Origin of the sequence: Algoriphagus pacificus (genome assembly GCF_017254845.1) — a bacterium.
Classification (GTDB): domain Bacteria; phylum Bacteroidota; class Bacteroidia; order Cytophagales; family Cyclobacteriaceae; genus Algoriphagus; species Algoriphagus pacificus.
On sequence record NZ_JAFKCU010000003.1, the window covers coordinates 1 to 57,671 of the forward strand.

Sequence of the window (57,671 nt, forward strand, 5' to 3'; positions counted from 1 at the left end):
GTGGAATATGCGATTAACAACGGAGCGCATAATGCCGCCAAGATGCTGTCCGTGAGCAAAACCAGCTGATGAGACTTCTTCTTAAAAGAAGGTATACTCCCCGGGGAAGCCTGGGGAGGCTATACCTCGGTCAAAAGCAGTTGTGCTTTATCCGGGAAGCCCCAAAATCCTGCTATGATCAAGCTATTCATTGCCTGGAAGAGGGGACTTTCGAACTGGAGGCAGCACATTCAGAGGAAGAGGGCTGGTTTATCAGAGTAGGTGAGAGAGGGTTGATTAAAGCCAGAAAAGGAGAATCTAGGCCAGGTTTAAATGAACTATGTCCAGTAACTTCTTACCGAGCAGATGGCACTTCATTGTTTACAAAACTAGCCTTCTTGAAGCTTATGGATGAACTCACTCCTTTTTGGGAGCGGGGAGAAATCCTGGACTTGCAGATTGTTTCTACAGGAATCCCTTATCAATTGGAATCATGTCTGGAGCAGAGCTACTCCTAACCTTGGCTGGAGCAGTGACGATGTTATTGCTCTCGGTAATTGCCTATTTCCTCAAACTGCTGATTGAAGATACCCGGCAGTTAAAAGGTGAATTGGCAAAATTGAAAGAGCTCTTTTACAGGCTGGAGATCGAACAGGCCTTCCTGAAGAATATGATGAAGGCACGGTGAGCAGCTTGCCTGCAGTAGGTAGGTCGCAGTTGGCAGTGATCAGTGTCAGTAGGCAGTGAGTAGTCGCAGTTTATAGTTCTCAGTGATCAGGCGCTATGGTTTAGCTCCTAAAATCATTGATTGAAGAAAATGCCCTTGGAAGCAGCTGGTGGATGAATAACAAAGGACAGCGCTAAGAAAACAAGCTAGCTCCGGGCTTGTCTCGGAGATCAGCTTGTTTTTAGCTGGACTTTGAATTCATCCATGAATTGTCCGAAGGCAATTCAAAGCTGATTTCGGGCAAAGGCTCCTCGATAGTTATCGGGATGCCAACTTTTGCCTGTCCACCGTAGGAGGAGCCTTCAAAAGTTGGGAGAATACATCCGATAACTAATAACTCTCAACTGACAACCAACATCATAAATCATAAATCTAAAATCATACATCAAAAAATGAACATAATAACAGAAATAAAACAAAGGGCAACAGCCCCAACACCTCCGTTTTTCCAAAAAGTAAAGAAAATCGGATTGATCATCGCAGCAGTAGGAACAGCTGTTATCACTGCACCGGGCAGTATTCCGGCAGTCCTGCTGAGCTATGCAGGCTATGCAATCACTGCTGGTACAGTGCTGGTCAGCATCGCCCAACTCACAGTAGATGAGGAAAGGCTGGAGGATGATTTACTTCAATCGGTAAAATAAATTAAAAAAACCTCAAACCGGGGAGGCATTGCTTCTCCGGTTTTTTAAAGAAAATATTAGAAAGGGCACAGGCGTTGTCTTAACTCGCACATTCATTTTTTTTGAAAGGAATGTAGAAAATAACCCTTTCAACTTTTTCACTTCAGTTTACAGAATTTCTCTTTGTATCCTGCCACTGAAAACTGACTTCCGTCCTTTCAGCTTTCATACTTCTATCTTTAAATCATCATTCTTCATTCTCCATTCCACATTCTTATTTTCAGCTTTTAGACTTTAGCCTTCTGAATTTCCAATCCACTGCGACTGATCACTGCGACTGCCCACTAAATTTTTATCCTTCTGAATTTTTCGAAAACGATCCGAATTCCCAAATCATAAATCTGATATCATAAATCTTAAATCAAAAATGATCTGGCTTGGTTTCAGGATGCTTTTCCCAGTATTGAACAATCGAAGGCATATACTCATCACTTTCAATGGTCCCTTGCAGATCTCCTTTCTGGCCTTGATTTAGATATACTTTATTGTCTTCAACTTTCTCAACCGTCAAAGCCTCTTTTTCTATTAAACTTTTAACCTTTTCCCAATCCTTTGGATCAGTTATAAAAGTTTCAAAACGAATATAGAATTCCTCACCAATCGGCGGGATAGGGTAGTCACTTGGGATTTCAGCGCGAACAGGAGGCTCAGTAGGTATGATTATTTTTAGGCTCATGATTTTCGTGTTTTATTAAAGCTAACCATGATATACGGGAATGCCAATTTTTTAATTTGGATCTTCGAAATCCCTCCTATAAATTTAATCCAACTCTAGAGTTTCCCTTAGAAAGCTTTTTAAACCTCAAATGACAGATTTTTCCAATCCAGCAAAGCAAAGTAAACTGGATAAATTCCTTCAGTTAACTGCCCGCTTATTAGTGTTAATAGTCTGGGGTTCAGCCATCTTATTTGGTGGTTATATTTTGACTTTTTACTTTGTGGCATTGATCCAAGGGAATACCAACCAATGGAATGAAGTGCTCCCGGATATTTATGATGAGCAGGCCTCATCGGCTACAATGGGGATTGGACTTCACTTCGCAGCAGGTGGAATCATTCTTATTCTGGGCTGTATTCAATTAATCAAATCTGTTCGCATAAAATTCCCATCAATCCATCGCCTGATTGGCCGAGTCTATGTGCTCGCCTCCATCGCAGCCGCTATTGGAGGCTTGGTGTTTATTTTCACCAAAGGAACCATCGGCGGTCTGATTATGGATATTGGTTTTACAGGCTATGGGGTTTTGACCTTTATTGCAGCCATCGCAACTATCTATTTTGCGAGAGCTAAAAATTTTGAGCTACATCGGGCCTGGGCTATCCGCCTTTTTGCCTTGGCCATAGGATCCTGGCTTTATAGAATGGATTACGGCTTTTGGTTTATGGTGACAGATCGGCTGGGCCACAACTCAGATTTCACCGGCCTCTTCGATTATTTTATGGACTTCTTTTTTTACCTGCCCAACTTGCTGGTTGCAGAAATCTTTATCGGCAAATACGAGGTGTTAAAATCCAAAGCTGCAAAAATCCTTGCTATTGTATTCCTCAGTGGAGCAAACCTGTTTTTAATTGTTGCCACTTATTTCTTCACCGAGAAATACTGGGGTCCAGCAATTCTTGATGTGATTTTGAGTAGATAGGTGATTTTTGACCTGTATATAAAAATCTTTTCCCTTCATTTCCTTTTCATAACAGCCCTATTTTCAACTCATTAACAAAAATTAATAAAGAGAAAGTTTTGATATATTTATTTTTAGTCTATGTTTGTAGACATAAGTCTAAACTTATAGAGAATGAACCTTTCAAAAGCTGAAGAGCAACTTATGAATCTGATTTGGGAAAAGGATAGGGTATTTATGAAGGATATCCTAGAGGCCTATCCGGATCCCAAGCCTGCACATACCACAATTGCTACTTTGCTCAAAAGACTTCAGGAAAAGGAAGCTATCAATTTTGAGTTATTTGGAAACTCACGAGCCTATTTTCCATTGGTGAGCAAAAACGATTATTTCGCCAAAAAGGTGAATAGCATGATTAAAAACTTCTTCAATGATTCCCCAACTCAATTTGCCTCATTTTTTACCAAAGAGGCTGATTTGGACATGAAGGAACTTGAGGAAATCAAAAGAATAATCGAAGAACAACTTAAATCCCAAAAGCCATGATCGAATTTGTCTTAAAGGCATCCTTTGCCTTGCTGGTATTTTATACTTTTTATCAGGCCTTTTTGGCCAAAGAAAGCATGTTTCGTTTCAATAGAATTTTTCTTATTTCAGCGCTATGCTTTTCACTGATCGTTCCTTTTTTTCCAATGCCTTTGGACATCCAGATCAAAGAAAAATTACTTTCTGAAGTATCATTATCAGAAATCGGATTCCAATCGGATTTAAAGATTAATGAAAATTCAATCCAAATGCCAGTTGAGGCTTCCACAGCAGCTGATGAAACAATTTCTACTGAATCATCTTACTCAGTCAATTGGAAAATGCTAGGTTTTGGGGTCTATATGCTAGGCTTATGTTTTTTCCTTACTCGATTTATTTTTCAATTGAATAAACTTTTTCGATCCATTCGAGACAATGAGAGCCTTAAATCGGAAGAATGCACCTATGTTTTGCTTCCAAAAAACACGCTCCCTTTTACCTTTTTACATTTTCTGTTTGTAGACAAATCAGCTTTCCAAAGTCAAGCTATAGAACAAGAGATTATCTATCACGAATTGACCCATATCCGTCAAAAACATACCTGGGATATACTATTTATCGAACTCCTAAAAATTGTATTTTGGTTTAATCCATTGCTGTTGTTTTACAAAAAGGCGATTCAGTTAAATCATGAATATTTAGCCGATGAAGCCGTGGTCTCTAAATTCAACAACAAAGTTGCTTACCAATGGCTTTTGTTCCATAAGATCCCAGGCAATGAAGCAGCCTTTTCAATGAGTAGCCCTTTCAATTACTCTGTTACCAGAAGAAGGGTGATCATGATGGGGCAAATAAGCTCAATCTTCAAGGCTAGACTTTATAAAACTTTCAGCCTCATCTTGGCAGGTTTAGTATTGATTGTTTTGTCCTCAAACAAACCCAGTTCCTCAGTCCAGTTTAATTCAACACCAGAGAGTGAATTCGAGCAAATCCTTGCAGAAGCTTACAAGGACGGAAACCCATATGAATTGGATATTTCTAAACTTGACCTTCCTGCTCTTAAAGTGGCTTACCTCCAGATGGATGAGCAGGAAATAAATAAGAGTACCGAATTTCCATTTTTTGAAGATTTGACCTACGAAAAATTGGAGGCTTTGCAGCAAGCCTATCCGGAGGTGAAAACTACCATACTTTATAACAGACCTCCTGTCAAAAATCAAATCCCTCAGGATGTTTACGAACTATGGAAAAACTATAAGAACATATCTTTGACTATCGATGATGTAGAAAAAGATATTGCTGATTTAGAGAGTTATCAACCTGAGGATTTTTCATTGTTTAAGGTTGTAGAGATTTCTAAAAAAGAACTCTTTAAAAAAGGAGAATATGAAGTCTCATTAATAACCAATGAATTTTATAAAGAGAAATATCTCAATGGGAGGAAAAGTATTCAACTTATTCAAGCGGAATATCCTGATGAATACCGAGTACTTGTCTCATTTATGGTGAGACATGGAAAAAAGGAAAATGGGCAGACAGTTGAGGATCTTCTTGAAAACTATTATGCTTCTATTTTTCATCAATTAAAGGTAATTAACCCATCTCAAAAGCCGTCAGATAATGAGGTTGTTGGTGATGGAAATGGTTTTGGAATTGCAATAATGAAGGAAAGAAAACCGACGTTTTACTTAAGATTACCATTCATTTGAAAAGTGGAAGTTAGTTTCAATTGGTGTGTTCCTAGAGCTGTTTGATTTTTATAATGTCGAACTTCCTATCGTAGGATTTTCAAACCGACTTCTAAAATCATAAATCTTATTTCTCAAATCTTAAATCATCTGGTTTTCATCTTGCTGGCAAATCCTTTTTGCCTCCAATTGATATTCCCGAGCCAGCGCTGGAACAAATGATAATCTTTCAATCCCCGGGTTACGTCGTACCTCCTTACCCGGGGCTATTACATTTGACCCCTTTGGGGTCATTGCACCAAACGTCATTAGGACTAAATGCCCTTAGAAGCATCTGTTTTATACACTAATTGATATTATTAACAAGAAATTTGGATTGAACCATTCGCCATTGGGGATGTGAGGTTTTTGGTACTTTTGCTTTTCAAAAGTACCAAAAGAATACTCTCGGTTTCATCTTGCTGGCAAATCGCTCATATCTCCGAATGTCTTGAATGCGCCAGCGCTGATAAAAATGATGATTCTTCAAACCCAGGGCCGATAGTCATCGTGGCGAAAGCCTGGGCTAATACATTTGACCCCTTTGGGGTCATTTCTCCAAACGTTATTAGGACTAAATGCCCTTGGAAGCAGCTGTTTTATTGGTGATAAAGGGAGGCGTTAAAAAACAAGCTAGCTCCGAGCTTGTCTCGGAGATCCGTTTGTTTTTAGCCGGACTTTGAGCCAATAAATGAATTGTCCGAAGGCAATTCAAAGCTGATTTCGGGCAAAGACTTTTGGATACTTTTGGTCTTCAAAAGTATCAAGAATAGCTTCCATCCCTGACTTTTGGTTGTTTCTCACAGACTATATTTCCTTATTCGCGAAAATAAATTTTAGAATTTTCCATAAGGGTTTCAGTTTCTTTTTGCTGGCAAACCTAAGGTAGTTATCGGGATGCCAACTTTTGGCCTTCAAAAGTTGGATAAAATAGATTTAGAGAAATAATCCCCCTTACCCCCTTTAATAGTAATTTAAATCCAAGCACCATTGGGTATTCAAGGGGGAGTTGAAAAGAATTTCCAACAAGCCGAAGGATAGTAACTTTATCGGAATTGAACCTAGATTACCGACAGATTATTATCTTTATTTGACTGGCCAGGCTGCTAAATGGATTAAAGGAGATCCTTCCTTCACCTCAGTACAACCTGAACGGTAAAGTCTTATCAATTTTCCAAAGGCATTTACCTTTATCAAAGAACTATGAGTTTTCAAATCAAGTCAAGTACAGATTCCTATGACGTAATTATCGTAGGTTCTGGAGCAGGAGGTGGAATGGCCTCCAAAGTATTATCGGAAGCAGGGTTATCCGTAGCAGTGGTTGAGGCAGGAGGAGATTTTGATCCAGCTAAAGAAGAAGACAGGACCCAACTCCGACCGCCATGGGAATCCCCAAGGAGAGGAGCAGGAACTAGAATCCGACCATTCGGAGATTTTGATGCGGCCATTGGAGGCTGGGATATTGAAGGAGAACCTTACACCAGAAAAAATGGGACTGAGTTCGATTGGTTCCGCTCAAGAATGGTTGGCGGAAGAACCAATCACTGGGGTAGAATTTCACTCCGCTTCGGACCAAACGATTTTAAACGGGCAAGTATCGACGGCCTTGGAGATGACTGGCCGATCGGATATGATGACATCAAACCATATTACGATAAAGTAGATAAACTGATCGGGGTTTTTGGATCTAAAGAAGGGATCTATAACGAACCTGATGGATTCTTTCTTCCCCCACCCAAACCGAGACTCCATGAGCTATTCATAAAAAAAGGAGCAGATCAATCCAATGTGCCTATGATCCCGGGCAGGCTATCCATGCTTACCCGTCCGATCAACAACGAAAGAGGAGTCTGTTTCTTTTGCAGGCAATGTAACAGAGCATGTCAGGTTTATGCAGATTTTTCAGCGGGAACATGTCTGGTTCATCCAGCGATGAAAAAGGGCAAAGTGGATCTTTATACTCACTCCATGGTGAGAAAAGTGACAACCAATGAGGAAGGCAAAGCAACTGGGGTTTCTTTCGTAAGCAAGGTGGATATGAAAGAGTACAAGTTGAAATCTAGGGTAGTAGTGCTAGGTGCCTCGGCCTGTGAATCGGCTCGTATCATGATGAATTCCAAATCCACTTCCCATCCAAACGGTATTGGAGGGGATAATGGAATATTAGGAAGGTATCTTCATGATTCCACTGGAGCAAGCCGCTCAGGAATTGTCCCGGCATTGTTCGGTAGAGATCGATACAATGAGGATGGAGTAGGAGGAATGCACATGTACACCCCATGGTGGCTTGATAATAAAAAATTGGATTTTGCTAGAGGCTACCATATCGAATACAGTGGAGGCATGTCCCAACCCGGATATGGAGAGGGATCTGGCATGGATGCGATGCGCAAATACCTGAAGGATGAATTTGGAAATCCTAAAGAAGGGGGAGGTTACGGAGAAGGCTTGAAGAAGGATGTCAGGGAATTGTATGGAGCCAGAATCGGCTTGGCAGGAAGGGGTGAGAGTGTTCCTAGATATGATAACTACTGCGAAATTGATCCAAATACGGTGGATAAATATGGCATACCTGTTTTAAGGTTCCATTATAACTGGACGGATCAGGAAATCAAGCAAGCCAAGCATATGCAGGATACTTTTGAGGAAATCCTTACGAATGCTGGAGCCATTCCTTTAGGCAAAAAGCAAGGGCCAGAAACAAATTACGGTTTGGCAGCACCCGGCAGAATTATCCATGAAGTTGGGACGGTGCGAATGGGCAATGATCCTAAAACCTCGGTGTTGAATTCCAATTGCCAAGCACATACTTGTAATAATTTATTTGTGGTAGATGCAGGATCCTTCGTTTCACAGGCGGATAAAAACCCAACTTGGACCATTCTTGCTTTGAGCTGGAGAACTTCAGATTACATCGTGGATCAGTTGAACAAGAAAAACATTTAAGCCATGAACAGAAGAGAAAACCTAAAACTGCTTTTTACCGGATCGGTCGGGACTGGATTGCTCTTAACAGGATGTGGTCCAGAAGAGCAGGCTTTGCCGGAAAATGCACTTTTGGCAGGAGGAACAAAAGGCTATAGAACAGAGGAAGAAAGGAAGAGAGATCAGGAGCTGCTATCTGAAACCTTTTTTACTGAAGAAGAAATCAAAAAACTCAATATTCTGGTAGACATTATTATACCAAAAGATTCTGAATCTCCTTCGGCTACTGAAGTTGGAGTGCCGGAATTTATGGAGTTTATCATGAAAGATATGCCAAATAACCAAACGCCAATGCGAGGTGGTTTGATGTGGTTGGATTATGAGGCAGATGAAAAGTTCGGTAAGCCTTTTTTGGAGCTTTCTAATGATCAGGTTATTGAAATTGTTGAGTTGGTTGCCTGGCCAGAAAGGGCAAGTCCTGAATATCAAGGAGCTGTCAAATGGTTTAATATGTTAAGGAATCTGACCTGCTCAGGATATTTCTCTACGGAGGCAGGCTGGAAATACATAGGCTACAAAGGAAACCAACCCAATGTCTGGGACGGGGTACCGCAAGAAGTTATGGACAAGCATGGATTTTCCTTGCCGGAAAAATATATACCGATCTATTTAAAACCTGAGCAGCGCGGGGTAGTTGCCACCTGGGATGATGAAGGGAACCTGATCGGTTAAAGGATATAAGTACAAACGTATTTTGGTCCATTGGATTTAAAACCAATAAGTTGATAGCTTATTGGTTTTTTTATTTCTACCAATTCGTTAAATCCAAGTCTAGTTATTTTTGGGCCTTTTAAAGATAGTAGAATATTTGTCAATTGGACCATTTGAAATTGGAAGCAGCTGCAGGGTCACAAAGCTTTAGCGAGTGTCTTCACTCGCGTAAATGGGACAGATACTAGTAAACAGGTGTTTTATATCATATCTCTTAAATCTTAATTCATATATCAATTGTTCCATCTTGCTGGCAATTCCTTTCAGTCTCCAATTAATATTCTCGAGCCAGCGCTGAACAAATGAAGATCCTCTAAACTATTAATATTTGACCCCTTGGGGTCAGTACTCCAAACGTCACTTGGATTAAATGCCCTTGGAAGCAGCTGTTTTATTGGTTATAAAGGGAGGCGATAAAAAACAAACTAGCTCCGGGCTTGTCACGGAGATCCGTTTGTTTTTAGCCGGACTTTGAGCCAATAAATGAATTGTCCGAAGGCAATTCAAAGCTGATTTCGGGCAGGGCAGGCCGTAAGAAAATCTTTCAGTGAAAGATTTTAGGGCTGAGCCGGGAAGGGGATAGGCTTTTGCCTGCCTGCCGCTAGGCAGGGGTACTTTTGGCTTTCAAAAGTGCCAAGAAATACATCTGTATCGCAGGCAAATCCATTTCCTCTCCAATTTATTTTCTCGGGCCAGCGCTAATAAAGTACCCATTCTTCATACCTAGGGCCCGATAGCTACCGTGGCGAATCCCTGGGCCTGCCCGCCATGACGGGGCTATTGATATTTGACCACTTTGGGGTCTGAGAAAAAATCGCCAGATGGAACATTCATCATTATTAATTTACCATTTCTCATTCTTATTTGTCTTCACTCATGTAATTTTATAGAATTCGGTATTAATCAATTTAAATTTCAAAATCCCCCTACCCCCTTTCGATGAGATTTTCTACCCTTAGACTTTTTTTCTAAAAAGGGGGAGTTGTTCCTTCTCCAATTCTTAATTCAACATTTCTAATTCAACATTCTTAATTCCTAAACCAACAACCCTTTCGTCTCCATTTTCATAATTCTTATATCATAATTCATAAATCATTTGCGCAGTCAAATAACTGCACATATATTTGCAGTCAAATAGCTGCATAATTGGAAACAAGAAGAGACGTATTTCAAGCCATTGCTGATCCCACGCGGAGGTCAATACTTATTTTGATCTCTGCAGGTACTTTGGGAGCGGGAGCAATTGCTGAAAATTTTGACAGTAGCAGGCAAACGATTTCAAAGCATATACAGATTTTGAACGAGTGCGGACTTTTGGTCAAAGAACAAAAGGGAAGAGAAATTTACTATCATATTAATTCCCAAAACATGAAAGAAATAGCGGATTTTATAGAGCCTTTCCGCGAGTTGTGGGAAGCTAAATTTCAGAAAATGGACAAAATCATTGATAACTTAAAAAACACAAAATGAGCACTGAAATCACAGCCGAAAATGGCAAACAGGATATTTGGATCCAGCGTCATTTTGAGGCCTCTAAAAGTCTTGTTTTTCGTATTCTTACAGAACCTGATTTAATTGTTCAATGGCAGGGTCATTCTTTTGCTATCAAATCTTATGACTGTAAAAATGGGGGATTTTATGAAAGTTCACATATTGGAAGCGATGGTAATACTTATGGTTTTAAAGGTGTTTTCCATGAAATAATACCTGATGAACGCATTATCAAAACTTCTGAATTTTTGGGATTGCCTTTCAAAGTCATTCCTACACTTGAAATTCATTCCTTAGAGGAAATCAATACCGATCAAACCAAATTAACAATCCAGATTATTTGCAACTCAGAGGAAGTAAGAGATGCTATGGTACAACATGGCATGCAACAACAATTTGACTCGATTTTTTCAAAGCTTGATTCACTTATCAAATCCTTTAAATGAAAAAAACAATCGCCATCATTTTGATTTTAGTAACTCATGTTTCAAAAGCTCAAGAAGAATCCTCAACTCCTGAAAACACAAGTATGACTTCCCAATTGATCAACAATCTTCTAATGCAAAGCCAGATGTCAAATGGCTTTGCTTTAAGCCAAGTATCGAATGATAACCTTACCATGCGTCTCAATGAAAAAGCTGCTTCTGTTGGTTTTATCTACCGACATATAGCGGAGACTATGCATTTATTTGGTACTTTTTTAGGAGAGCAAACACCAATTCAAAATACTACAATGGGTCAGATGGATGAGGGACAAGGCAGTAATTTTGAAGAAAGCCAACAATTACTTACCTCGGGCTATATCTTATTGCAAGATATTATAGATAAAAATTCAGATTCATGGTGGTTAGAAGAAATTGAAACTCCCTTCTTTGGTAAGGTCAATCGTCTGCGATTATTTTCACATATCCTGTATCACAATGCCTATCATTCCGGCCAAATAGCTCTGACAATTTCCAAGGGAGATAAGCTTTAATCGAAATAACTGATTTTTTAATTAATTGTTAAATTCAATAATCCTTAGAGGTTTATGGTCCGTAAACAAAGGGAACATATCATTCTAAAATACTTTTAATACAATATATGAGATTAGCCATTCTTTCATTTCTTTTCGTCAGCTTTTCGATTTCTGTATTAGGCCAGGAAATAGAATATACCTTTTCAACTCCTGGAGACTCAACAAAAAACTATTATGTGACCATTCACCCAAAGGATGAGGTAAAGGGAGCATTAATATTACTACCTGGATTTGGGGAACTGCCTAAGCAAACACTTTTGGATTCTGAAATCTATAAGCATGCCAGCGAAGCAGGCTATATGACTATTATTCCAGCACTTGGGGATTGGTCGTTTTTCTATATTGATGAGCCATCCCACCAGAAACTTGATCAGTTTATTGATGAGGTTTTCAAAAAATATAATCTCAAAGAAAGTTCATTTTTCATAGGAGGGTTTTCACTAGGAGGAACAATGGCCATCCAGTATGCCCAAAGCGCAAATTCAGAGAATTCAATTCAAAAGAAGCCGCAAGCAGTTTTTGCCATTGATCCGCCTTTAGATATAGAGAGGCTTTATAACTGTATGGTTACTACAAACCGTCCTGCGAAAAACCCTGTGTCAATTCAGGAAGATGAATATGTGACCGATCGAATCCAACAGGAATTCGGGACAAATCCTCAGGCCAATCCAGAATTTTTCTGGAAAGTATCGCCCTATGCCGAATCTGATCCTGAGCATAGATCCCTTAAATCATTGGTAAATGTTCCGATCAGAATTTACAATGAACCGGATATCAATTGGTATATAGAAAATAGAAACATTGATTTTAATTGCATCAATGCAATTGACAGTGCTGCAATGATTAACTGGTTGAAATTTTTAGGAAACTCCAATGCTGAACTAATCCTAACAAAGGATCAAGGCTATCGCATCAGCCGAAAAATGAGACATCCCCATTCATGGACTATTGCTGATGGAAATGAATTAGTATCATGGTTAATTAAGCAAAAAGCAGATTAGTTGGAGAAGAGTTTACGCTATAAAATTGATATGTTTCCTGCCTCTATTCTTTAATTTCAGGATGGTGGCTCTTATCCTATTTAAACTTCAAAATCCCCCTTGCCCCCTTTTGTTGATATTTTCTTCCCATTAATATTTTTTCTCAAAGGGGGAGTTGTTACTTCTCCAATTCTTAATTCAACATTTCTAATTCAACATTCTAAATTCAGCTTTCTGACTTTTGCCTTTTGACTTTCTTGCCAAACGCCAACTGCGACTGTTCACTGACCCACTGAATTTCAGCTTTCATACTTCAGAATTCTGACCTTCTCCAATTCCTCAACTCAAAAAAAATCAATAAATTCCGTTCATTTCAGAAGTGTTTTTGCCCTGGAAAATCGCTGTTAGACAACAGGTTAAATTTAAGTCAGATGATTTTAAGACCCGCAACTATAGAAGATCTGGAATTACTGAACTATTGGGATACAAAAACACATGTAATAGCTTCAGATCCTGATGAAGATTGGAATTGGGAGGTTGAGTTGCTTCAGAATCCGACCTGGAGAGAACAGCTCATTGCAGAATTGAGTGGTAGACCCATTGGCTTTATTCAGATTATTGATCCCTTTTTGGAGGAAAGTCATTATTGGGGGGCAGTGGAGAAGAATAAAAGGGCTATAGATATTTGGATAGGAGAGGAGAATGATCTTAATAAGGGGTATGGCACTGTGATGATGAAGCTAGCCATACAAAAATGCTTTCAAAATCAGGAAGTTGATGGAATCCTGATTGATCCTTTGAAATCAAATACAAAAGCCCATAGATTTTATGAAAGACTTGGCTTTGAATTCGTTTGTGAAAGACAGTTTGATGAATCAGATTGCTTTGTCTATGAGCTAAAAAGGAAAAGCAAACAAGAGACTTAATCCTTTAGATTTTTGGATAGTTTTTAAATAATAAAACAGCCTTAACTGCCTTGAAATCTCTTTGATCTATAATTCATTTTTATAAACGTTCATCTATGATAACCATGATAAAGTCGCTGTTTTTGATCTTAGCAGTTGCTTTGGTTTATCTGAACGGATTTAAAGGATCTGCTCAAGAAAAAACCATTTTAGCTATTCTTGCTCACCCAGATGATGAATTCGCAATTGCAGAGGTTTTGATAAAGTATGAAAGGCTTGGGCACAAGGTTTATTTAATCATTGCCACGGATGGGAAATATGGCACCCGGGCAACTTCTATTCCCGAGGGAGATTCACTCGGAACAATCCGTAAGGAGGAGAGTATCTGTGCATGTAAAATAATGGGAATTGAACCTCCAATTTTTCTCGGTATTGATAGATTAGATACCAAAACCAGCGTTCGCAGTTATTTCAATTCCCATAAACAACTCCGAGACTTACTTTCCGAAAAGATTTCAGCTATTAACCCTGATTTCATCATCACTTTTGGACCAGATGGGGATACTCACCATGCCGAACATATAGTGGTGGGAGGTGCAGTCACCGAAATTATATTACAGAATAGTTGGGTGGAGAAATACCCGCTCTATTATATTGCCTACGAGCAGACCTCTTCAGGGATTGAGGGAGTTGGATACATGGATCCAAAGTATATCAATGTGGAAATCTCTTACAGTCAAGACGAGGAATTACTTGGACTGGAGGCCTATAAATGCTACGCCACCCAATACACATTGGCTGAATTGGAGGATGACCGGGTAAGTAAAATCGAGGATACTTCTAATAAGAGCTTTTTTAGAAAATTCGCTGTAATAGAAGGAAGAAAGATGGATTTTGATTAATTGAATTTCTTGGAAACATAAGCTATTGTTTGGGTTTGGAAAGTTTCGCTTATAATTTTAAATCAAAGTAAACCGAAAACAGATGCTGATTCTAGTTTTTTAGGTCTTCAAAAAATAACCAGAGACCATGCGAAAAGAAGCTAACCTACGGACCTGCAAAGAAGGACATACCTTTTACAAATCCTCAGATTGCCCCACATGCCCAATATGTGAAAATCAAAAAGTCCCAAACGCGGAATTTCTCTCTGAACTTTCAGCTCCAGCAAGAAGGGCTTTGGAAAGGGAAAATATTTTATCTCTCATTCAGCTGAGCGGGTATTCTGAAAAGGAACTACTCGACCTTCACGGACTGGGTCCATCAAGCATTCCAAAATTGAGAAAAGCACTTGAATCTGCAGGGCTGATGTTAAAGAAATAGACTCTTGGAAAATAGTGTCTCTATCCCAATCCTCCCGACCCGTTTTATTTATGATATAAACCCAATCAATATTTTTATCTACAAAAGGGAGTTGATCATTTTTCAATTCTTCGAAGATTGTCTGTGCCTGCCCGCCATGGTGGGGCTAATACTATTTGACCCCTTTGGGGTCAGTCCAAAAGGCATCAATTGGACTGTGCGGTGGGCTGTCGCAGCAGCGGGGCTGGCTGTTGGCCTTGTGCGGTAGAAGCTTTGCTGCGACAAAGGCTTTTGGATACTTTTGGCCTTCAAAAGTATCAGGAATAGTTTGCTGTCTTAGGTTGGGCATTTGGTTCGTTAATAACCTTCAGTATTCCAAATCATAAACCCTATATCACAAATCTTCTCGTTTCATCTTGCTGGCAAATTCTTTTTTGTCTCCAATTCTTATTCTGGAGCCAGCGCTGATTAAATAACATACTTTCATACCCAGGGTTGAAACCCTGGGCTAATACATTTGACCCCTTCAGGGTCAGTCCCACAAGCGCCAATTGGACCATTCGCCATTGGGGATATGCGATTTTTTCATGCATAGCATTTAGCTTTAGCAAATGTCTTCACTCGCGTAATTTTATAGAATTCGGTTTTAACCTATTTAAACTTCAAAATCCCCCTTGCCCCCTTTCGTTAAGATTCTCCTCCCATAAACATTTTTTCTCAAAGGGGGAGTTGTACCTTCTCCAATTCCTCATTCAACATTTCTAATTCAACATTCTTAATTCTCACTTCAGCTTTTAGACTTTGTCCTTGCATCCTGCCAACTGCGACTGGTCACTGACCTACTGAGTTTCAGCTTTCATACTTGAGAATTCTGACTTTCTCCAATTCCTAATTCAACATTCTTATTTCCTAAACCACCAACACTACTCCATATTAAACCACCATTAAGGAATCGTGATTTTTTCTTTGAACTCATAACCTAAAGCCTCTCAAAATACTCAAAATGAAAATGTTGGGATAATTTTCCAGTGATACTAGATGGGTATGTTTATGAAACATTTAACTCTTTAATTTCTATGAAAAAAATTCTTCCAATTTCAATTTTAACTGCATGTGTGCTTACATCATGCTTGGATAATCGGGGTGGAAAACCGGTCGCAATGAAAATAACGGAATTAAAAACCCATTCCGTTACCCCTGATTTTTTAATTGCTAAATCAGGTTTCGAAAATGTGGAAAGGTATTCACTCTTCGGTAGTGCTGATAAATTCGAACAAACTCCAGATTTTGTCTTCGGTGGGTCTGCCGATGGTTCTGGCCTTATCCGTGAAGGAAACAAATTCCAATTTTTTGTCAATAATGAAGACAACTATGCGGTTTCGAAAATCACCTTGGATGAAACCTTCAAACCAATTGCAGGAACCTACATTCTGAATTCAGACGGTGCAGGTACAAGAATGTGTTCTGCTTCTATGGCTACGCCTGAGGAACATGGTTTCGGCCCGGTTTTTCTTACAGCTGGAGAAAGCGGTCCTGAATCCCAAATCCAAGGGATCTTTGCCAATGCAGATGAAATGGACGCCGCTGTTCCTAGACCTTTGGCTGCTTTGGGAAGATGGAATGCTGAAAATGCTATGCCTCTAAACAAGTTCGCTTATCCTAAAAACACTGTAATCCTTATCGGTGATGATGATTCGGGAACTTATGGAGGTCAAGTGGCCATGTACGTAGGACCAAAAGGTGATTTAAATAATGGGAAGGTTTATGTATTGAGAAGAACCGATCTAAATGCCACTGAGATGGATATGGAAGCTGGTACAAGCTATGAAGTTGAATTTGTGGAAATAGAAAATGCGAAAACCAATACAGGTGCTCAAAACAACATGCTATCTCAGCAACTCAATGCTTTAGCTTTCGGTCGTGTGGAGGATTTGGATTATAGAAAAGGTCCAAAAGGGGCAAATGGTAATCATAGAGAAGTATACTTTAATGTGACTGGACAAAATAACTCCGGTGCAAATTCAGGATATACAAGATCTAAATATGGAAGAGTTTACCGCTTAATGATGGATGAGAAAAATCCATTGAAAGGTACTTTGGAGGTGGTATTAGATGGAGATGACAGAAGCAGCGCCGCTGGAACTTTCCAAAACCCTGATAATATCACGGTTACAGAAAACTATGTCTATGTAAAAGAAGATCCAAACGGTTATGGTGATGAAACGCATGATGCATACATCTACCAATACAATATTGCTACAGGCGAACTTAAAATTGCTTTCGAATTGGATCATAGAAGAGATGAAGGAATTTACAGCACTCCATCCTCATCAAGATTGGGTAGCTGGGAATATGGAGCCATGATTGATGTTTCTGAGACTATCGGCGAACCAAATACCTTTATGCTTTGCATCCAGCCACATACTTGGAGTAGTGATGAATTCAAAGGTGTTGACGGCGGAACTGTCAGACCAAATGAAGACCAAGGAAGCCAAGTAGTGGTTTTGAAAGGTTTAGCTAGATAATTTAATCCATTAATATCCAGGCAGGGATCTATTTATAGATTCCTGCTTTTCATTTTTAGTATGAGAATTTGTGTTTTATTACTCCTCGGGATCTTTACATTAATTGCAAGTAGTTGTGAATCTCCTGTTGAATATAGTCCTGCTGACAAGGTGAAAAACCTCTTGATTGCCAATTATGCCGAGCTGCAATCAGAAGTTGAAAAACTGGAGACTATTTCCAAAGACAGTACAGCATTAAAGGCTATGCGAGAAAGCTTTGTCAATGCTCGTTTAAAATACAAGAAAATAGAGGCTTTGGTGGCCTTTTACTACCCGGATTATTCCCTTCGGCTCAATGGAGCTGCGATAGATAAAAATGATTATCATGACAGCAACCGTAAAATTGAACCTGCCACAGGTTTTCAGGTTTTAGAGGAAGGCTTGTTTTCGGAAAATCCTGAACCTGCGGAACTGCAAAAAGAAATTGCAATCATCCATGGATACCTGCAGGCTTTTGAAAGGGAAATCCAATCTATCAATCTGTCAGATGCAAATATCTGGGAGGCAATAAGGCTACAAAACCTAAGAAATTTAAGTTTGGGCTTATCCGGTTTTGATTCACCCATTAATCTCAATTCCATTGCCGAGGCTAAAGCCAGCTATGAAGGAATAAAGGAAATCATTTCACCGTATGGTTTTGAAAATGGAGAAGCGACTGAATTAGATAAAGCAATTAATTACCTGTCAAATTATGAAGGAGATTTCAATGCTTTTGATAGAGCTGAATTTATTCGGGACTACGCCAATCCTCTTGCTGTTAGTTTAAATGAAATTCAAAAAGGCTTAGAGATTTCAAATGGCTCCTTGAGTTCCCCGATGAATATGGAGGAAAGTGTCTTTTACGCAGTATCTAATTTTAACCCAGATTTTTTTGCCCCTCCAGGTAATAAAAAGCCAAATACTGAAATGATCACTCTAGGGAAGACCCTGTTTTTTGATCCTATTTTGAGTGGTAATGGGGAAGTCTCCTGTGCTACTTGCCATCAACCCCAACTCGCATTTTCTGAAAACAAAGCCTTGGCAGTAGAAGGAGTGGGTTCACAGGCAAGAAACACTCCGACGCTTTTGTTTTCATCCTTACAAAATTCCCAGTTTGCTGATAGACGGGTAAGTTATTTGGAGGATCAAGCCCGATCAGTTATCGATAATAGGAGGGAAATGCATGGCAGTTTTGATGCAGCTTTGGAGCGCTTAAATCAATCCGAAAGCTATAAAAAGTCCTTTGAGGAGATTTTCGAATCCGAGAAAATTGATGATGTCCAGCTAATGAATTCATTGGGAGCTTATGTGAGAAGTCTTACACCCGGAAATTCAAGATTTGATGATTTTCTAATGAATAAAGGGGATCTAGCTCCGGATGAAATAAAGGGATTCAACCTGTTTATGGGAAAAGGAAAGTGCGGAACATGTCATTTTTATCCTTTGTTTAATGGGAGCGTTCCACCACTTTACACAGAAACAGAGAGTGAAGTTTTGGGAGTACCAGAGGAAAAGATCTGGGCAGAGGCAAGTGTAGACAATGACTTAGGCGAATTTGAAATTGTAGGGGCGAATTTGAAGAAATATGCATTTAAAACTCCAACCATCCGCAATGCAGCCAGCACTTGGCCCTATATGCACAATGGGGTATATGAGTCTTTGGAAGAAGTATTGGAGTTCTATAATGTAGGAGGTGGAGCTGGGATCGGTATCTCGCTTTCAAACCAAACTCTGCCTCCAGATTCCCTTCACCTTTCGGATCAGGAAATGGATCAGATTATTGCATTTATTAGAAGTCTTTCGAATGAGTAAGTCTTTTTAGAGGTTCTGTAATGAAAAATAATCCCTGTCCTTCCCTTGGTGAAAGGCAGGTTTTTTTTGTTTTAAAACGGATCGAATCAATCTCTATGCATCCTCTAAAACCTGGATTTGGTTTTTGTCTTATGTCTCAATTCATTAAATTATGATTGCAAGTAATTAATTGTTAATGTTTTACCTATAGGTTTTTGAGTTATGAAGAATCTCCTTAGTCTACTTTTAATGATATTTCTTTTTTCCTGTCAGGCACCCGTCCAAGAACAAGAAGCAAAACCTACTTTGGATATATCGGCTGAACTCAAGAAAATCGAACTATTGAGAACGGAATTTCAAAATACTGTAAAAGAAAGGCGTTATGATGATCTAAGGAAATTTGCGACTTCCGATATGATTTCAATAGGCCCCGGAAGTGAGGATTGGAAAGCTTATAGAAAGCTTCGTGAGGAGAATGGAAACAAGTTTCGTTATGATAGTATGATTATGAAACCTATAGAAACTAAGATTATTTCCGATTCCATGGCCTATGATTTTGGGGTGAGTTCCATTTATTACACCGATGAAAATGGTGAGGTCCATGAATTAAGAGATACATTTTTATTACTTCTGAAAAGAACTGAAGATGGAGATTGGAAGATGTTTAGGGAATTGGCCTCTGCTACCGTGAAGGAGTAGGGTAGGTAAATTTTACAATGGTTTGATTTCTTACTGACAAGTCAAAATCTGTCTAGTTAAGTTTTGAAAGGAGGGTTTAATGTAATTTCCAAACCAATTTTATAGACTTAGACTTCCTGAAACAAAGAATAAAATCAATGGCCAGATATCACTTTTATACTTTTTTAAACTTACAGAAAGGATATCAATAGATTTATAAAGCAGGTTACGGGCAGATTTTACATTTTGAAACTGCATCGTCTCTGCGATATCCTGATAGGAAAGCCCCTCGTAAAAATGCAGGTAGATAACTTCCTGTTGCCGGGCTGTTAGTTGGGTTGAGGCCGCCAAAATAAGATCCTTCACCTGACCTCGAAAAGACTCATTAACTGAAAACAACTTAGGTTCTGGATTTTCAAAATAATCCTCATGATCGGAAATTGGCTGCGTTTTTTCCTGTGATTTGCGTGAGGCCTTGATTGCAGAAAGAAGTCTTCTTCTATAACATGCGTAGAGGTAAGCTTTTACATGGACTTTTTGACTTAACTTTTTTGATTTTTGGATAAGGTATAAAAAAGTATCCTGGAGTGAATCATAAACCAATGATTCCTCTTTTGTGATTTGAAACCCGTATTTGCATAAAGCAGAAGCATATTTTTTGTAAAGTAACTCTATGCTTTTTTCATCTTTTGAAATAACTCCCTTCCATATTTCATCATCCTCCAAAATCTCTCTTTCCTCATTGGAAGCTCCCAAAGAGGTTTTCAGAGGATTAGAGGATTTTATATTTCTTAAATTCATGAATATGGGTTTCTACAAGATTTAGTTTTTAGAAATTATATGGAGATATAAACTCAAAAAACATTGAGAAATCACCAGAAGATCTAAGATGATCAGTTGATTCTTCCGTTTTCTCCAACATCTAATAAAGTCTAAGTTTATCGTTTTTTTCTAACCGTTTAGATAAAATGCTCATTATTTTATTAGTTAAAATTATTTTTTCTTCACATAAATTCAATCCAGTCATCTTTTTTTTAACGAATATTTTATTTTCAAATTAAGTTATGTTTAAGTTGTTAATTTATTGAAAATCAGATTTTTAAATCTGTTATATTTTGTTTTTATGCCATTTGGTTTCTTTAAAATAGGACCTATTGTATAATTTTTTGAATTTTTTTTGATGTCATTTCCCAGCTTTTGCACTCTGTTATTTTAAAGACCCAGATCAGCAATGATCATTAAAGATGAATTATGAGGTTCAATCCGAAAAGTGAATATGATTTTTTAAAAAATGAGCAGTTTGTGCTATGGGTAAATAATTCCGGTGAAATAGGACATCAGTACTGGGATAATTGGCTCAAGAACAATCCCGAAAAGGAAGAATTTTTTAACAAAGCCAAGTCTATTATCCATTCCTTTCAATATGCTGGGGATGAAAAAATTGATCAAAATCGCTTAAATGATATACTTGTCAATATCAAGTCGGGACAAGGATCTGCCAAGATTTTTGACTTTGAGAATGAAGAAATTGAACCTACACGCAGATTAGTAAATACCCGAAGGATTGCTGCTGCAACCATTTTGTTCTTTTTAGCATTTGGAGCTCTGACATGGAATTATTTCAATTCGCAGACGAATAAGGAAGACTGGGTTGCTGTTTCCACAGAAAAAGGGGAGAGAAGGCTGGTCCAGTTGCCAGATGGTTCCTCCGTTACTTTGGATTCCTACTCATCGCTTAAATATTTAACGGATTTTGAAGAGGGTAGAAAAGTCATACTTGAAGGAAGAGCATTTTTTGATATCAAGAAAATGGAAGGGAAGACTTTTGAGGTCTCTTCTAAAGCACTATCTGTCAAGGTATTAGGGACTTCCTTTGATATGAATACCGATCAAAACCGAGGAAATGGCCATGTAGCATTAGTCACGGGTTTGGTAAATGTGAAAGCAAAAGATGGCAAAACTCTGGATTTGGTTCCTGACCAGGCGGCCTTCCTAAATTTTGAAAATGAGCAATTGTCCAAAGGGGAATTCGATAAGGATCAGATCTTAGGATGGCGTGAAAATGTACTCAAGTTTAAGGATGAGCCTTATGGGGTTGTATTTGAACGCATCTCAAATTGGTACGGTGTGGAGTTCATCTATGAGGATTCCCTCGACCTGAAAGGACTTTACAGCGCCACTTATCATGATCAGAAACTCGATGATGTTTTGCTAGGTCTGAGCTATGCTTCAGACTTGAAATTTCAGATAAAATCAGATTCAATTTATGTAAGCAATTAACCTAAGAACCATGTAAGAGCTCAAACTTTACCTTAAACCTAAACACTAACAATAACCCTAAACCTTATGCAAAGAAAAATACCAAATTCAGGGCCAAAGCGGCAACTGCTTTTTTTGTTCCTACTTTATTTCTCTTGTATTCTTTCATTGAATGCTAAAAGCTTAACCATTTCTGAAATCCCTTTTCAAGATGATGTTTTGGTTGAAATAAAGAAATCTACACAATCCATTTTTGATGTTTTCTCAGAAATTGAAAAACAGACTGATTATAATTTTGCCTATGATAAGCAAAAATTAAGTGGGCTATCACCAGTAAAAATAAAGCAGGGAAAATATACTTTAAAAAGTATTCTCGATAAGTTTTCCAAGGAATATGAGTTGGAATTCAAGGAAATCAACCAGGTAATACATGTCAAGCAACAAAGCAAATCTGACCAAGCTGCAACTCCTGTTTCTCAACCAGCAAAGGAAAGGCAGATTTCTGGAGTGATAAAAGCCAGTGAGGGATATACACTGCCAGGAGCAAATATTAAGGAAGTTGGGACAACCAATGGAGTGGTTTCTGGAAACGATGGGGAATTTACCATTGACCTTATCACAACAGCACCAAAATTAGAAGTGTCCTACATCGGCTTTGAAACTCAAATCGTTGAAATTGGAGCCAATCAAGTTTATGAGATCATTCTTTCAGAAGATGAAGAATCTCTAGAAGAGGTCGTGGTTGTAGGCTTTGGAGAGCAAAAGAAAATCAGTTTAGTAGGATCACAATCTACAATTAAGCCAGATGAGCTCAAGTTGCCAGTTCGAAATCTTAGTAATTCCTTGGGAGGTAGATTAGCAGGTATGGTAGCTGTTCAAAGAAGCGGTGAACCAGGATATGATGGAGCAGAAATTTTCATCCGAGGTATTGCCACCTTCGGGTCTTCTCCAAGAGGTCCACTTTTGATCGTAGATGGAGTGCCTGACAGACCTATTGATAATATAAATCCTGAGGATATTGAGAGTTTCACGATTCTAAAGGATGCTTCAGCAACAGCAGTTTATGGTGCAAGGGGTGCAAATGGGGTAATTATTATCAATACCAAATCTGGACAAATCGGTAAACCTATCATCAACTTTGAAGTAAGACAAGCTGTTACCTCCTTTACTCAATTACCAAGATTTGTAGATGGCCCGGATTTCATGAGGCTTTACAATGAAGGTTTGGAAATGAGAGGAAGATCTCCTCAATATTCAGAAGAGCAGATCAGAAAAGTTGAGACTGGAGAGGATCAAGATTTATACCCAAACGTCAATTGGTACGAAGAAATATTCAATAAATACGCACAAAACAGAAGTGCAGATATCAATATCAGAGGAGGATCGGAATATGCTAAATATTATGTGTCAGCTGGATATTATTCTGAGACAGGAATGTTTAAAGCCGGAAATGTAGAAACCTACAATAATAGGTTGACGCTAGATCGGTATACATTCCTAACCAATGTGGATGTGAACTTGACCAAAACAACCAATATTGAATTGGGTATCAATGGTTTTATCATTAATTCAAATTACCCTGGAGTCGGTACCGGTTATTTGTTTGACCTAGCAACGCAAAACCCTCCTCACATTGCTCCGCCTCAGTACTCCAATGGGCAATGGCCAAGGGTTCCTGGGGGATTTGAAAACCCATATAGAGCCTTGACTCAATCTGGATATGCCACAGAATATCGGAACACCATCCGTTCTAATATCCGATTAAAGCAAGATCTGAATTTCATTACCGAAGGGCTGAGGTTTACAACCATGTTTTCTTTTGATGCATACAATTGGAATAACCTAAGAAGAACCAGAAGTGTACAGACTTATTATGCCTCAGGACGTGATGCTGAAGGAAACCTTATCACAGAACTGGTAGATCAGGGATCTGATGTTTTAGGATTTGAGCAGTCTAGAGGCGGAAACAGAAAGTTTTACACAGAATCAGCTTTAAACTACAGCCGTACCTTTGGAGAGGACCATGATGTCTCCGGTTTGTTGCTTTACTATCAATCGGATTTCATCGATGCAGATGCAGGAGATCTTGTTTCCTCCATTCCATTTAGGCTTCGAGGTGTTTCAGGAAGAGCTACCTACGGCTATAAATCAAAATATTTTATGGAGGCAAACTTTGGATATTCCGGTTCTGAAAACTTTTCTCCAGATAACAGATTCGGATTCTTCCCATCCTTTGGTACGGGTTGGGTGATTTCAAACGAACCTTTCTTTTCTTCAGTAGAAAATACCATTTCTCACCTAAAGCTTAGATATACTTTCGGACTTACCGGAAATAGTAATACAAGCGATAGGTTCCTTTTTCAAACTAGAATTGATAATGGAGACGGCTACACCTTTGGAGTTCCGGGAAATACTAGAGGATACGGTGGGATGCAAGAAGGTCAGGTAGGATCCAATGTGACTTGGGAGACTGGACGAAGACATAATTTGGGATTGGAAATTAACCTCTTCAATGATGACCTCTCTTTTATTGTGGAGTTTTTCAAAGAAAGAAGAACCGGGATTTTGATGAAGTTAAATGATATCCCTGCAGCCTCTGGATACGGAGGAAATACACCTTATGGTAATATCGGGATAACAGAAAATAAAGGATTTGATCTGACTGCTACTTACAACAAGCATTTTGGAAGTGGATCTCTAGTCAACTTCTTCACTTTCAGAGGGACATTTACTTACAATAAAAACAAGAATGTTTATGATGGTTTGCCGGAATGGCAATACCCTTGGTTGAACAGAGTTGGTCAACGAATAGATCAAAGATTTGGATACGTTGCCTTGGGCTTGTTTGAAAGCGAGGAGGAAATTGCCAACTCCCCACAACAGGCAGGGGATGTGAGACCTGGTGATATCAAATACCAGGATTTAAATGACGATGGGATTATCAATACTTACGATCAGCGAGCGATTGGATATGGTCCAATACCACAGATTATGTATGGATTGAACTTTGGTGCAGGTATCAAGAAGTTTGAGGTAGTCTTGTTTTTTCAAGGAGCTGGATTAGTAGATTTTATGTATTCAGGTGGACAGGGAACCAATCCTTTTTACGATGGTCCAACCCGAGGAAATCTATATGAAATGGCATTGGATAGATGGACTCCAGAAAATCCTTCTCAGGATGTCTTTTATCCAAGAATGTCTACCCGAGAAGATATCACTACCAACTATTATCAAAGCACCTGGTGGATGTTTAGGTCAGATTACCTGCGTCTGAAAAATACTGAGATCGCCTATAACTTTGATATGTCAAAATTCAAAAAAGTAGGAATGAAGAATTTGCGCTTGTATGTCAATGCGACCAATCTGGTCACATTCAGTCCCTGGAAAATCTGGGATCCTGAATTGGGAGATGGAAGAGGTACCAGTTACCCAAACACGACGACCTATAACATTGGTCTTAGAGCAAGTTTTCAGTAAAATTTAACCTACGTTATGAATCGAATAATGAATAAATTCAGAAAATATATAACTGTTTTAGCTGTTGGTTTGATGCTGTCATGTTCTCAGGACTTTTTAGATACAGTACCTGATAACATCACCACTTTAGACGATGTGTTTACAAATAAGGGGATGACCGAGCAGTGGCTCGCCAGAATCTACAATCCGCTTCCGGATATGTGGAATCAGCCCTACAATCAACAGTGGTCAGGCCAAAGCGATGAAGTGGACTATGCTTGGACTTTTCCAGCAATCAATTCAGGAGCAATGACTCCTGATAATACAAACCACAACGTTTGGTCAGGGTATTATCAGGCAATCCGATATGCAGCCATATTCCTAGAAAATGTGGATATGAACAAGGAAATTCCTGCAGAGCCTAATGGGGATAAGTTGATCCAACAATACAAAGGGGAAGCGAGATTTCTAAGAGCTTATTATTACTGGTTGTTGATGAGACAATATGGCCCTGTGGTATTGATGGGAGAAAATTCCCTTCCTCCAGATGCGGATTTCCAGATTCCTAGAAGTACATGGGATGAAGGAATTGACTATGTTCTTTCTGAAATGGATCTTGCCTATCAAGATGTTCCTGAAAAACACCTCAATCCAACCAATCCACAGGAACTTGATCCAGCACAGACGGGCAGAATCACCAAGCCTATTATCCAAGCAATCAAGTCTCAGGTATTATTGTTTCATGCAAGTCCACTGGTAAATGGAAATACAGATTATTCTAATTGGACCAATCCTGATGGAACAAAGTTGATCAATCAGAATTACGATGAAAACAAATGGAAAATGGCTGCTGATGCTGCCAAAGAGGTGATTGATTTGGGCTATTATTCCCTTTATAGAGAGAACCATGAAGACCCATTTCGTGCTGGATTTTTATCTTATAGAAACCTGATGTTTGAAGGTTGGAGAACAGAAGGAATCTGGCTTCGAACGAATTCAGATATGTATGGTAACTGGGAAAGACATTCCTCTCCTCGTAATTCTAATGGAAATGCTTGGAATGGAATTGCAGTCACTCAGGAAATGGTTGATGCTTTCAAAATGGCCAACGGACTTGAAATCAGCAATCCTAGCAGTGGCTATTCAGAGGAAGGTTTTACGGAAGAAGGGAATCAATATTATGCTCCAGGCACTTACGAAATGTATGTGGGTAGAGAACCTAGATTCTATGTCAATATAACTTTCAATGGTGCTTATTGCCCAGTTGTACCAAATCCAGGGTGGAGTAATATTGTGGAGTATTTTTACACTGGTAATTCTGGAAAACAGGGAGCAACTAGAGATTATCCTTCAACTGGCTATACGGCGAGAAAAAACATCCACCCAAATAATGATTACAGGGATGGAAGAAGTTTTTCAAGGCCTGCCATGAATATTAGATTGGGGGAAATCTACTTGAATTATATTGAGGCTTTAAACGAATATTCCCCAGGACATGAGGATATTTTGTATTACCTAAATGAGATCAGAAATCGTTCAGGTCTTCCCGACTATGAGGGAGATTTGGACCAAGATACAATGAGAAAGGTTATTCATACAGAACGACAAATCGAATTGATGTTTGAAGGTCACAGGTATTGGGATGTGAGAAGATGGAAGGTAGCAGATCAGCCTGAATACCATCAGGGAGGACAGTTCTATGGGATGGATATTGACAAAGGCGAAGAAATATCATCTACTGAGTTCCACCAGAGAACAGTTGCATTTACGCGAGCAGCATGGGAAAATAGAAATTATTGGTACCCAGTTCCTCAAAGTGAAATTGATCGAAACAAACAATTAGTACAAAACCCCGGCTACTGATTCTATATCGAATCTCAAAGTTTTGGTTTCATTTAATTCATTGCCAAACCTCTTCAGTTTAGAGGTTTGGCAATGTTTATTTAGAGGAACTGGTTAAATATGGTTTTATATCAAGGCCTCATTTGTTAAATGTTGGTTAGTGTTTTTCAGCTTTCATACTTTATTCTTCTGACTTCCTTCCAGTGACTTTAGCGATTCCTTATTCCCAATCCATAAATCTTAAATCTTCTCGTTTCCATCTTGCTGGCAAATCTTTTCCGTCTACAAATTATTTTCTCGGGCCAGCGCTGGAACAAATAATAATCATTCAATCCCCGGGTTACGTCGTACCTCCTTACCCGGGGCTATGACATTTGACCCCTATGGGGTCAGACCTTAAATCATTACCATTTTAAACCAGCTTTAGATGGCCTTTTAGCTTTCATACTTTTGAATTCTGACTTTCTAAATTCAACATTCCAATACAAACACCTGTCTGTGGTTGCTGAATGGATAGTCAAGAAGCATTAAACTTAAAATCCCCCTAGCCCCCTTTCGTTAAGATTTTCTTTCTATTAATATTTTTTCTCAAAGGGGGAGTTGATCCTTCTCCAATTTCTAATTCAACATTTCTAATTCAACATTCTTAATTCAGCTTTCATGCTTCTGAATTCTGACTTTCCTCTATGTGACTATCGGATCCCTCATTTCAAACAATTTTCCCCATTGTGGAACTAAACACTTCCTTCTTAAAACTTCGGGACTGCCACGCTTTGCTCGCAGTGACGGTAAAATTTTATATTTGCTTCCTTTAATAACACCTGTCTGTGGTTGCTGAATGGATAATCAAGAAGCATTAAACTTAAAATCCCCTTGCCCCCTTTATTTTCATTTTTATTTCTATCTCCATTTTTTCTTCAAGGGGGAGTTGTTCCTTCTCCAATTCATCATTAAACATTCCTCATTAAACAACTATTTCCCAGCTCCTCCCTTCAATCCAAAGAAAGGCCGGAGTAAAGGAATCCTTCGGATCAACTCATAGCTACCAAAGCAACCGGCAAAAGTGATTAAGGCTACAAGAAGAAATTGTAAGTAAACAGGTATTTCCAATGGGAATATCAAAAGAGAACCGAGATAGAGAAAAATCATATGAAGGATATAGACTGGGTAAGCCGCTTGACTTAGATAGCTCAATGATTTACTTGGACCTTTTAGGTAAAGACTTCCAAATGCAAATACTGTCAGAATCCATGAAAAGGATTCAATTGCCAGTAAATAGGAAGGTGGGAAACTCTTAAAATAGTAATTCCTAAAAACGAATAAACCTGAACCCAAGACAAGAAATAGCCATCTCCATTTTTGGATCATTTTCCAAAAACCTTCTCCACTTAATACAAAGCAAAAGCCGAAAAAGAAGGCTATTAAACCCAAAACAAACCCATGCCAGGTCATGGCATATAGCTCAAAAGGAACTGGATTGATCAACACTGCTTCTAATAGAAAGGGAATTAGCGCCAATAACAATCCCCATGGTTTTCTCAGGGTGCTTTTCAGCCATACAACCAATTTTGCTTCTTCATTCTTTTTGATCAAGTAGAAGAGGGGAGACAACAAGAGCACATAGCAAAATATATTTCCTAGAAACCACAAATGTCCAGGATCCCAATTGTACCTGAGTTCCATGCCATAATACTGTCTCCAAATCAATATGTGAATAGGTACTATGGCAAACATCCCAAAGACAAAAGGTAAAAGGATTCTTTTGGCTCTTTCTTTCAACAGCCCTCCCCAGCTTCTGGATTGCATGGCAAAATAGACTCCCATTCCTGAGACGAAGAATAGAAAAGGTATTCTCCAGATATTGAGTAGGGACATGGGCACCCATAAGGCTGCCCATGGTTCTTTGGAAGTAATAAAGCCGATCATTCTGCCCCAGGGTTGAAATCCTATGGAGATATGATAGATAAGAAGTAATCCAATGGCTATGACCCTGAGCCAGTCGATATCGTACCTACGGATTGTTTTGATGCTTTGTGAATCCATCTTCTTACTTCAACATTTTTGCGATTTCTGGACGGATTTTTTCCAGATAAGCATAGTCAAGCTTTAATCCCATAGATTCAAGCATGCCTCCCATGATATCATAGACTTCTTTCACTTCAGAAAAAGGAGGAGTCACGTTTTCATAGGCAGTTGTACCAAACTTATTCTTGATTGTTTTATCCGCTCCATTTTCTAAAAGCAACTGGACAATCTCAGGTCTACCGAAAAACGCAGCGGAGATCAAAGCAGTAGAACCGTCATTATTCTGGAAATTGATATCTGCTCCTGCATCTATTAATAAGGCTGCGATTTCTCTTTTGTCAAAGACCGCAGCAGTAATCAATGGACTTGATCCTCCAAATGGATCTCTTTGGTTCAGGTCAGTTCCCGCAGCAATATGTTGTTTTACGGCTTCCGTATTTCCAGTTACAACGGCAGTCTGAAGATCTATATCAGGAGCACCTTCTTTCTGGGCAGCAGATTGGCTACAGGAAGAAAAGATTAAAATAGCAATGCTAAAAAGCGCGATAATAGGGTTTTGAAATACTGATTTTTTCATGATTTTTTTTGTTTTAAATGAATAGCACAAAGTAAAATCCAAGTCCTGACGCATAAGAAACAGCCATGCTTCCAAAAGCATAAAGTTTGCTGTTGACAATATCAATTATGATGCAGGCATATAAAAAATGGCGCAAATACCCTAAATTAGACCTCTGAACAGGCATTTTTAGAATTTAAAAATCAACTTGTTTTAAGCCACCAAACTGTCTCCATTTTAGTAATTCATGACTGAATTAAGTCCTCAGGAAAAAGAGTTTTTAGATAAGTTGATAGCAGAAATCAAACTGCATATCTCTGAGGAAGAGTTTGGGGTTTCGGATCTGGCGGAGGAAATGAATATGAGTAGGTCCAACCTGCTGAGAAAAGTCAAAAAAATGACAGATCTCTCCGTCAGCCAATTTATCAATAAGATCCGCTTGGAAGAGGCCATGGCACTTTTGAGGAATACGAGTTCTAATGTGTCTGAAGTGTCCCATCAGGTAGGTTTCAATAGTCCATCTTATTTCATTAAATGTTTCCGAGAACATTATGGTTATCCTCCCGGAGAGGTAGGAAAACATCCGGAAAAGCAAGAGGAGGCCTATTCAGACTCCTCTTCAAAAAATCCCCAAAAAAGAACCTTGATTTTGGCTTTATCGGGATTAGGATTGATTTTAATACTACTCGGAACATGGTTAGGCAAAGACTTTTTCAAATCCCAATCCAATCTAGAAAAATCTATTGTGGTATTGCCCTTTAAGAATGACAGTTCCGATTCCACCAATGTGTATTTGATTAATGGGCTTATGGAGGCCACATTGAATAACTTACAAAAAATCAAGGATTTAAGGGTGTTGAGTAGGACTTCTGCTGAGAAGTATAGAGGGAGTTCTAAATCCATTCCTGAAATGGCGGATGAGCTGAATGTCAACTATTTGGTAGAAGGAAGCGGACAGAAAATAGGAGATAATATTGTTTTGAACATCCAGTTAATTGATGGAACCAAGGATAGACATCTTTGGAGCAAGCAATACAGAAGGGAAGTGAGTGATATTTTTGCCTTGCAACAGGAAATATCCAAAGACATTGCGAAGGAGATTCAGGCTGTGATTACGCCAGAGGAAAAATCCAGAATTGAAAAAGAACCCACTGATAACCTGAAGGCCTACGATTCATTTATGAAAGGGCTGGATCTTCTAAATCAAGGAAGGGATGAAAATTTGCTGGAATCTGTAGTGTACTTCGAAGAAGCAATAAAGGAGGATGGTCAATTTGCCTTGGCCTATGCATGCGCAGGCATGGCTTATTACTATTATGACATGTTCAAAGCAGACAAAACCCATTTGGATCAGCTGGGAACCTATGCCGATAAGGCCATGCTTTATGACCCGACTTTAGGGGAAAGTATGATTGCAAAAGCCATGTATTATTTGGCGAAGAAGGAGTACACCGAAGCTTTGCCCTTTTTAGAAAAGGGATTGGAATTCCGTCCAAACTCCTCTTTGATCATCGGATTGCTGGCTGATTTTTATGCGAACAACCTGCCTGATACTGAAAAATACCTGGAATATGCCTTAATGGGAATGCAATTGGATGCAGGTTCCAGTGATTCTGTGGCAACAAGCTATTTTTATTTGAGAGTGGGAAATGCTCTTATCCAAACTGGTTTTGTGGAGGAGTCATCTGCCTATCTGGATAAGTCATTGGAGTATTTTTCTGGAAATGCCTACAGTCAATATGTCAAAGCTTTTATAAGCTATGCTAAGGATAAGGATTTGAACCATACACGGGATTTGTTGCAGATTGAATACAATAAAGACAGTTCCCGTTTTGATATTTTGCAGGATCTGGGCAAGGTCAGTTATTATCTCAGAGATTATGATGCTGCCTATAATTATTATTCCCAGTTCAATGAGATTCGTGAAAATCTACAGCTGAATGTCTACGTTCATGAAAATATGATCATTGGGGAAACCTATGAAAAAGTAGGCAAAGCGGAAGAAGGAAGGGAATTTATCGAGAGCTATAGAGCTTACTTGGAAAATGATCAGACGGCTTACAAAAATCTAGGGCTAACAATGTATTATGCCCATGAGGGAGATTTTGAAAGAGCTTTAACTCATTTTAGAGAATTCGAGAAAGAGGATAACATTCAATATTGGGTCATTCTGTTTTTACCTGAAGATCCTTTGGCAGATAAAATCATTCAAGAACCCGAGTTTCAAAAAATTTGGTCTAGGATAGTGGATAAATTCTGGAAGAATAATGCTGAAATCCGAAATCGTTTGGAGGAAAAAGGGATCTGGTAATAAAAGGTAAATCTGATTTCCTGAAATTAATTTAATTGTTCTAGCTATGGATAAAATAGAAGAGTTTTTTGTCGTTTATAAGAACGCTGCCTGGAATAAAGATGTAAACCAAATGGTGGGACTTTACCATGAGAATGTAGTGATTTTTGATATGTGGGAACATGGGTTTCAAAAAGGATTGGAAGCTTGGTCTCTGGAAATAAGTAATTGGTTAGGATCTCTGGGAGACGAAAAAGTCAAAGTAGATTTTGAAATGATAAGTGTTCAGGAAAAATCTACAGTCGGTTTTGCTTCTGCGGTGGTTTCATTTCAGGCCGTGGGCTTGGACCAAACAATTTTAAGAGGTATGAAAAACAGAATTTCCCTTGGCTTTATTAGAGATGAAATTGGTTGGAAAGTTGTTCATCAACATACCTCCGCGCCAATCGATTCAAATCTTCAGGTTTTATTGGATTTTTGATTTGGATCCTATTTCCTCAACTAAAGTTGAATTTGAATAGACCGAACCCCTAGTAAATCAGTTTCATCAATTTAATTAACTAAATATCCTTTTTGCAGTCATGCGTAGAGTTTCAATTTTCTTTGCTTTAATAAGTGTTTTAATCTTTTCTTTTCGTAGTCCGGGGCAGAAAGAAAAGAATACCCATTCCCAAATTGACAGACTGGGACTTCAAGCCAAAGCTGATTCCATCAATTGGGAAGAGTTGGCCGATGGAATGAGTAAGGCTTTGGTTTCACACTTTTGGGGAGCAAATTTTGAAGGCTATCCTGAGCGTTACTATTTCAATTATGGCAGTGATCTGTCAAATATGACCACTAATCATTATTGGCCACAAGCGCATGCCATGGATGTAATTGTGGATGCCTACAAAAGGACATCGGATCAGTTTTACTTGGATTATTATCCTCTTTGGTGGGAAGGCGCTCCGGAATACAATTTTTCGGGTAGGGAAGAGGACCCTTGGTGGAATGTCTTTGTTGATGATATGGAATGGATTGTCTTGGCACAGTTGAGAATGTTTGAGTCTACGGGAAATGAGAAGTATTTCAACAAGGCAGACCAAATGTATCATGACTGGATCTGGCCTGCCTGGGGACCGGAAAATGAAGCTCCTTGGTATGGTGGAATTACTTGGAAAACAGATGTGGAGAAATCTAAAAATGCTTGTTCCAATGGTCCAGCTGCCATCGTTGCAGCAAGGATTTATACCATGTATGACCAGGTAAAAAGCCCTAAGAAAAAACCAAAGGAAGCTTATCTGCAGGAAGCAGTGAAAACTTATGATTGGCTCAAAAGTAATTTATATGACCCGCAAACAGGGAAGGTGTCAGATAATATGAATTTGAAGGGGGAGATTAATCCTGCTGTTTACACCTATAATCAGGGGACATTTGTTGGGGCAGCCCATGAATTGTATAAAATCACTGGAGATACTCAATACCTAAAGGATGCTATTCAAGCTTCCAATTATGTTATTGACCAGATGTCCAATAATAATGGAGTGCTTTCTAATTCCACGGGTGGGGACGGAGGACTTTTCCATGGTATTTTCTTCCGCTATTTCGTCAAGTTGGTCAATGAGCCGGCACTGGATGATGCCACGCATAAGAAGTTTTATGAGTACATCAGCAAATGTGCTACTGTGATGGCAGAAAATGGTGTAAACAAGAAAACCATGCTTTATGGAGGAAATTGGTGGAAAGCACCAGGAGATGAGGAACCAGTTGCCCTAACCTCCATGCTGTCCGGATGCATGTTGGCAGAGGCAATGTGTGTATTGAAACCCAGGGATTATTGAATTTGAATTAGGAAAATAAATTATTTTCTAAATCATATTTCATTTGTTTAAGCAAGTGTCTTCACTCGCGCAATTGGATTGTATTCGGTATTAATCAAAATTAATTTCAAAATCCCCCTTGCCCCCTTTCTTTAAGATTTTCATCCCCTAAACATTTTTTCTCAAAGGGGGAGTCGATCCTTCTCCAATTTTTCATTCAACATTTCTAATTCAACATTCTCCCGACCGTGGTCTGTGTCTCACAGACCATTTATGCTTATTCGCGAAAAAGAATTTCCCCATTTTACCATTAAGGTTTACATTCAATCTTGCTGGCAAATTCTTTCTTTGTCCTATTGAAATTCTCGAGCCAGCGCTGGAACAAATAATAATCATTCATCCCCGGGTTACGTCGTACCTCCTTACCCGGGGCTATGACATTTGACCCCTTTGGGGTCAGCATTCGAATTCCATTAGTATTATTCATAAATATTTTTGGAAGGAAATCTTAATTAGACGATGCTTTTAGCTTTTTTAATTCATAATTCTGAATTCAAAGCATTAGCGAGTGTCTTCACTCGCGCAATTGGATAGAATTCGGTTTTAATCAATTTAAAGTTCAAAATCCCCCTTGCCCCCTATTTTTAAGATTTTCTTCCCTTAAATATTTTTTCTTAAAGGGGGAGTTGTTCCTTCTCCAATTCCTCATTCAACATTTCTAATTCAACATTCTTAATTCTTAATTCAGCATTTAGACTTTGTCCTTGTATCCTGCCAACTGCGACTGCCCACTGACTCACTGAATTTTAAATTTTATAATTCATAATTCATAATTTCTAAATTCCCCATTCCTCCATCTTGGAACAATCATTGACCATTGAGGTTAGTATTTTTGTATAATCCCGGTACATGAAAAGATCTGATCTCCTTGTTTTTAATTCGAAAGGCATTTATTGTCCTAGGGCTAAGGTTTATCTGGACCCTTGGAGGCCTGTGAACCATGCCATCATCACTCATGGACATTCAGATCATGCGCGATTTGGGCATAAAAATTACCTGACACACCATTCGAATATTCCGATTTTAAAACATAGACTTGGGGATATCCCTGTTCAGGGAGTGGCCTGGAATGAGCCTTTTCAGATCAATGGAGTTACTTTTAGCCTTCATCCTGCCGGGCATATCATCGGTTCCTCTCAAGTCAGGGTTGAATATCAAGAAGAAGTTTGGGTTTTTACCGGAGATTATAAAGATGAGGATGATGGAGTGGCAGTACCCTACGAATCGGTTAAATGCCATACGATGATTACCGAATGTACCTTTGGGATTCCTGCCTTTAAATGGAAGCCACAACAAGAGGTCTTTAAAGAAATCAATCAATGGTGGAAGGAAAATAAAGAAGAGGGGAAGACCTCGGTACTTTTTGGATATAGCCTGGGCAAAGCTCAAAGAATTCTAAAATATCTGGAACCATCTATCGGTACTATTTTTACTCATGGAGCAATTGAAAATATGACTGAGGTTTTGAGGCCTCAGCTTGCACTTCCTCCAACTCAATTGATCACCAGAGAAACCAAAGGAAAAGAAATTCAAGGTGGAATTGTCGTTGCACCTCCCAGTGCCCATGGTTCACCTTGGATGAGGAAACTCGTTCCTTTTGAAACAGGAACCTGCAGCGGTTGGATGGCTTTCCGAGGAGCTAGAAGAAGGAGAGCAACAGATAAAGGATTCGTGATTTCTGACCATTGCGATTGGCAGGGTTTACTGAAAAGCATAAAGGCCAGTGAGGCAGAAAGGGTAATCTGTACCCATGGCTACACCGATATTTTTAGCAAATACCTGCGGGAATTAGGCTATGATGCCAGCGTGGAAAACACCGATTATGAGGGTGAAAAAGATGAGGCTACTACTTCAACTGAAAAGGAGACGGTATGAAAGATTTTGCAGCCTTGATAGAGGAATTGGATGCCACCACCAAGACAAATAGGAAGGTGGCTGCTCTGGCGGAGTATTTTAGGCAGGCCTCTGAAGCTGATAAAATCTGGACCATAGCCATTCTTTCCCACAGAAGACCTCCCAGGCCTGTCAATACTACTTTGCTGCGGGAATATGCTACTGAATTGGCTGCAATTCCCCTTTGGTTGTTTGAGGATAGCTATCATATTGTTGGGGATTTAGCTGAATCAATAGCTTTGGTGATTCCCAATGATCAGATGAAAAGCGATAAATCCCTTTCTGAAATTCTCGAGGAATTAATCCTTCTGAAAGCTAAATCGGAGTTGGAGAAAAAGACATATGTGCAGCAAATGTGGATGCAGCTGGATTATTATTCCCGTTTTGTTTTTACCAAGCTACTGACTGGAGGTTTTCGGATCGGGATCAGCCAAAAGTTGATGACCAAAGCCCTTTCTCAGGTAACGGAAGTTCCGGAGGACGAACTCGCTTACCGATTGATGGGGGATTGGAGTCCTGCCAATACAAGTTTTGAGGAATTGATTTTTGGAAGGAATGAACAGGCTTACGTATCCAAACCGTATCCCTTTTACCTGGCTTATGCTTTGGAAAATGAGTTGGAGGAGTTGGGAGATGTTTCAGAATGGGCCTTCGAACACAAATGGGATGGAATCCGCGGTCAAATGATTTGTAGGAAAGGAGAGCTTTTTATCTGGACCAGGGGAGATGAACTGGTTTCCGATAAGTACCCTGAACTACTTCACTTAGTCAATTTTATTCCTGAAGGGACGGTTTTGGATGGAGAAATCTTACCCTTTATTGATGGGGAGATCGGTACTTTTAATGATTTGCAAACCCGTATCGGAAGGAAGACTGTGAGTAAGTCTATCCTCAAAAAAGTGCCTATAGTTTTTAGAGCTTATGACCTTTTGGAATTTGAGGGTAAGGATATCAGACAATCCAATTATCAACAAAGGCGTGAAAAATTAGAACCTTTGATCGAGGAGATTTCACATCCGGCTTTGCAACTTTCACAAAGAATGATATTTGATTCCTGGGAAGAAGTGGCCGCAGAAAGAGAATTGGCTAGAGAAAAAAGAAGTGAAGGATTGATGATGAAGCGAAATGATTCGGCTTATCGGGTTGGAAGGAAGAAAGGGGATTGGTGGAAGTGGAAAATTGATCCTTTGACCATTGATGCGGTGTTGACTTATGCGATGCGGGGGCATGGGAGAAGAACCAATCTTTTTACGGATTATACCTTTGGACTTTGGGAAAACAACGAAGCAGGAAAGCCGGAATTGGTAACTTTTGCGAAGGCTTATTCAGGTTTGACAGATAAGGAGTTTGCCCAGGTGGATGCTATCATCAAGAAAACTACTTTAGAACGCTTTGGCCCTGTAAGAAGCGTGGAACCAACATTGGTCTTTGAGTTAGCCTTTGAGGGAATAGCCTTTTCTAATAGACATAAAAGTGGGGTTGCCGTACGATTTCCTAGAATCTTAAGATGGAGAAAGGACAAGACCATTGCTGATGCCAACTCTTTGGATGATCTGAAGGCCTTGATACCAAAATAAACTCAGTTCTTATTTAGTTTTATGTCAAGAAGCAATCATTGGTTTCTAAGCCCTGAATTTCATCTAGAAGAAGATTTTACCATAAGACATTACAAGGTATGCAATCAAATATTGGATTGATAGTAGAAGAAAGAGCCACCAATATTGGAAATTTTATGGTGGGTCGACTCTTGCCTTTTAGGGAGAAAAGAGCAGTTGGGCCTTTTGTTTTTATAGACCATATGGGACCTGCCTGTCTGGAAGAATACCAGAACGTGGATGTTCCCCCTCATCCTCATATTGGAATTTCCACTTTGACCTATCTTTTTGATGGAGCTATATTTCATAATGATAGTCTAGGCAATGCGGTTGAGATTAAACCCGGGGAAGTGAACTGGATGACTGCGGGAAAGGGGGTGGTTCACTCTGAAAGGACACCCGAATATCTAAGGAAACAGGATAAATTTTTACATGGTTTCCAAATCTGGATTGGGCTACCAAAAGAGATGGAAAAGTCCGAACCTTCCTTTTTCCATTATGACAAATCGGAAATCCCTAATTGGGAGGAAGATGGAATCAACTATAAATTGATTGCAGGAGAAATCGAAGGGAAAAAGTCACCTGTTCAGGTTCATAGTCCATTATATTTTCTAGAAATCAAGACAAAAGAAGCCCAAAAAATCAACATAGGAGAGAGGCTATTTGGGGAAGTTGGGATGTATGTTTTGTCTGGAACTGTGAAGGTGGAGGGAAATGAATACGGAACAAAACAATTGCTGATTGCTAAAAACCCATCTTTATGTGAATTTGAAACGAATGGTGAAACGGTCATTTACCTTTTCGGTGGAGAGCCTTTTCCTGAGGAAAGGTTTATGTTTTGGAATTTTGTGAGTTCGGATAAAGACCTCTTGGAAAAAGCAAAGGAAAACTGGAAAGCCCAGAATCTGGAAGCTTTCCCAAAAATACCCGGAGATGACAAGGAATTTGTACCTCTTCCTGAGCCTCCTTTCAAGTCAAAAAAATAGAATAAACAAATCATCTTTTTTGAAAATTGGATTTGCAGTAGGCTCATTTAAACTGCTTGCAATAGCTTTTTTAATTTTTATTCTTGAGGAAAGAAACAGTGCTGATAATTGAATTTCTCTAATAAATATTGTATTTTACTCAGCATGAGATAGTTATACATAGGGCTATCATTTTTCTTTTTTACCACTCAACCAAATTCAAAAATGAAAAATCAATCAGCTTTTATTCGGAAGATCTTTGAAAAATCTTCCTCTTTCGCCTTTCTCTCAATGCTCTTTTTTCTTGTATCCTGTGGAAATGAATCCAAAGTTGAGGAAGAAGAAGTCATGGAAGAAGTTCCGGCAAGTACGATGGATGTTGTGACGTTAAACATGGATTTTCAGGCTCCAGATACCATTCCATCTGGATGGGTGACATGGGTTTATCAGAACAAATCCGCCCAACCCCATTTCATTTTAATTGATGATTACATTGATACGATTACTGTGGTCGAATTTAGAGACGAGCTGCTTCCAGCTTTTGGGGAAGGGATTTCGAAGTTATACGAAGGTAAAAATGATGAGGCAATGGCCGCTTTCGGTAAAATCCCTGAATGGTATAGTGGAACCACTTGGCCAGGGGGAGTGGGATTAACATCGCCAGGGATCACTTCTGAAACAACCCTTAATCTTAAGCCCGGCTATTATGTTATGGAATGCTATGTGAAAATGGAAGGAGGGATGTTCCATACCAATATGGGAATGTACAAGGAGCTCATTGTTTCGGAAGAGGTATCTCCTTTAGCTGAGCCAACTGCGGATTACAGCATTTCTATTTCCAGTGAAACCGGGATTGATTTTGTTGCTCCTGAAAAAGCAGGAACTTATACTTTTCAGGTGAATTTCATAGATCAAAAGAGCTACGAACATTTCCAGGGACATGATGTGAATCTGGTTAAAATTGATGATTCAGGGAATATGGAAGCATTGGAAACCTGGATGAATTGGCTGGAACTTGAAGGCTTGATAGACCCCGTTCCGGAAGGTTTTACCTTTATGGGTGGAGTAAATGATATGCCTGCAGGGAGCAAAGGATATTTTAAAGTAAACCTAGAGCCTGGCAAATATGCTTTGATCTCTGAAGTGCCAAGTGCATCCAGTAAAAACCTTCTTAAAGTATTCGAAGTGACTCCTTAATAAGCTTAAGTTTTGATTCTACCAATTGCTCAAAGTGTGGTGTCTCTTGCACTAAAAGGTAAAGAAAGCTGATAAAAACTGCCTTCTAGGTTCCGCTAAGAATCAAATTAGGCTTTAGCATAGCCTTTGTACTTGTACTAAAGAACTTATCTCAACATATATGAAAACTGAAAGTCATCATCTGGTTCAAAGTCTAAAAAGGATAACAGAGTATTCCGAGGGGCTTACGTCCTTACTTGCCGGAACCTATACCTTATCCCTTGCTTTGACTAAGGGAAATGTAGCTGTTAGAATAGCTTTGGGGTTGGCTGGAGGATATTTGATTCTGAGAAGTGGGAGCAAATTGCATTCTTTGACTCAGGAGCCTAAAGTTTACAAAATCGAGAAAAAGGAAAATAAATTACCATAAATTTTTTTCCATATAAGGCAACTTTCTAAACCAACATAAAAACCAATAATGCTAGCTAATTATTGGTTTTTTTTTGCCCAAAAATCAATTGCATCTGGAGCTGGATTTTGTGATTCTCAAAATATGTCTTAGTTTGACAATTATCTGATATGAATCATTTTGAATGAATTTTGTTGGATATTGTGAGGGTTTACTTAGAATTGATCTCTTTTTGAGATTTCAAAAATCTTGATGAAAGGTAAAGTAAGGTTCTAATTCTGGCTATACCTTGTAGCTAATTTGCAATTATAAGGTAGGTAAAGCCAGTAAATGTAAACGAATAGTTAAAGCAGCGCATTTTGCCTAATTGATTTGCCTGTCAGTAAATAGTATCTAATACCCTTAGTAAACGTTTTTATGAACGACAAATTGACAATATTTTACGCTGATGATGATCCTGATGATCAGGATTTCTTCAAGATCATTGTTGACCTGATCAGTGAAAAATATGAAGTAATGACACACATGGACGGGCTTCAATTGCTGGACGCTTTGGAAAACCCGCCACCAAGCCCATATTTGGTTTTTCTGGATATCAATATGCCTCGTATGAATGGCATTGAGGTTTTAAAGAAAGTGCGCCAGTCAGAGAAATACGGTAATCTTCCGATTATCATTTTCTCTACCTCAAAGGATGGCTCAGTGATCCAGGAAACCATGGAACTAGGAGCAAATTACTATGTGCCTAAATCAGCCGGTTTTAAAGAATTGAAAAAGTCTATTGAGCATTCCCTACAGATCAACTGGGAAACTTTTGTGCCCGATTCCAATACATTTTTATACAAAGACAATTAACCCGGGCTTATAATCAGAATCCAATGAAATTTTCTGAAAAACTTAAGCAAGCTACCGCTGTAGCACATAGTCAATTGGAAGATCAGGAAATTTCTAAGGCCTTACTCTCCAAGGAAATTTCTCTGAAGGATTATTGTACTTACTTACAGCTTATGCAGGGACTTTTGCAATCTGCAGAAAATCAGGTATTTCCTTTGTTATCCAATCAGTTAAAATCTAACTCTTCCAGGAAGAAAGCCTACTTAATCCAAGAAGATCTAAATTTCTTAGGATGGAAAGAAGAATCCCTTAAGGAACCGCAAGTCTACTTTGATCAGGAATATTCAGAAGCATTTGCCTTTGGGATAGCCTATGTTTTTGAAGGTTCTACACTTGGAGGGAGAATGATTTATAAGCATGTAGAGGATAAACTGGCTTTGACTGCTAATTCGGGAGCTTCTTATTTCTTTGGGTATGGAGAGAAAACCGGTATGATGTGGAAGGAATTTCTGGAAGCCTTAAATTCCTTTGAATCCGAAAACCAACAAGGAGATGCCATAATAGCCGGAGCGAAGCACGCCTTTTTGAAGATTAAAGATACATTTCAATCTGCAGCCCACCTCGTATGAAAATCAGGGATATCGTCAATAGGGAAATTGTTAACCTTACTAATTGTGAGCAAGAACCTATTCATATTCCTGGAAGCATACAGCCCCATGGATTTTTGCTGGGCCTAAAATCGGGAACCTTTATTATTGATTATTGCAGCGAAAATGTCTCTGACTATATATCCAAATCCCATGCTGACTTACTTGGGAAGGGATTTCAGGAGATTTTCGGCAATGATGCTCAGCAAGCATTGGAAAATTACATTTCCAAAGACCGCATGCTTTCTTCCTTACTCTTGAAAGTAGAATTAGAGAAGCAGCTTTTCGTCTGTACGGTTCATCTCTCTGATGGGATTTATATTTTAGAGGCTGAGCCATCTAGCGAAGAGCATAAAAAAGCAAACGAGGTTTACGATCATACCACTCAGTTTTTGACTTATCTGAATGGAAGTAATACCATGAAAGATCTCTGTCAATTAGTGGCCGAAGGTACCAGAGAAGTAACTGGCTATGATCGGGTGATGATTTACCGATTTGATGAGCATTACAACGGGGAGGTTTTTGCTGAAAGTTGCCGGGAAGATTTAGAGCCCTTTCTAGGATTGCACTATCCCCATACAGATATTCCTGCCCAGGCAAGGGAGTTGTATCTAAAGAATTTGCTTCGCTTAATTACAGACATCGATTACAGTCCTGTACCTATTTATACCTTGGATGATCAAGAGGGTAAGAATCTTGATTTGAGTCTTTCCATCTTAAGAAGTACTTCACCCATCCATGTGAAATACCTACAAAATATGGGTGTAGGAGCTACCTTGACCATTTCTTTGATTCATAAGAACAAGCTTTGGGGCTTGATTGCCTGTCACCATTATTCCAAAAAGAACCTTAGCCCGGATATCAGGCTTGCCGCCCAGCTGCAAGGCCATTTTATTACTTCACAGATTGATTTGAGACAGTCCAGTGAGGAATATGAGGTTTCCCGAAAAGTGAATTTGGCCTACGATCGACTGAGCATGTTTGAATTATCAGTTGATGGAGAGGAAAAATTTAAGGAGCTGGTGTCCCATCCAGAGATCTTGAATATCTGCAATGCTACAGGAGTTGCATTGATTATTGATGAAGAGGTTTACAGCCATGGGCATGTTCCAAGTGAAAAAGACATCCTTTTTCTGACAGATTTTCTGGCAGAGAAATCCAATAACACAAGTTTTCATACCAATAAGTTGCTGGATATTTTGCCTGATCATCCGGAACTGAGCAAACAAACACCTGGTGTGATTTTCCATTCCCTGGACATAGAAGGGATTAATTGTATCATCTGGTTTAGACCTGAAACGAAAACAGAAGTAAACTGGGCAGGAGATCCTTCTAAGTCCATAATCAAGGACAAAAATGGATTGTCTCCTAGAAATTCCTTTGAGCTTTGGAAGGAGGTCGTCAACTACTCTTCAAAAAATTGGTTACAACCCGAACTTGATACTGCAGCGGCATATTCCTATAGTTTGCAGCGACAGATCAGCTTGATTTTGGTAGCCAAAGAGGAAGAGAAATATAGAAAGCTGAGTGAGCTTCTAAGTGAAACGAACGCAGAGCTAGAGAATATCAACTGGATAAGTTCGCATGACCTGCAGGAACCCTTGAGGAAAATTCAATTGATTTCTTCCATGCTAATCAATGAGGAAGAGCTTTCTCCCTCCGTCGGTAAAATGATGAATAAGCTGAATCTTTCTGCGGAAAGAATGCAGGCTTTGCTTTCAGACTTGTTGAAATTCAATAAGGTAAAATACAATACAGAGCCATTTGTAGAAGTAGATGTCTCAGCATTGATTCAGGAGTTGAAAGAGGAATTTCAGGAAAATTACGACTTCGATATTCAATTCGAAATTGGAGAACTCCCAAAGCTCACTGGAGAAAGATTTATGCTTCGTCAGCTTTTTTCCAATATCATCCGCAATTCCATCAAATACAGAAGTTTGGATAAATCTCCTATGATCAAAATTTCCTCCCCGGAATCAATAGACTGGGAAGATCAAGAAGCTGAGATGGAATATCATTACCTGATTTTTGAGGATAATGGAATTGGCTTTGATCAGAAATACTCCAAGTCAGTCTTCAATATTTTTACCCGACTTCATGGTAATTCAGAATACACCGGATCAGGGATGGGATTGGCTTTATGCAAAAAAATCATGCAGCATCATAAAGGGAATATCAAAGCTGAAAGTCAGGAGGGAGTAGGAACTAAGATATTTCTTGCCTTTCCCAAAATAGCTTAATCATTCTCTTTTTTAAAGACTTTCATCGTTTACCTCATCGAAGGAAAAATGTCCTATTGAACTCTTGGGGTTTTATTTTTTCTTTTTTGAGCAAAAATCAAGAAGGTGATTTTGTTCCTTTTGCCATTTTCAAAAATATCCTTGTATTTTTCTACCAGAGTTTTTTGACAATCAACCCATCATGAAAAGAAATACAAACCTAGGATGCATCCTTTTTTTCAGCCTTGCAATTTTAATTTCTTGCAAACCCTCAGATACTGAGGAAACAAACAAGTCCTCGAATAAACCGAATATCGTTTTCATTTACCTCGACGATTTGGGTTATGGGGACGTAAGTGCCTACAGCGCAGGAACTCTACAGACACCGAATTTTGATCGCTTGGCAAACGGAGGGGTGCGCTTTACTAGAGGCTATGCTTCTTCTGCTACCTGTACTCCAAGTAGGTATGCGATTCTTACCGGAACTTACCCTTGGAGAAATGAAAATGCGAAAATTCTTCCAGGCACAGCCCCACTTTTGATTGATACCGCACAAATGACGGTTCCAAAAATGCTGAAAGAGGCAGGATATGCTACCGGAGTTGTTGGCAAATGGCATTTGGGTCTAGGTATGGGGAATGTGGACTGGAATCAAGAAATCTCTCCCGGTCCAAATCAGGTAGGCTTTGATTATTCTTATATCATGGCAGCAACTCAGGACCGGGTACCCACGGTTTACATAGAAAATGGAAATGTCGTTGGTTTGGATCCTCAAGATCCAATTCAGGTGAGTTATCAGGAGAATTTTGAAGGAGAGCCTACCGCAATCAGTAATCCTGAAATGCTTACGATGAAATGGCATCATGGGCATAACAATAGCATTGTGAATGGCATTCCTAGAATAGGCTTTATGAAAGGTGGAGAAGCAGCAAAATGGTCGGATATAGATATGGCAGATCATTTTCTGGAAAAAGCAAAGGCATATGTCCGAGCCGAATCTAAAAATGAAACTCCCTTCTTTTTATACTATGCCATGCAGCAGCCTCATGTTCCTCGAACTCCCCATCCTAGATTTGTTGGGGCATCTGGAATGGGGCCAAGAGGTGATGCTATTTTAGAAGCCGATTGGATGGTTGGAGAGTTTTTGAAAGAATTGGAATCCCTAGGGATTCTGGAAAATACCCTCATCATCTTCTCCAGTGATAATGGACCGGTATTAAACGACGGCTATTACGATGATGCGGTAGAGAAATTGGGAGATCATACTCCTGCAGGTCCTTTCCGCGGTGGAAAATACTCTTTGTTTGAAGCAGGAACTCGTCTGCCTTTTATTTCCTATTGGGAAGGAACAATTCAGCCTAGCGTTTCGGATGCCATGATCACGCAGATTGACCTTTTTGCATCTTTAGCAGCTTTGGTCGGGTCTAATGCGCAAGCCAGAGATAGTGAAGACCTCTTGGATGTTTTGATGGGAAAAAGTCAGGAGGGAAGAGAGGAGTTTGTGCTCGAGGCAACAAGCCGAACAGCCTATAGAAATGGGGATTGGGTGATGATTCCACCTTATCCAGGTCCAGAAGTACAGACTAGTGTCAATATTGAGCTCGGAAATCTGAAAGCCTATCAATTATACAATCTCAAAGAAGATCCTTCCCAAGAAAACAATCTGGCAGAAACCAATCCTGATAAATTGACGGAAATGGTAAATGGCTTTAAAGCCATCCGAGGAGAAAATAGCAATCAATTGGAGGCATTGGAACTGAAATAAGAATAGACGATTTGCTAATTCTTATCCTTAAAGCTCACTGCTATTTAGATCATTTTGGAGCAGTTTAAATTCTTGCTTTTCCCTTAATCAAATATTCTCAATTGAAAATTAGCTGATTAGGTCAATTGGCTTTTGGTTTATATCTTGTAAATGGATGATTGTTCTATAAAATTCTTAGAATGATGATCTGTCCCAAAGCATCATTTGTCTCTTGATTACGGTATCCTGCACAGGCTACAGGATGGATAAAATGATGATACAATTATTTTTGGATACAAGAAACCTTAAAATAACCCCTATGAAAAAAGAAGAATCTCGGAGAACTTTTATTAAAAAAACTGCCGTCGCAGGGACTGCAGCTTTAATTGCGCCTACCATCATTCCAGCTTCGGCCTTTGGAGCCAATGATAGAATCAATGCAGCTGTGTTGGGGATAAACGGAAGGGGGAATTCGCATATTCAGGGGTTTATGGCGCAAAAGGACGTTCAGGTGACTACCCTTTGTGATCCTGATATGAATCTGTTGCGAGACAGACAGAAGTCATTTAAAGAGAAATACAACATGGATGTGGCTTTGGAACAAGACCTCAGACGCGTCATGGACAATAAAGATATTGATGTAATCAGTTTAGCCACACCAAACCACTGGCATGCCTTGGCAACTATCTGGGCCTGTCAGGCAGGAAAGGATGTCTATGTAGAAAAACCAGGTTCACATAATATCTGGGAAGGCCGAAAAATGGTGGAGGCTGCAAACAAATATGATCGAATCGTTCAGCATGGAGTTCAATTAAGGAGTTCGCCTGCCGTACAGGAAGCGATCCAATTAATGCGGGATGGATATATTGGCCGGGTTTACATGGCTCGAGGCTTGGTGTTTAGAATGCGTGGTGACATAGGAGATAAGGGATTTTCACCGGTTCCTGAAGGATTGGATTACGATCTCTGGACAGGTCCGGCACCAAAGCGTCCTTTTACTCATAACCTCGTTCATTACAATTGGCACTGGCACTGGGATTATGGAAATGGAGATGTGGGCAACCAAGGAATCCATGAAACAGACCTTTGCATGTGGGGATTGGATGTAGGCTTCCCGACGGAAATTACATCCATGGGAGGTAAATTCCTTTGGAATGACAGCAAGGAAGTTCCGGAAGTTTTGACTTCTATTTATAATTACCCAGAAGAAGGCAAGATCATTCAGTTTGAAGTGAGACCTTGGTACACCAATTCTGAGGGCGGAGCTACTGTAGGAAATATTTTCTATGGAGAAAAAGGATATATCGTCGTAGATGGATATGACAAATACCAATCATTCCTAGGTCCAGATCGTACTCCTGGCAAATCAGGAGATGATGGAGGAGTAGCAGCTACGGGTATGGACAGAGGTGCCGGAGGAACGGATGGTCACTTTGCCAATTTTATCGAAGCTGTGAGAAAGCATGATAGATCTATTCTGAACGGTCCAGTAGAAACAGCTCACCTTTCTTCAGGTTTGGCTCATTTGGGTAATATCGCATATAGACTAGGAAGAGTGCTTCATTTTGATCCGCAATCAGAGACTTTTGTCAATGATGCTGAAGCTGATAAAATGTTGACCAGAAATTACAGACCTGGATTTGAAGTGCCGGAAATAGTCTAAATATTCAAAAGCTAAAAAAAAGACCTGTTGGGGATTTCCTAACAGGTTTTTTTAGGTTGAAATCGTTTTTCCTCTAGAGTTTGTGCTGATCCTGGTAGTGCTTTCTATAATCAAAAGGTGTCATCCCTGTAGTTTTTTTGAAGAGTCGGTAGAAGTTGGAAAGCGTATTAAAGCCACATTCATAACAGATCATCTGGATGGATTGCTTGTTTTCTATCAGGGCTCTGCAAGCATTGGATATTCTTACTTCTATTACAAATTCAAAAAATGTCTTGCTGGTCATGTTTTTAAAATACCTGCAAAAGGCTGAGGTACTCAAGTTGGCCAAGGCCGAAACTTCCTTTAAATTGATATCTGAACCATAGTTGGAGAGCACATAGGAATAGATTTTATCCAAACGGTACATTTCGGTCATATTGGTTAAATGACTGTAAGCATATCCGGGAGAGATCGTCTCGTATTCATTGCTTTCTCCAAGAATCTGCAGGATTTCCAAAAGGTCGATTAAGCCTCTAAATCCAGAATCCTTTTCTAGTTTTGATAGGAGTTCCGCAACTTTATCTTTCGTATCTCCTTTGATAATTAATCCTTGTTTGGCTTTTTCGAAAAGTACAGTAAGAGATTGTGATTCAGGTATTTTTAAAAATTGTTCTCCTAGGAAATGCGGATGGAAATGAAGCACATAGGCCTCAACTTGTAGTTCAGTTCCTTCCTGAAAGTAGGCTTCCTTGCATCTCCAGGTATGTGGTAAATTTTCTCCAAGGAGGATCATATCCCCATCTGAAAAATTCCGAATGTTGTCCCCAATATACTCTGTTCCTTCTCCCTTAGTGATGTAATGGATCTCAATCTCAGGATGAAAATGCCAGATGCTTCCAAAGTTTGGTTTCTTGTCAAATCTCAGGCTAAAGGATTTGGCAGCATCAATAGGAACTTTATGAAATTGTGGCTTCATAGGTTTTTTGGAGCATCTTTATCTATTGTAAAACAGCTTTTACAATTAATAGTTGGTGTTTGTTTGCTTAATTTCCTTACTCTGCATCAAAGATTGTTGCAGAACTTTTTCAATGGTAAAATACAGGAGTATTTCGGTAAAATGAGAGAACTGCCAAGAAGCTTTTTATTTCATCTTTGTTTGATTGGCTTTTCGTAAAATGATGCAATCGCTAAAAGTTTTTGCTTTTGTCAAGCTATTCCTCATTTCATTGTATTTTGAAATAGAATCACATTACTGTTCTTGATTATTTCAATTTTGAATAGTCCAACCCAAATAATCTGAAATCACCCCATGAGAAATACTTTTCACTGTTTCCTCTTTTTGTTCTATGGTCTATTGACATCTTGTTCCCAAAAAGAATCCCAAAAGGATACCAAGGTTCCTGATGGACCTAAGGATTTTGAATTAGTAAAATATAATAATCCAGAGGCAACATCTTTTGTGGGGGTAGGACTTTGGGCTTGGCCTTTGCCAATGGATTATGATGGGGATGGAGACATGGATCTTTTGGTTTCCTGCCCTGATAAACCTTTTAACGGACTCTATTTTTTTGAAAATACCAGCGGAGAGACTTTTCCAGTCTTTGCTGCACCAGTGAGATTGGGAGATGCTATCAAAAATGTGCAAGTCTCTCATATTGCCGAAGGAGTCAAAGTTTTGGTTCCCGGAGCTGAATTGCTTGACTTCAAGAACAGTCTTGCCACACAGGAACAAGCACTTTTTGATTCAGAAGTTTTAAAGGAAGGCTTTGAAAAGGTTCGCTTCAATCAGTGGAAAATGGTTGATTATGAAGGGGACGGTGACCTTGACGTGGTGGTAGGCATAGATGATTGGGCTGATTATGGATGGGACAATGCCTTTAATGATCAAGGCGAATGGACCAATGGGCCCTTGCATGGATATGTTTTTCTCCTGGAGAATGTGAATGGCACTTATATGAATCTGGGGAGAATAAATGCGGGAGGGAAGATCTTGGATGTTTATGGAGCTCCTTCGCCCAACTTTGCCGACTTTGATGGAGATGGTGATTTGGATCTGATCTGTGGGGAGTTTTTAGATAGGTTGAGTTATTTCGAAAATATCGGCACCCGAGAAAATCCTAAGTATGCATCTGGAGTTTTTCTTTCAAATGATACCGGAATTTTGAAGATGGATCTGGAAATGATTATACCAGTGGCGGTGGATTGGGATCAGGATGGGAATGTTGACCTAGTAGTGGGAGATGAGGATGGAAGGGTTGCCTTGGTTAGAAATACCGGTAAGCTAGAGGGGCAAATACCTGTTTTTGAATCGCCAGCATATTTTAGGCAAGAGGCAGATAATTTGAAATTTGGAGCTTTGGCCACTCCAGTTAGCGTGGACTGGGATGAGGATGGAGATGAGGATCTGATCACAGGGAATTCTGCTGGTTACTTTGCTTTCATAGAAAATATAAGTGGAGGAGCCAATCCAAAATGGAAAGAACCTGTTTTGCTGGAATCCTCTGGGAAACCTATCCGAATTCAAGCAGGTGAGAATGGCTCAATCCAAGGCCCAGCAGAAGCAAAATGGGGGTATACCACACTTTCGGTCGCAGACTGGGATGGAGATGGAAGAAAAGATATTGTTTTCAATTCCATTTGGGGAAAGGTAGAATGGATCAAAAACAGCTCCTCGGGTTTGGATGCTCCCAAACCTATCAAGGTCTTAAGACAAGATGAAACAGCTAGCAATCCTGCTTGGAACTGGTGGAAGTCTGCACCTGATGAGCTGGTTACCCAATGGAGAACCACTCCTTTTGTGATCGATTGGGACCAGGATGGGATAACTGACCTGATCATGTTGGATGAGGAAGGCTATTTATCCTTTTTCCAAGGAATCCAAGAGAATGGGCAAAAAGCAATTTTACCGGGGGAAAGGATTTTTTATGGCGAGAATGCCTCCGTTTATACGAATAGAGATAAGGCTGTTAATGAGGAAGGAGGGCTTTTGAGGTTAAATAATGCGGAAGCGGGAGGAAGTGGAAGGAGAAAATTGACTATGGTGGATTGGGATCAAGATGGTGATTTGGATTTGCTCGTCAATAGCATCAATGCCACTCTCTTCGAAAATATCAGCCAAGAGCCAGAGAAGGTGGTTTTCCGCTGGAAAGGTCCTATTTCCGAAAAGGTTTTAGCAGGACATACTACAAGTCCAACTTTTGTGGACTGGAATCAGGACGGTGTCTGGGAAATCTTACTTGGAGCGGAAGACGGACACTTCTATCATTTCCAACACTAGATGTTTAATTCCCAAAAAAGCTTTGGTCTCAATTTGAATGGATTGCTTGCTGTTCCAATGGCTTTCTTTTTTCTCTTTGCCTTTCTTCTTTTTACATTCATGGGCTGCAAACCCAAAAACATGAACCAAGAAAACTCCGATAATTCTACTGATCAGAAAACTACTAAGGAAATCCAATTGACCCATGAACCCAAGGGTCATATGCTGAATCAAAGGCAAGCTTTTTCTCCAGATGATGAATCTTTGGTTTTTGATTATAGAAATGATGATTCCAAAATCGGAGAAAATGCCTCCATAGGAATTCTCAATATACTCAAGCAGGAAAGTCGGCCAGTCTATAGCTTGGAAAACCAAAGTAGTTTTGGCCCCGGTGTAGGAGCAGCTAGTTTCCACCCAAAGAAAAATCAGGTAGTTTTTATTCATGGATTAAAAAACGCTTCCGAATCGAGGCCCTACACTTTTACCCGAAGGTTTGCCTTGCTTTTGGATTTGGATGATCCTAAGAATTCTGGGCCTCTAGAAGCCAGAGATGTAGAAGCACCCTTTACCAAAGGAGCCTTGAGAGGAGGTTCGCATGCCTACTCTTTCAGTAAGGATGGCAAGTTGGTCAGCTTTACCTACAACGATGCAGTTCTGGCGGAGGAAGTCTTAGTCAATCCGAAAGTTCAGGATCTGAGAACAGTGGGAGCCTTTCTATTGGATGAACCAGTCAGTATTCTGGGAGAAAGAGATGATGAGAATTTTGATGGGAAAGCCTTTTCAGTTTTGTTGGCGGAGGTTCATTCCCAACCCGAACATGGAACCGATCAAATCAATAAGGCTTATGAGGAATGCTGGGTTGGAACTGATGGTTATACAAAACCTGATGGGAGCATTCAAAAACGGGCTTTAGCTTATCTGGGCGATATGTTTACCGCAAATGGAGAGAAAATCACTGAAGTTTTTATCTCTGATATTCCCGATGAAATTTCAGAAATGAAAGCCTCAATCAATGCTGGTAGCAAGGATGCATTTCCTTCCCTTCCCAAAGGGGTGATTCAAAGAAGACTGACTTTTACAGAAAATGAACCCTATCCTGGTATCCAAGGGCCAAGGCAATGGTTGAGGAGTTCGCCAGATGGCAGTCTTATCTATTTCTACAAAAAAGACGATTCCGGAATTGTCCAAGTCTATGCAGTTTCTCCTAATGGAGGAGAAATTAAAAGACTGACTTCCAATACGATTTCACCAGACACCTCTTTTAGCCTCAGTGCCGATGGGAAATTCTTAGCTTATGGAATTCAGGAAAAGATCTATATCGGCGATTCGAGAAGTGGAGAGGTTCAAATGATTTACTCCACAGCTTTGGATTCAACAAGCCATTTGAGCAATCTCAATTGGTCCAATTCAGGTTATCAATTAGCTTATAATAGAAAAGTAGCTGATCAGGATTCATCTTATTTTCAAATCTTTATGCTCGATTTAACAGATTTTCTATCGAATTGACATTAAAAATTACCACCCAAAAACCTAGCCTCCATGGATTTACCCATTATTGATTTAATTGTATTTTTTGTCTACATGGCTGCCATAGTACTCTTTGGCGTATCATTTTCATTCAGAAAGAGGACAGCTTTGGAATACACCACTGGAGGCGGGCGACTTCCAAGTTGGGCAATCGGGATGTCGATTTTTGCCACTTTTGTCAGTAGCATTAGCTTTTTGGCTTTGCCTGGAAATGCCTATCTATCCAATTGGAATGGCTTTGTTTTCAGTCTTTCTATACCACTGGCGGCATGGATTGCAGTTAGTTATTTCGTACCTTTATACCGAAAGCTGAAAAGTGAATCGGCTTATTATTACTTGGAAACCCGCTTTGGATCCTGGGCAAGGGTTTATGCTTCCATCTGCTATTTATTAACCCAAATGGCTAGAATGGGAGCAATCATGTATTTATTGGCTTTGCCGATGAATGCATTATTTGGATGGAGTATTCCCGTGATTATTACCTGTACTGGGATTTCAGTTATCATTTATGCTATGATGGGTGGAATAGAGGCTGTGATTTGGACAGATGCCATTCAGGGAATTATCCTGATCGGAGGAGCAGTACTTTGTCTGCTAGTGATTCTGTTTTCCATGCCAAATGGTCCCGGAGAGGTAATCAGCATTGCGGCAGAAGCAAATAAATTCAGTCTGGGGAGTTTTGATTTCAACTTTGTGGAATCCACATTTTGGCTGATTCTGATCTATGGGCTCTTTATCAATCTCCAGAATTTTGGGATTGATCAGAGTTATATTCAGCGCTATATCACGGCCAAGACCGAAAAAGAGGCGATTAAATCTACCTGGCTAGGTAGTTTATTGTATGTTCCTGTTTCCCTTTTGTTTTTCTTCATTGGTACAACTCTCTTTTCCTATTATCAGGCTTTTCCGGATTTATTACCTGCCGACCTTCAACTTCCAGAAAATGCCGACAAGGTTTTTCCATATTTCATTGTTTCCGGTTTGCCGAAAGGGGTAACAGGGATTTTGATTGCATCGATTTTCGCAGCGGGAATGAGTACTGTTTCTACCAGTATCAATAGTTCGGCAACAGTTTTTCTTTCGGATCATTACCGGAAATACATCAACAAGAACGCAACCGAAAAGCAGTCAATGCGGGTATTGTTTCTTAGCTCCTTTGTGATGGGAGGCATCAGCATCGTGGTGGCTTTGGCATTCAATGGAGTCAGCAGCGCTTTGGAAGCTTGGTGGGCGCTTTCTTCCATTTTCAGTGGAGGAATCTTAGGCTTGTTTTTATTGGGATTTATTGTGAGAAAAGCTTCCAGCAAAGCCGCAGCCATCGGGGTTCTTTGCGGTGTTTTGGTGATTGGATGGATGAGTTTGTCAGCTGTTTTGTTTCAAGGCACAGCTCTGGAAGGCTTTCAAAATACTCTTCATGCTAATTTGACCATAGTCATGGGAACCCTTACCATTTTTATTGTGGGATTTATTTTGAGCTCTTTCTTTCAGAGAAAATTTGAAAAATGAAGGAAGGTCAATAATCCAGAATAGTTATTGGTAAGGTAGACTTGGATCAGCGGCAGGATTTTCTGAAAATTTAAACTTATGTTTAGCCCTCGATTCCAATGGAAATGTTGTGAGCATATTTGGAATCAATTCTTTTAATCTCCTGACTATGAAAAAATCCCTTTTATTCCTTTCTGCTTTTGCAATCGCAGCTTATTCCTGCCAACCAAAAATTGAGTCTATCATCAATGTTGAAGAGGTGTCTAGAATCGAAAAAACACTGTCTTCTGATGATATGGAAGGAAGGATGATCTTTACTCCTGGTTTGGAGAAAGCCGCAAACTTCATCGCTGCAGAATTTGAAAAAGCAGGATTACCTTACCTAGAGGGGAGTGATTCTTATTTTCAGAGTTTTATTACCATTCAGGCAGTTCCCGAGCAGATTACAGGAACTCTTGATTCAGAGCAATTAAATCTGGAGAATGTGATTGTCAATTCAACTTCAGAAACTTTGAACCTTCAGTCATTTGAAGGCTATGAAGTTATTAGCTTGGAGAAAGACGATATTTTCAATCAAAGTATTTTTCCTTTGCTAAGAGAGAAGAAAAACCTTTTGGTCTTGATTGATCCATCTCATGCAGATAATTTCCCAAGATTGGCCAGAAGCTCTAGCAGAGCAAAATTTCCAACTGAGTTTTCTCAAATTTTTATCTTGACTTCCAATCTGGACCCATCTTCTATTCAACTGGAAGTGAAGAATACTGTGAAAAAAGAAGAATTGAAGAATGTCGTGGGAATGATTCCTGGCAAATCCAAAAAGGATGAATATGTGGTTTTCGGGGGCCATTACGATCATATAGGCATTAGAAACACTGGTTCGGACCAAGATAGTATATTCAATGGCGCCAATGATAATGCAGCAGGAACAACAGCTGTGATCATGTTGGCGAAGTATTTTCAGGAGCTGAACAATAATGAAAGAAGCTTAATCTTTGTGGCTTTTACAGCAGAAGAATCAGGTGGGTTTGGAAGCACTTATTTTTCCGAGCAATTGGATCCAGATCAGGTGGTGGCCATGTTCAACATTGAAATGATCGGGACAGAAAGCAAGTGGGGTACTAATTCTGCCTATATCACGGGTTATGAAAAAAGCAGTATGGGAGAGATTCTACAAAAGAATCTGAGCGGTTCAAAGTTTCATTTCGAGCCGGATCCATATCCTCAGCAAAACCTTTTTTACAGATCTGACAATCGAACGCTAGCGGCTTTGGGAGTTCCTGCTCATACAATCTCCACAGCCAAAATGGAAGAAGCTCCGAATGATGAGCCAAATTATCATAAGGCTAGTGATGAGTTTGAGACTTTGGACATGGTAAACATGACTGAGATCATCAAGTCAATTGCCATTAGCAGCCAAAGTATTATCAGTGGAAAAGACACGCCTACTCGGGTAGAACGCATTGATTAATTCTATCCAGAGAAACTGAATTAATTATCAAAAAACCTTAAAAAAGATCCTTATTAACTTATTTATAGTTAAACTAAGACGCAATAAACCCGCTGTCATTGAAGATTTCTTTTTATCTAAAATTCCTCGTCCTCTGCTGCTTTTTGCTTTGCAGCTTTAAAGCGGTTTCACAGGAAGTAAAAATCAAACTTAGACCTCACTCCCGAAGCCAATATCAAGTTGATTATCATTTTGGGGAAATCTTGGATTTGAGGAAAAACAAGGAGCTGATAGGGGAGGTTTTTTATGTGACTAAAAAGCGGATTCCGGTCAGCTTTGAAGAGGAACTTGATCCTGCATTACTCGATTACTTTAATTCTCAAATAGACACAGCAAGCGAAGATAATCGCAAGATTCAAGTGCGGATTTTGGACTTATCTATTTATGAAAGTCCAAACTATGCGACCAAATTGTACGAGGGAGAATTGAAGTTGAGACTCGCTTTTTATTTTAAAGGAAATCTGAATCCTATTCATCTGGTGACCTATTCCAATCTGGTGAAATACCAACGAACCGCCAATAGCATCAATAAACTGCAGGAGGTTACAAATGAATACCTAGATCAAAGTTTGGCATATTTCAATCAATGGATGGATATGAATGCTGGAACAAATAGAGATCTGGCAAAGTCCGTTCGGATGAATGCAAGGTATATTCTTCCAGATATTCAAAACGATACAATTTTCTATAATCCCAATATTCCTTTGAATTGGGAATATTTCAAAGACAGACCAGATCCCTTGAGTAAATTCAATGCGACTATCACCTGCAGTTTTTCTGTTGAGGGCAATGCCCAACTAAATGATGGGATCATCCAGCAAAATATCTTTATCAAAGCCTTCATGTTGCCTAATCAATCTTGGGTTAAAAATCCCGATGATTACGGAATCAATCATGAACAGAAGCATTTTGATCTGTTAAAGGTGATTGTCGATCGATTGATCTACAGGTTAAATAATACAGAACTAGAGCTAGAATTTTTTGAGGCTAAAATCAATGAAATGTATTTTGATGCCTACAGGGAAATGAACAGAATTCAGGAACTCTATGATACCCAAACCCAGAATGGAATGGATGCCGAGCAACAACAAAAATGGAATTTTTTGATAGTTAAAGCCCTGAAAGGGGAATGGGAAGACTTGGAAAAGGAATTGGGGAATTGATTTTTCTATTATCGGTTTTAGTCCTTTAAGAAACTTGCCCATCTTTACTTTTTCAAACCTATCAGCATCTCATGAGATTAATTCCTTTTTTAGCCCTAATTTTTCTATTGACTTATTGTCAGACCAAACAAGAACAAGCTGTTTCTGAATCAAAAGACGAGATTCTTCAGGTTCATGTCATTCCAGGAGAGCTTCCTGATCCATCTATGATTGAAGTGGATGGAGTGTATTATGCCACGGGTTCATCTAATGATTGGGGACCTTTATATCCGATATATAAATCCACTGACCTGATCCATTGGGATTTTGTAAGCTATGTTTTTCAGGAAATCCCGGGTTGGACTTCTTCCAGCTTTTGGGCACCCGAACTGTATTATAAGGACGGGAAATTCTTTTGCTTCTATACCGCAAAGCGAAAAGATGGGGTATCAGTCATCGGAGTGGCGATTACCACCGATATCCAAAAAGGGTTTGAAGATCAAGGTGAGCTTTTAGCCTGGGGAAATGAAGCTATTGATGCCTTTGTTTTTGAGGAGGACGAGCAATTGTATGTGAGTTGGAAAGCATATGGTCTCAATCCAGATAAGCCCATCACTCTAATCGGATCTAAGCTCTCAGAGGATGGTTTGAGATTAGAGGGTGGGTCATTTGAAATGATAACCGCCGAGGCAGAAAGCTGGGAGAAAGGTGGTATTGAAGGACAAAGCATCTTTGAGAAGGATGGATATATCTACATGCTTTATTCAGGAAATGCTTGTTGCGGAGCTGCCTGTGATTACATGGTTGGAGTGGCAAGAGCTAAATCCTTTTTAGGGCCTTGGGAAAAATTCGAAGGAAATCCGATTTTATCTAGCAATGAAAACTGGAAATGCCCCGGGCATGGCACAGCTCTTAAAACCGGCGAGGATTGGTTTTATCTATATCATGCCTATCCTGCAGCTGGATTTCCTTACCTCGGAAGAAGCACCTTGTTGAGCCAGATGTTTTGGGAAGAAGGAAATTCCTGGCCTTCTTTTAAGGTCAGTGAAACTCCAGCAGAATTAAACAGCCTTTCCTCCGATTGGACAGATGATTTTGAGGGAGAGGAGCTATCCCGATTCTGGAGATATGATATCCCTGCCCATCAATTTGAATCAAGCTTAAAGGATGGAAATCTCCAATTGACAGAAAAAGAAAGAGAGGAATCCAATGCCTCTGGAATATTCCTAGGAATCAATCCAGCTCAAGCTGACTTTAGCATGGAAACCACTGTTTTGACAAGTGGAGAAGCAATGAAAAGTATTTCACTTTACGCTACAAGAGACAAAAGCCTTGGCTTGGGAGTTCAGGCTGGCAACTTGATTTTATGGGAAGTAGTGGATGGAGCATTTGAAGTCCTTCATGAAATGAATGTTGAGGAAACAGAAAAAATCCAGCTGAGAGCAGAGGTAAAAGATGCTCATATTGCTTTATTTTCCTATAGCCTTGATGGTGATAATTGGCTTACTGTTACCAATCAAAAAGAGCAGAAACAAGAGGTAATTGGAGATCATTTGGGCTTTTGGTCATGGGGAATTAAGGCTGGTGTATCCGTAAAAGGCCAATCCAATGAAGCTACTGGGCTTTTTGAGGAATTCAAGATCGAATATGATTGATCTATATGTTTGTTGGGTCCTGATTCA

General features: G+C 39.5%; 45 protein-coding genes. 40 read left to right on the forward strand and 5 right to left on the reverse strand.

Annotation, left to right across the window (positions count from 1 at the left end; translation table 11 throughout):
- The first annotated feature begins 68 nt into the window (after positions 1 to 68).
- The 3 genes from J0A69_RS12545 (at position 69) to J0A69_RS12555 (ending at position 1,350) form a co-directional block, all read left to right on the forward strand.
- On the forward strand, positions 69 to 497 hold the full coding sequence (locus J0A69_RS12545; protein WP_206586951.1) for a hypothetical protein: 429 nt from the start codon (positions 69 to 71) through the stop codon (positions 495 to 497).
- The gene (locus J0A69_RS12550) at positions 473 to 667 is read left to right on the forward strand and encodes a hypothetical protein (protein WP_206586952.1); all 195 of its coding nucleotides are present in this window, start codon (positions 473 to 475) and stop codon (positions 665 to 667) included. The genes J0A69_RS12545 and J0A69_RS12550 overlap by 25 nt, the downstream gene beginning before the upstream one ends.
- 431 nt (positions 668 to 1,098) lie before the next feature.
- A complete protein-coding gene (locus J0A69_RS12555) occupies positions 1,099 to 1,350 on the forward strand; it encodes a hypothetical protein (protein ID WP_206586953.1) in 252 nt (83 codons plus the stop codon).
- 400 nt (positions 1,351 to 1,750) lie between these two features.
- Here the strand turns inward: J0A69_RS12555 and J0A69_RS12560 are convergent, their stop codons facing one another.
- Positions 1,751 to 2,065, reverse strand: coding sequence for a hypothetical protein (locus tag J0A69_RS12560; protein WP_206586954.1), 315 nt, complete (start codon positions 2,063 to 2,065; stop codon positions 1,751 to 1,753).
- A gap of 130 nt (positions 2,066 to 2,195) precedes the next feature.
- On the opposite strand from J0A69_RS12560, the gene J0A69_RS12565 reads away from it, so the two are divergent.
- From J0A69_RS12565 to J0A69_RS12635, 15 genes are all read left to right on the forward strand, one after another.
- A complete protein-coding gene (locus J0A69_RS12565; RefSeq protein ID WP_206586955.1) occupies positions 2,196 to 3,029 on the forward strand; it encodes a DUF2306 domain-containing protein in 834 nt (277 codons plus the stop codon).
- Positions 3,030 to 3,182: 153 nt separating this feature from the next.
- Positions 3,183 to 3,554 (forward strand): BlaI/MecI/CopY family transcriptional regulator, encoded by a 372-nt coding sequence (locus J0A69_RS12570; protein ID WP_206586956.1) that lies wholly within the window; start codon positions 3,183 to 3,185, stop codon positions 3,552 to 3,554.
- Positions 3,551 to 5,242, forward strand: coding sequence for a M56 family metallopeptidase (locus J0A69_RS12575; protein WP_206586957.1), 1,692 nt, complete (start codon positions 3,551 to 3,553; stop codon positions 5,240 to 5,242). The genes J0A69_RS12570 and J0A69_RS12575 overlap by 4 nt, the downstream gene beginning before the upstream one ends.
- Before the next feature lie 1,221 nt (positions 5,243 to 6,463).
- Entirely contained in the window at positions 6,464 to 8,206 is a 1,743-nt protein-coding gene (locus J0A69_RS12580; RefSeq protein WP_206586958.1) for a GMC oxidoreductase, read from the forward strand.
- 3 nt (positions 8,207 to 8,209) lie between these two features.
- The gene (locus J0A69_RS12585; protein WP_206586959.1) at positions 8,210 to 8,917 is read left to right on the forward strand and encodes a gluconate 2-dehydrogenase subunit 3 family protein; all 708 of its coding nucleotides are present in this window, start codon (positions 8,210 to 8,212) and stop codon (positions 8,915 to 8,917) included.
- 1,185 nt (positions 8,918 to 10,102) lie between these two features.
- A complete protein-coding gene (locus J0A69_RS12590; RefSeq protein WP_206586960.1) occupies positions 10,103 to 10,426 on the forward strand; it encodes an ArsR/SmtB family transcription factor in 324 nt (107 codons plus the stop codon).
- Positions 10,423 to 10,893, forward strand: a complete 471-nt coding sequence (locus J0A69_RS12595) for an SRPBCC domain-containing protein (protein WP_206586961.1) — start codon at positions 10,423 to 10,425, stop codon at positions 10,891 to 10,893. Before J0A69_RS12590 ends, J0A69_RS12595 begins: the two co-directional genes overlap by 4 nt.
- Positions 10,890 to 11,423 (forward strand): DinB family protein, encoded by a 534-nt coding sequence (locus J0A69_RS12600; RefSeq protein WP_236032863.1) that lies wholly within the window; start codon positions 10,890 to 10,892, stop codon positions 11,421 to 11,423. The genes J0A69_RS12595 and J0A69_RS12600 overlap by 4 nt, the downstream gene beginning before the upstream one ends.
- A 107-nt stretch (positions 11,424 to 11,530) precedes the next feature.
- Positions 11,531 to 12,466, forward strand: coding sequence for an alpha/beta fold hydrolase (locus tag J0A69_RS12605; protein WP_206586962.1), 936 nt, complete (start codon positions 11,531 to 11,533; stop codon positions 12,464 to 12,466).
- A 410-nt stretch (positions 12,467 to 12,876) separates the two neighbouring features.
- Complete coding sequence (locus tag J0A69_RS12610) at positions 12,877 to 13,371, forward strand: GNAT family N-acetyltransferase (protein WP_206586963.1); 495 nt, start codon at positions 12,877 to 12,879, stop codon at positions 13,369 to 13,371.
- 104 nt (positions 13,372 to 13,475) lie between these two features.
- On the forward strand, positions 13,476 to 14,252 hold the full coding sequence (locus J0A69_RS12615; protein WP_206586964.1) for a PIG-L deacetylase family protein: 777 nt from the start codon (positions 13,476 to 13,478) through the stop codon (positions 14,250 to 14,252).
- 127 nt (positions 14,253 to 14,379) lie between these two features.
- Complete coding sequence (locus tag J0A69_RS12620) at positions 14,380 to 14,670, forward strand: helix-hairpin-helix domain-containing protein (RefSeq protein ID WP_206586965.1); 291 nt, start codon at positions 14,380 to 14,382, stop codon at positions 14,668 to 14,670.
- Positions 14,671 to 15,809: 1,139 nt separating this feature from the next.
- A complete protein-coding gene (locus tag J0A69_RS12625; RefSeq protein WP_236032867.1) occupies positions 15,810 to 17,174 on the forward strand; it encodes a PhoX family protein in 1,365 nt (454 codons plus the stop codon).
- A gap of 60 nt (positions 17,175 to 17,234) precedes the next feature.
- Positions 17,235 to 19,004, forward strand: coding sequence for a cytochrome c peroxidase (locus tag J0A69_RS12630; protein WP_206586967.1), 1,770 nt, complete (start codon positions 17,235 to 17,237; stop codon positions 19,002 to 19,004).
- Between the two features lie 228 nt (positions 19,005 to 19,232).
- Complete coding sequence (locus J0A69_RS12635) at positions 19,233 to 19,682, forward strand: Cif family virulence factor (protein WP_206586968.1); 450 nt, start codon at positions 19,233 to 19,235, stop codon at positions 19,680 to 19,682.
- Positions 19,683 to 19,781: 99 nt separating this feature from the next.
- On the opposite strand, the gene J0A69_RS12640 is transcribed toward J0A69_RS12635, so the two are convergent.
- On the reverse strand, positions 19,782 to 20,462 hold the full coding sequence (locus J0A69_RS12640) for an RNA polymerase sigma factor (protein WP_206586969.1): 681 nt from the start codon (positions 20,460 to 20,462) through the stop codon (positions 19,782 to 19,784).
- A gap of 450 nt (positions 20,463 to 20,912) precedes the next feature.
- Here J0A69_RS12640 and J0A69_RS12645 point away from each other — a divergent pair, with 450 nt between their 5' ends.
- The 3 genes from J0A69_RS12645 to J0A69_RS12655 all read left to right on the forward strand — a co-directional run bounded on the left by J0A69_RS12645 (position 20,913) and on the right by J0A69_RS12655 (position 27,239).
- Complete coding sequence (locus tag J0A69_RS12645; protein WP_206586970.1) at positions 20,913 to 21,941, forward strand: FecR family protein; 1,029 nt, start codon at positions 20,913 to 20,915, stop codon at positions 21,939 to 21,941.
- 66 nt (positions 21,942 to 22,007) lie between these two features.
- Positions 22,008 to 25,397, forward strand: a complete 3,390-nt coding sequence (locus J0A69_RS12650; RefSeq protein WP_206586971.1) for a SusC/RagA family TonB-linked outer membrane protein — start codon at positions 22,008 to 22,010, stop codon at positions 25,395 to 25,397.
- Between the two features lie 15 nt (positions 25,398 to 25,412).
- On the forward strand, positions 25,413 to 27,239 hold the full coding sequence (locus J0A69_RS12655) for a RagB/SusD family nutrient uptake outer membrane protein (protein WP_206586972.1): 1,827 nt from the start codon (positions 25,413 to 25,415) through the stop codon (positions 27,237 to 27,239).
- A 951-nt stretch (positions 27,240 to 28,190) separates the two neighbouring features.
- On the opposite strand, the gene J0A69_RS12660 is transcribed toward J0A69_RS12655, so the two are convergent.
- Complete coding sequence (locus J0A69_RS12660; RefSeq protein WP_206586973.1) at positions 28,191 to 29,261, reverse strand: acyltransferase family protein; 1,071 nt, start codon at positions 29,259 to 29,261, stop codon at positions 28,191 to 28,193.
- 4 nt (positions 29,262 to 29,265) lie between these two features.
- Positions 29,266 to 29,820: an ankyrin repeat domain-containing protein gene (locus J0A69_RS12665; protein ID WP_206586974.1), complete on the reverse strand. Its 555-nt coding sequence runs from the start codon at positions 29,818 to 29,820 to the stop codon at positions 29,266 to 29,268.
- Positions 29,821 to 30,046: 226 nt separating this feature from the next.
- Here J0A69_RS12665 and J0A69_RS12670 point away from each other — a divergent pair, with 226 nt between their 5' ends.
- From J0A69_RS12670 to J0A69_RS12730, 13 genes are all read left to right on the forward strand, one after another.
- On the forward strand, positions 30,047 to 32,110 hold the full coding sequence (locus J0A69_RS12670; RefSeq protein ID WP_206586975.1) for a helix-turn-helix domain-containing protein: 2,064 nt from the start codon (positions 30,047 to 30,049) through the stop codon (positions 32,108 to 32,110).
- 46 nt (positions 32,111 to 32,156) lie between these two features.
- Positions 32,157 to 32,570: a nuclear transport factor 2 family protein gene (locus J0A69_RS12675; RefSeq protein ID WP_206586976.1), complete on the forward strand. Its 414-nt coding sequence runs from the start codon at positions 32,157 to 32,159 to the stop codon at positions 32,568 to 32,570.
- 100 nt (positions 32,571 to 32,670) lie between these two features.
- On the forward strand, positions 32,671 to 33,909 hold the full coding sequence (locus J0A69_RS12680) for a glycoside hydrolase family 76 protein (RefSeq protein WP_206586977.1): 1,239 nt from the start codon (positions 32,671 to 32,673) through the stop codon (positions 33,907 to 33,909).
- Positions 33,910 to 34,797: 888 nt separating this feature from the next.
- On the forward strand, positions 34,798 to 35,823 hold the full coding sequence (locus J0A69_RS12685) for a ligase-associated DNA damage response exonuclease (RefSeq protein ID WP_206586978.1): 1,026 nt from the start codon (positions 34,798 to 34,800) through the stop codon (positions 35,821 to 35,823).
- On the forward strand, positions 35,820 to 37,418 hold the full coding sequence (locus J0A69_RS12690) for an ATP-dependent DNA ligase (protein ID WP_206586979.1): 1,599 nt from the start codon (positions 35,820 to 35,822) through the stop codon (positions 37,416 to 37,418). Before J0A69_RS12685 ends, J0A69_RS12690 begins: the two co-directional genes overlap by 4 nt.
- A gap of 98 nt (positions 37,419 to 37,516) precedes the next feature.
- Positions 37,517 to 38,422, forward strand: a complete 906-nt coding sequence (locus J0A69_RS12695; RefSeq protein WP_206586980.1) for a pirin family protein — start codon at positions 37,517 to 37,519, stop codon at positions 38,420 to 38,422.
- A gap of 204 nt (positions 38,423 to 38,626) precedes the next feature.
- Positions 38,627 to 39,598 (forward strand): hypothetical protein, encoded by a 972-nt coding sequence (locus tag J0A69_RS12700; protein ID WP_206586981.1) that lies wholly within the window; start codon positions 38,627 to 38,629, stop codon positions 39,596 to 39,598.
- A gap of 160 nt (positions 39,599 to 39,758) precedes the next feature.
- Entirely contained in the window at positions 39,759 to 40,007 is a 249-nt protein-coding gene (locus J0A69_RS12705; protein ID WP_206586982.1) for a hypothetical protein, read from the forward strand.
- A 396-nt stretch (positions 40,008 to 40,403) separates the two neighbouring features.
- Complete coding sequence (locus J0A69_RS12710; RefSeq protein ID WP_206586983.1) at positions 40,404 to 40,841, forward strand: response regulator; 438 nt, start codon at positions 40,404 to 40,406, stop codon at positions 40,839 to 40,841.
- A gap of 23 nt (positions 40,842 to 40,864) precedes the next feature.
- Positions 40,865 to 41,449, forward strand: a complete 585-nt coding sequence (locus J0A69_RS12715; protein WP_206586984.1) for a biliverdin-producing heme oxygenase — start codon at positions 40,865 to 40,867, stop codon at positions 41,447 to 41,449.
- Positions 41,446 to 43,707: an ATP-binding protein gene (locus J0A69_RS12720; RefSeq protein WP_206586985.1), complete on the forward strand. Its 2,262-nt coding sequence runs from the start codon at positions 41,446 to 41,448 to the stop codon at positions 43,705 to 43,707. Before J0A69_RS12715 ends, J0A69_RS12720 begins: the two co-directional genes overlap by 4 nt.
- Before the next feature lie 181 nt (positions 43,708 to 43,888).
- A complete protein-coding gene (locus tag J0A69_RS12725; RefSeq protein ID WP_206586986.1) occupies positions 43,889 to 45,451 on the forward strand; it encodes a sulfatase family protein in 1,563 nt (520 codons plus the stop codon).
- A 298-nt stretch (positions 45,452 to 45,749) separates the two neighbouring features.
- A complete protein-coding gene (locus tag J0A69_RS12730) occupies positions 45,750 to 47,093 on the forward strand; it encodes a Gfo/Idh/MocA family protein (RefSeq protein ID WP_206586987.1) in 1,344 nt (447 codons plus the stop codon).
- A 73-nt stretch (positions 47,094 to 47,166) separates the two neighbouring features.
- On the opposite strand, the gene J0A69_RS12735 is transcribed toward J0A69_RS12730, so the two are convergent.
- Entirely contained in the window at positions 47,167 to 48,048 is an 882-nt protein-coding gene (locus tag J0A69_RS12735) for an AraC family transcriptional regulator (protein WP_206586988.1), read from the reverse strand.
- A gap of 333 nt (positions 48,049 to 48,381) precedes the next feature.
- Here J0A69_RS12735 and J0A69_RS12740 point away from each other — a divergent pair, with 333 nt between their 5' ends.
- The 6 genes from J0A69_RS12740 (at position 48,382) to J0A69_RS12765 (ending at position 57,644) form a co-directional block, all read left to right on the forward strand.
- A complete protein-coding gene (locus J0A69_RS12740) occupies positions 48,382 to 50,349 on the forward strand; it encodes an FG-GAP repeat domain-containing protein (protein WP_206586989.1) in 1,968 nt (655 codons plus the stop codon).
- Between the two features lie 120 nt (positions 50,350 to 50,469).
- Positions 50,470 to 51,834 (forward strand): DUF3748 domain-containing protein, encoded by a 1,365-nt coding sequence (locus J0A69_RS12745; protein WP_206586990.1) that lies wholly within the window; start codon positions 50,470 to 50,472, stop codon positions 51,832 to 51,834.
- A gap of 33 nt (positions 51,835 to 51,867) precedes the next feature.
- Positions 51,868 to 53,361 carry a sodium:solute symporter gene (locus tag J0A69_RS12750; protein WP_206586991.1) on the forward strand — a complete coding sequence of 498 codons (1,494 nt, stop codon included), beginning with the start codon at positions 51,868 to 51,870 and terminating at the stop codon, positions 53,359 to 53,361.
- A gap of 148 nt (positions 53,362 to 53,509) precedes the next feature.
- Positions 53,510 to 54,808 carry a M28 family peptidase gene (locus J0A69_RS12755; protein ID WP_206586992.1) on the forward strand — a complete coding sequence of 433 codons (1,299 nt, stop codon included), beginning with the start codon at positions 53,510 to 53,512 and terminating at the stop codon, positions 54,806 to 54,808.
- Positions 54,809 to 54,906: 98 nt separating this feature from the next.
- Positions 54,907 to 56,010, forward strand: a complete 1,104-nt coding sequence (locus J0A69_RS12760; RefSeq protein WP_206586993.1) for a hypothetical protein — start codon at positions 54,907 to 54,909, stop codon at positions 56,008 to 56,010.
- Between the two features lie 71 nt (positions 56,011 to 56,081).
- Positions 56,082 to 57,644, forward strand: coding sequence for a glycoside hydrolase family 43 protein (locus J0A69_RS12765; RefSeq protein WP_206586994.1), 1,563 nt, complete (start codon positions 56,082 to 56,084; stop codon positions 57,642 to 57,644).
- The last annotated feature ends 27 nt before the right edge of the window (positions 57,645 to 57,671 follow it).

Excerpts from the sequence above, each read along its gene's own strand:
- J0A69_RS12545 (WP_206586951.1), top strand. The coding sequence starts at position 69 with ATGAGACTTCTTCTTAAAAGAAGGTATACTCCCCGGGGAAGCCTGGGG.
- J0A69_RS12550 (WP_206586952.1), top strand. The coding sequence starts at position 473 with ATGTCTGGAGCAGAGCTACTCCTAACCTTGGCTGGAGCAGTGACGATG.
- J0A69_RS12555 (WP_206586953.1), top strand. The coding sequence starts at position 1,099 with ATGAACATAATAACAGAAATAAAACAAAGGGCAACAGCCCCAACACCT.
- J0A69_RS12560 (WP_206586954.1), bottom strand. The coding sequence starts at position 2,065 with ATGAGCCTAAAAATAATCATACCTACTGAGCCTCCTGTTCGCGCTGAA.
- J0A69_RS12565 (WP_206586955.1), top strand. The coding sequence starts at position 2,196 with ATGACAGATTTTTCCAATCCAGCAAAGCAAAGTAAACTGGATAAATTC.
- J0A69_RS12570 (WP_206586956.1), top strand. The coding sequence starts at position 3,183 with ATGAACCTTTCAAAAGCTGAAGAGCAACTTATGAATCTGATTTGGGAA.
- J0A69_RS12575 (WP_206586957.1), top strand. The coding sequence starts at position 3,551 with ATGATCGAATTTGTCTTAAAGGCATCCTTTGCCTTGCTGGTATTTTAT.
- J0A69_RS12580 (WP_206586958.1), top strand. The coding sequence starts at position 6,464 with ATGAGTTTTCAAATCAAGTCAAGTACAGATTCCTATGACGTAATTATC.
- J0A69_RS12585 (WP_206586959.1), top strand. The coding sequence starts at position 8,210 with ATGAACAGAAGAGAAAACCTAAAACTGCTTTTTACCGGATCGGTCGGG.
- J0A69_RS12595 (WP_206586961.1), top strand. The coding sequence starts at position 10,423 with ATGAGCACTGAAATCACAGCCGAAAATGGCAAACAGGATATTTGGATC.
- J0A69_RS12600 (WP_236032863.1), top strand. The coding sequence starts at position 10,890 with ATGAAAAAAACAATCGCCATCATTTTGATTTTAGTAACTCATGTTTCA.
- J0A69_RS12605 (WP_206586962.1), top strand. The coding sequence starts at position 11,531 with ATGAGATTAGCCATTCTTTCATTTCTTTTCGTCAGCTTTTCGATTTCT.
- J0A69_RS12610 (WP_206586963.1), top strand. The coding sequence starts at position 12,877 with ATGATTTTAAGACCCGCAACTATAGAAGATCTGGAATTACTGAACTAT.
- J0A69_RS12615 (WP_206586964.1), top strand. The coding sequence starts at position 13,476 with ATGATAAAGTCGCTGTTTTTGATCTTAGCAGTTGCTTTGGTTTATCTG.
- J0A69_RS12620 (WP_206586965.1), top strand. The coding sequence starts at position 14,380 with ATGCGAAAAGAAGCTAACCTACGGACCTGCAAAGAAGGACATACCTTT.
- J0A69_RS12625 (WP_236032867.1), top strand. The coding sequence starts at position 15,810 with ATGAAAATAACGGAATTAAAAACCCATTCCGTTACCCCTGATTTTTTA.
- J0A69_RS12630 (WP_206586967.1), top strand. The coding sequence starts at position 17,235 with ATGAGAATTTGTGTTTTATTACTCCTCGGGATCTTTACATTAATTGCA.
- J0A69_RS12635 (WP_206586968.1), top strand. The coding sequence starts at position 19,233 with ATGATATTTCTTTTTTCCTGTCAGGCACCCGTCCAAGAACAAGAAGCA.
- J0A69_RS12640 (WP_206586969.1), bottom strand. The coding sequence starts at position 20,462 with ATGAATTTAAGAAATATAAAATCCTCTAATCCTCTGAAAACCTCTTTG.
- J0A69_RS12645 (WP_206586970.1), top strand. The coding sequence starts at position 20,913 with ATGAGGTTCAATCCGAAAAGTGAATATGATTTTTTAAAAAATGAGCAG.
- J0A69_RS12650 (WP_206586971.1), top strand. The coding sequence starts at position 22,008 with ATGCAAAGAAAAATACCAAATTCAGGGCCAAAGCGGCAACTGCTTTTT.
- J0A69_RS12655 (WP_206586972.1), top strand. The coding sequence starts at position 25,413 with ATGAATCGAATAATGAATAAATTCAGAAAATATATAACTGTTTTAGCT.
- J0A69_RS12660 (WP_206586973.1), bottom strand. The coding sequence starts at position 29,261 with ATGGATTCACAAAGCATCAAAACAATCCGTAGGTACGATATCGACTGG.
- J0A69_RS12665 (WP_206586974.1), bottom strand. The coding sequence starts at position 29,820 with ATGAAAAAATCAGTATTTCAAAACCCTATTATCGCGCTTTTTAGCATT.
- J0A69_RS12670 (WP_206586975.1), top strand. The coding sequence starts at position 30,047 with ATGACTGAATTAAGTCCTCAGGAAAAAGAGTTTTTAGATAAGTTGATA.
- J0A69_RS12675 (WP_206586976.1), top strand. The coding sequence starts at position 32,157 with ATGGATAAAATAGAAGAGTTTTTTGTCGTTTATAAGAACGCTGCCTGG.
- J0A69_RS12680 (WP_206586977.1), top strand. The coding sequence starts at position 32,671 with ATGCGTAGAGTTTCAATTTTCTTTGCTTTAATAAGTGTTTTAATCTTT.
- J0A69_RS12685 (WP_206586978.1), top strand. The coding sequence starts at position 34,798 with ATGAAAAGATCTGATCTCCTTGTTTTTAATTCGAAAGGCATTTATTGT.
- J0A69_RS12690 (WP_206586979.1), top strand. The coding sequence starts at position 35,820 with ATGAAAGATTTTGCAGCCTTGATAGAGGAATTGGATGCCACCACCAAG.
- J0A69_RS12695 (WP_206586980.1), top strand. The coding sequence starts at position 37,517 with ATGCAATCAAATATTGGATTGATAGTAGAAGAAAGAGCCACCAATATT.
- J0A69_RS12700 (WP_206586981.1), top strand. The coding sequence starts at position 38,627 with ATGAAAAATCAATCAGCTTTTATTCGGAAGATCTTTGAAAAATCTTCC.
- J0A69_RS12705 (WP_206586982.1), top strand. The coding sequence starts at position 39,759 with ATGAAAACTGAAAGTCATCATCTGGTTCAAAGTCTAAAAAGGATAACA.
- J0A69_RS12710 (WP_206586983.1), top strand. The coding sequence starts at position 40,404 with ATGAACGACAAATTGACAATATTTTACGCTGATGATGATCCTGATGAT.
- J0A69_RS12715 (WP_206586984.1), top strand. The coding sequence starts at position 40,865 with ATGAAATTTTCTGAAAAACTTAAGCAAGCTACCGCTGTAGCACATAGT.
- J0A69_RS12720 (WP_206586985.1), top strand. The coding sequence starts at position 41,446 with ATGAAAATCAGGGATATCGTCAATAGGGAAATTGTTAACCTTACTAAT.
- J0A69_RS12725 (WP_206586986.1), top strand. The coding sequence starts at position 43,889 with ATGAAAAGAAATACAAACCTAGGATGCATCCTTTTTTTCAGCCTTGCA.
- J0A69_RS12730 (WP_206586987.1), top strand. The coding sequence starts at position 45,750 with ATGAAAAAAGAAGAATCTCGGAGAACTTTTATTAAAAAAACTGCCGTC.
- J0A69_RS12735 (WP_206586988.1), bottom strand. The coding sequence starts at position 48,048 with ATGAAGCCACAATTTCATAAAGTTCCTATTGATGCTGCCAAATCCTTT.
- J0A69_RS12740 (WP_206586989.1), top strand. The coding sequence starts at position 48,382 with ATGAGAAATACTTTTCACTGTTTCCTCTTTTTGTTCTATGGTCTATTG.
- J0A69_RS12745 (WP_206586990.1), top strand. The coding sequence starts at position 50,470 with ATGAACCAAGAAAACTCCGATAATTCTACTGATCAGAAAACTACTAAG.
- J0A69_RS12750 (WP_206586991.1), top strand. The coding sequence starts at position 51,868 with ATGGATTTACCCATTATTGATTTAATTGTATTTTTTGTCTACATGGCT.
- J0A69_RS12755 (WP_206586992.1), top strand. The coding sequence starts at position 53,510 with ATGAAAAAATCCCTTTTATTCCTTTCTGCTTTTGCAATCGCAGCTTAT.
- J0A69_RS12765 (WP_206586994.1), top strand. The coding sequence starts at position 56,082 with ATGAGATTAATTCCTTTTTTAGCCCTAATTTTTCTATTGACTTATTGT.